Below are 56761 nucleotides of genomic sequence, written 5' to 3' on the forward strand. Positions count from 1 at the left end.
TCGATGCCGGCATCTGCATGGTCTATCAGGAGACCAGCCTGGTGCCGACCATGACGGCGGCGCAGAACATCGAGCTCGGCAACGAAAAGCTGCTGACGCGCTTCCGCACCCTGAACATCCAGGCCCAGCAGCTGCTGCAGTCGCTCAACTTCCACGTCGATCCGGCAACGCCGGTGGCGCTGCTCGGCACCGCCAAGAAGCAGATGGTGGAGATCGCGCGCGCGATCTACAACAAGGCGCGCATCATCATCTTCGACGAGCCGACCGCGTCGCTGACGCCGGAGGAGATCGTCCACTTCTTCCATCTGGTGCGCGACCTGCGCGCCCGCGGCGTCTCGATCATCTACATCTCGCATGCGCTGGAGGAATCGCTGCAGATCGCCGACCGCATCACCGTGCTGCGCGACGGCAAGCTGGTGATCACGGCGCCCGCCAAGCAGCTGACCCGCGACGCGCTGGTGCAGCACATGGTCGGGCGCGAGGTGGCGCAGGCGGTCTACGGCCGCAAGGAGAAGACCCATCAGCGCCGCGAGAAGGTGCTGACGGTCGAGAACGTCACCATGGGCATGGCGGTCAAGAACATGTCGTTCTCGGTCTATGCCGGCGAGGTGGTCGGCATCGCCGGCCTGATCGGCTCCGGCCGCACCGAGATCGCAAAAATCATCTACGGCGCGCTAAAGCGCAATCTGGTCAATGGCGGCACCATCCGGCTGCGCGGCAAGCCGATCCGCTACCGCGTGCCGCGGCAGGCGATCAATGACGGCATCGCCTACATCACTGAGGACCGCAAGGCCAACGGCTTCTTCGAGACCATGGTGGTCGACGACAACGTCTATATCGGCAGCCTCGCCACACGGAAGGGCTGGAGCTTCCTGCTGTCGCGCGCGAAACGCAGCAAGCTCGCCAATTACTGGGTCGAGCGGCTCAAGATCAGCGCGCTGCAACGCAAGGCGCGGATCGTCGAGTTGTCCGGCGGCAACCAGCAGAAGGTGGTGCTGGCCAAGACGCTGGTGCAGGAGCCCTCGATCATCTTCTTCGACGAGCCGACCCGCGGCGTCGACGTCGGCACCATCCCGCACATCCACGGCGAAATCCGCCGTCTCGCCGACGAGGGCAAGGCGGTGGTGGTGATCTCGTCGTATCTGCCGGAGATTCTCGCGGTGTCCGACCGCATCCTGGTCGCTCGCACCGGCCGCATCGCCGCCGAATTCGACGCAGCCGACGCGACGCAGGACAAGATTTTGTACGCGGCGGTGCATTGAGGTCGCACGGCCCAATCTCTCCCTGTCATTCCGGGGCGGTGCGAAGCACCGAACCTGGAATCTCGAGATTCCGGGTTCGACGCTGAAGCGTCGCCATCAGGTGCGCAATTGTGCACCGGGGAATGACGAACGGACAGGCGCGCGCTCCTAGCGCTGATTTGTCCGACGGCCTGCGCCCTCTGCGAGAGGGCGGAACGAGGCGTTAGCTCGGGCGTTTCATGCCGCGAGAACAGGAAGCCGTATCACATTCTGTCATCGCCCGCGAAGGCGGGCGATCCAGTACGCCGCGGTCCTTCCGCTCAAGCACGACCGTCTCTGGAATACTGGGTCGCCCGGTCAAGCCGGGCGATGACGGGTGGAATGGGTGGCGAGCCCGCCCTTGACAATTATTTTAAGTATAAAATAACATCCGGCATCGGCTCGCTGGAGAAATGCCCCCAGCCCGCCGAAGCCAACGGGAGAACGCCATGCGCATCGTTTGCATTGGAGGCGGGCCGGCCGGGCTCTACTTCGGCATCCTGATGAAGATGCTTGATCCCGCGCACGTCATTTCCGTGGTCGAGCGCAACCGGCCCTACGACACCTTCGGGTTCGGCGTGGTGTTCTCGGATGCGACCATGGACAACATGCGCAAATGGGATCCGGTCACCGCCGATACGATCGAGCAGGCCTTCAACCATTGGGACGACATCGAGGTCCTGATCAAGGGCCGGCGGATGCGCACCACCGGCCACGGCTTCGTCGGCATCGGCCGCAAGCGGCTGCTCAACATCCTGCAGGCGCGGGCCGAGGAGCTCGGCGTCGAGCTGATCTTCGAACGCGAGGTCAATTCCGATCTTGAGTTTCCCGACGCCGACCTGATCGTGGCGTGCGACGGCGTGAACTCAAAGGTCCGCACCAAGTACACCGAGACTTTTCAGCCCGACATGCTGATGCGGCCGAACCGCTATATCTGGCTCGGCACCGTCAGGCCGTTCGACGCCTTCACCTTCGACTTCCGCAAGACCGAGCACGGCTGGTTCCAAGCGCACATCTACAAATTCGAGGACGGCGCGGCGACCTTCATCGTCGAGACCACCGAGGAGGCGTATCTCGCCCACGGCCTCGACAAGATGGAGCAGGGCGAATCCATCGCGTTCTGCGAAAACGTGTTCGCGGAAATCCTCGAGGGCCATCATCTGGTCTCCAACGCGCGGCATCTGCGCGGCTCGGCCTGGCTGTCGTTCCCGCGGCTGATCTGCGGCAAATGGACCGCGTTCAACGGCAACAGCCATGTCGTGCTGATGGGCGATGCCGCCCACACCGCGCATTTCGCGATCGGCTCGGGTACCAAGCTCGCGCTGGAAGACGCGATCGAGCTGACCAATCAGTTCAAGAACCACGGCGCTGTCAGGGACAGCATTCCGGCGGTGCTGAAGGCGTATGAAGAGCTGCGCCGGGTCGACGTGGCGCGGATCCAGAACGCCGCGCGCAACGCGATGGAATGGTTCGAGGTGGTCGGCTCGCGCTATGCCGATACGCTGGAGCCGGAGCAGTTCATGTATTCGCTGCTGACCCGTTCGCAGCGCATCAGCCACGAGAACTTGAGGCTGCGCGACAAGGCGTGGCTCGAAGGCTATGAGCGCTGGTTCGCGGAGCGGAGCGGCGTGCCTGCCACCAACGACCGCGTCACGCCGCCGATGCTGACGCCGTTCCAGATTCGCGGGCTTTCGCTTACCAACCGGATCATCGTCTCGCCGATGGCGATGTATTCGGCCGAGGAGGGCGTCCCGAACGACTTCCATCTGGTGCATTTCGGCTCCCGCGCGCTCGGCGGCGCCGGCCTGTTGTTCACCGAGATGACCTGCGTCTCGCCGGAGGCGCGGATCACGCCCGGATGCTGCGGGCTGTGGAACGAGGCGCAGGCGGCGGCGTACGAGCGCATCGTCGACTTCGTGCATCGCAATTCGCAAGCCAAGATCGGCATCCAGCTCGGCCATGCCGGCCGCAAGGGATCGACCCGCGTCGCCTGGGAGGGCATGGACGAGCCGTTGCCGGACCATAACTGGCCGGTGGTGTCGGCCTCGTCGGTGCCTTACCTGCCCGACGGGCAGGTGCCGGAGCCGATGAGCCGCGCCGAGATGGACGAGGTGCGCGAGCAATTCGTCGCAGCGGCCAGGCGCGCCGCGAGCGCGGGCTTCGATATTCTGGAGCTGCACTGCGCCCACGGCTATCTGCTGTCGAGCTTCCTCTCGCCGCTGACCAACCGCCGCACCGACGCGTATGGCGGATCAATCGCGAACCGCGCGCGTTATCCGCTGGAGGTGTTCCGCGCCATCCGCGCGGTATGGCCGGAGGACAAGCCGATGTCGGTCCGCCTGTCGTGTCACGATTGGGCCGAGGGTGGCAACACGCCCGAGGATGCGCTCGAATTCGCAAAGCTGTTCAAGGACGCGGGCGCGGATCTGATCGACTGCTCCTCGGGCCAGGTCTGGGCCGACGACCATCCTATCTATGGCCGGCTGTACCAGACGCCGTTCGCCGACAAGATCCGCAACGAGGTCGGCATCGCCACCATCGCGGTCGGTGCGATCTCGGAAGCGGACCATGCCAATTCGATCATCGCCGCCGGCCGCGCCGATCTCTGTGCCATTGCGCGGCCGCATCTCGCCGATCCGGCCTGGACGCTGCATGAGGCCGCCAAGATCGGCGTCAAGCAGATCGCGTGGCCGAAGCAGTACGTGTCGGGCAAGTCGCAATATGAGGCCAATCTCGAACGCGCATCCGCGGGAGTGAAGGCATGACACGGTTCTGGCCCAATGCGCATGCGCTGGTCACCGGTGCCGGTTCCGGCATCGGCGCCGCAACAGCGGTCGCGCTCGCAACAGCCGGCGTGCGCGTCAGCATCGCCGGGCGCCGCATCGACGCGCTGAAGGCGACGGCGGCGTTGCTCGGCAAGAACACCGGCGCTGTTGTTGTGATCGACGTGACCGATGAAGCGGCGGTCACCAAGGGGGTCGCGCAGATTGAAGCCGAGGCTGATGCGATCGATATTTTGGTCAACAATGCCGGCAAGGCTGCCAGCGCGCCGTTCGACAAGACCAACGCTGCGCTGTGGGCTGACATGCTGGCGAGCAATCTCTCGAGCGTGTTCATGGTGACGCAGGCGGTGCTGCCAGGGATGGCGCAGCGCGGCCGCGGGCGGGTGATCAACGTCGCCTCGACCGCGGGCCTCACCGGCTACGCCTATGTGTCCGCCTATGTCGCGGCCAAGCACGGCGTCGTCGGCCTGACGCGCTCGCTGGCGCTGGAATATGCCCGGCGCGGCGTCACCGTGAATGCGGTCTGCCCTGGCTACACCGATACGCCGCTGGTGGCGGATGCCGCCGCGAATATCGTCGCCAAGACCGGCCGCAGCGAGCAGGAGGCGCGCGCTGCGCTGGCCAAAGTCAATCCGATGCAGCGGCTGGTCACGCCGGAGGAGGTCGCCGACACCATCCTCTGGCTGGCATCCGAGGCTGCATCGTCAATCAACGGACAAGCCGTGGCGGTCGCCGGCGGCGAAGTCCTTACCGGGTGAAGGAACACATCATGTCCGAGATGAAAGCAAAGCTCCGGCCGTTCAAGGATTATCCCGCCAAGCACTTCCGCTGGTCGACCGATGCGAGCGGCCGCGTCGCGACCATCACGCTGAACCGGCCGGACAAGAAGAACCCGCTGACCTTCGAGTCCTACGAGGAGCTGCGCGACCTCTTCACCAATCTCAGATATGCCTCCGATGTCCGCACCATCGTGCTGACCGGCGCCGAGGGCAATTTCTGCTCCGGCGGCGATGTGTTCGAGATCATCGAGCCGTTGACGCGGATGGCGATGCCGGACCTGCTCGCCTTCACCCGGATGACCGGCGAGGTGGTGCGGGCGATGCGCAAATGCCCGCAGATCATCGTCGCTGCGATCGACGGCATCTGCGCCGGCGCCGGCGCCATGCTGGCGCTGGCGTCCGACCTGCGGCTGGCGACGCCGCAGGCCAAGACCGCATTCCTGTTCACCCGGGTCGGCCTGGCCGGTGCCGACATGGGCGCATGTGGGCTGTTGCCGCGGGTGATCGGGCAGGGCCATGCCGCCGATCTGCTCTACACCGGACGCGCGATGAGCGCCGAGGAAGGTTTTGCCTGGGGTTTTCACAACCGCCTGGTGCCGCCGGCCGAGCTTGCCGCCGCCGCGCACGAACTGGCGCGCTCGCTCGCGGATGGACCGTGGTTCGCGCATGGGGTGACGAAGACGATGTTCAACCAGGAATGGGCGATGGGCGTCGACGAGATGATCGAGTCGGAAGCGCAGGCGCAGGCGATCTGCATGGTGACCGGCGATTTCCGCCGCGCCTTCGAGGCCTTCGCCGCCAAGCAGAAACCCGTCTTCGAGGGCAATTGAGATGATCGAGATCCTGCAACCGGACGGATGGGCGAAGCCGATCGGCTACGCCAACGGCATGGCCGCGCGCGGCAAGCAGATCTTCATCGCGGGCCAGATCGGCTGGAACGGGCAATGCGTGTTCGAGACCGACGATCTCGTGGCGCAGATCGCCCAGACCCTGCGCAACATCGTCGCGGTCGCCGCCGCCGGCGGGGCCGGGCCCGAGCACATCGTGTCGATGACCTGGTACCTCCTCGACCGCAAGGAATATTCCGCGCGGCTGAAGGAGATCGGCGCGGTCTATCGCGACGTGATCGGTCGGAGCTTTCCGGCGATGACCGCCGTCCAGGTTGCCGGCCTGATCGAGGATCGCGCCAAAGTGGAGATCCAGGCGATAGCGGTGCTGCCGGATCGAGGGGATAGGCCTCAGAGTAATCCGTCATCCTGAGGAGCCGCGAAGCGGCGTCTCGAAGGATGCACGGCCCGGCTGGCGGCCGTCGACCCTTCGAGGCTCGCTGTGCTCGCACCTCAGGGTGACGGGAATAGATTGGAGTACGCTGAAGCAATGTTAAGCCTAAGCCCAATCATCGCGGGCCAGCCCGAGTTCGGGGCGGCAAACCCGCTTGCGGCCAGCCAAGCGGCCGTGCGACCCTAGGCGCAAGCGTAAAAACGTCCTGTTGTGAGTGGAGTAAAGGACGATGAAGGCGATTATCGTCGGAGGCGGAATCGGAGGCCTTACCACTGCGCTGATGCTGCGTTCGCGCGGCATCGCTTGCGAGCTGTATGAGCAGTCGGAGACGATCCGCGAACTCGGCGTCGGCATCAACACGCTGCCCCATGCGATCCGCGAGTTGGCGGGGCTTGGCTTGCTCGACAAGCTCGACGACGTCGCGATCCGCACCTTTGAGCTGTTCTATCTGACGCGGCACGGCCAGCAGGTCTGGCACGAGAAGCGCGGGCTCGACGCTGGGCACGACGTGCCGCAATTCTCTGTTCATCGCGGCCGCCTTCAGGGCGTGATCCACCAGGCGGTGATCGACCGTCTCGGCGCGGATGCGATCCGCACCGGTTGCCGGCTCGGCTCCTTCACGCAGGACGAGGGCGGCGTCTCGGCCTACTTCTTCGACCGCGCCGGCAGCCATGTGCACACTGCGCGCGGCGACATTCTGATCGGCGCCGACGGCATCCACTCCAAGGTGCGCGAGATGCTGTTTCCGGAGGAAGGCGGGCCGTGCTGGAACGGGCTGATGCTGTGGCGTGGCGCGACCGATTGGCCGGCCTTCCTGACCGGACGCTCGATGATCATCGCCGGCGGGCTGAACGCCAAGGCCGTGATCTATCCGATCGCGCCGGGCTCGAGCCCGGCAAGCCGCCTCACCAATTGGGCGGTGCTGGTGCGGATCGGCGACGGCTCCTCGCCGCCGCCGCGCCGCGAGGGTTGGTCCAATCTCGGCCGGCGCGACGAGATGATGCCTTACGTCACTGGTTTCACGATCCCGCAGGTCGACTTCACCGGCCTGATCAACGCGACGCCGGAGTTCTGGGAGTATCCGTGCTGCGACCGGGATCCGCTGCCGTACTGGTCGAGCGGACGCGTCACGCTGCTCGGCGACGCTGCGCATCCGATGTATCCGGTCGGCTCGAACGGCGCCTCACAGGCCATTCTCGATGCGAGGTGCCTGGGCGACACGCTGGCACGGGCGGAGCATCCGCGCCAGGCGCTGGCGGCCTATGAGCGGCAGCGGCTGCCGATGACCGCCGACATCGTCGCCTCCAACCGCCGCGGCGGTCCCGAGGGCGTGATCGACGCCGTCGAGCAGCTCGCGCCGCAGGGATTTACCGACGTCGACACCATCCTCAATTACGAGGCGCGGGAGGCGATCGTGCGCGGCTATGCCGCGAAGGCCGGCTTTGCCGCGCGCGTGGTGGCGCGGCAGTAGCGGGGGACTGCTGAAGGAGGACGACGCTCCCAAGCCCGGCTCGGATCGTTGACCCTCCTGGTGGAGACGCAACACCCTATCCGTCACCCTGAGGAGGCCGCAGCGCGGCGTCTCGAAGGGTCGACGGCCACCAGCCGGGCCGTGCATCCTTCGAGACGCCGCTTCGCGGCTCCTCAGGATGACGGAGTGAGGACGGCTTTGCCGCGCGTGTGGTGGCGTGGCAGTAGCCAAGGGAGGCGATTACGCCGGAGGCGGCGGCAGGAAGTGGATGTTGTGCTCGGCGGCGAGCCGCACCACGTCATCCGGGTTCTGTTCCTTCATGTTGTGGATCGCCCAGAACAGGTCGTAGAGCCTGCGGGTCGGTGACACCCAGAACAGCGTCTTGGCCGGCTGCTGCGACTTGTTGAAGATGCCGTGCGGCTTGCCCATCGGCAGGCGTACTAGGTCACCAGGCGTGGCGGATTCATCGGCGCCGTCGAGCATGAAGTCGAGCTTGCCTTCGAGGATGTAGAGGTATTCGTCCTGGTCGGGATGGATGTGCGGCGGAACGAACGTGCCCGGCGGGAAGGTGGCGTGCCAGGAGAACGAATGCTCGGTGCGGCTCTTCGGCACGTAGGTTTGGCCAAGGATGCTCCAGGAAATGCCCTGGATGCCCTCATTGGCGCGGGTGATGCCGGCGATCTCGTCTTTCATCGTCATGTTTCCCTCGCTTTGTTTGACGCGTTTTCTTCTCGCGAACCGGTGTCCACTTCGCTTGAAAACACTTTGAGTGATTCACTTGGAGGCGCAGTCCTTGGCGTAGCGGTCGCCATAGTTCGAGAACACTTTTTCGACGATCTCGGTCTGGAATTTGCCGTCCGGCCGCTTCGCGACCTTGGTGAGGTAGAAATCCTGGATCGGATAGCCGTTGGTGTTGAACTTGAAGTTACCGCGCAGCGAAGTGAAATCCGCTTTCTTCAGCGCCGCCGCGACCGCGTCTTTGTTGGAGAGGTCGCCCTTCACCGCCTTGACCGCGCTGTCGATCAACAGCGCCGCGTCATAAGCCTGCATCGCATAGGTGCCGGGCACGCCGTTGTAGGCCGCCTCATAAGCCGCGACGAACTTCTTGCTTTGCGGATTGTCCAGGTTCGGCGCCCAGTTCGCGCCGCCGAACATGCCGACCGCGGCGTCCTGCTGCGCAGGGAGAGTGGATTCGTCGACGGTGAAGGCCGAGAGCACCGGCACCGTCGCGCCGGCCTGCTTGTACTGCTTCACGAGGTTCACGCCCATGCCGCCCGGCATGAAGGTGAACAGCGCGTCCGGCTTCAGCGAGGCGATCTTGGAGAGTTCGGGCTGGAAATCCAGCGTGTTGAGCGGCGTGTAGGATTCCTCGACGATCTCGCCCTTGTAATCGAGCTTGAAGCCGGCGACGGAGTCGCGGCCGGCCTGATAGTTCGGCACCAGCAAATAGACGCGCTTGTAGCCGCGGTCCTGCGCCACCTTGCCGAGGATCTCGTGCACCTGATCGTTCTGGTACGACGTCACATAGAAGAACGGGTTGCACTCCTTGCCGGCGTAGCTGGAGGGGCCGGCATTCGGGCTGATCAGGAAGGTCTTGCTGTCGGTGACCGGTCGGTGGATCGCCTGCAGAATATTGGAGAAAATCGGGCCGACCACGAAATCGACCTTGTCGCGCTCGAGCAGGCCGCGCACCTTGACCACGGCGCCGTCGGGCTTGAGCTCGTCGTCGCCGTTGACGATCTCGACATCGCGGCCGGCCATCTTGCCGCCGAGATCCTTGATCGCAAGCGCAAAGCCGTCGCGGACCTGCTGGCCGAGCGCGGCGGCCGGCCCCGAGGTCGTCACCAGCACGCCGATCTTGATCTTCTCCTGCGCGGCCGCCGGGCTGACCGCAATACCCAGCAGCGCCGCCAATCCCGCGAGCTTCGTCAATTGCTTCATCTCACTCCCCCGACCACTGGCTCGATGCCTCGGCTTCAACTTGTTTGGGCTCAGCTTAGTCTGACGCGCGCGACCGCTGCAAGCGATGTGGCATCGCGTCAGGGCGATCGTCGCGCACCATGCACGCGCCGCACATGCAAGCGCCGCGCCAATTGCTTGAAGTTTAAAGAAATTGCAGGATCGGCCTGATGTAGCAGGCACGATTCGCAATTGTACTTGCGGGGCGCCGCGAATTGCTTGAAGCTCAAAGCAATCGGTCCGACCGGAACTCGCTGTAGAGGCGCGATCGCCGCATGATCCTTGATTCCGAAACCAAAGCCGTCGAACTGCCCGACGATCACGGCACCGAGCTCAGGCTGTGGCTGCGGCTATTGACCTGCACCACGCTGATCGAAGGCGAGGTGCGCAGCCGGCTGCGCGAGAAATTCGACGTCACGCTGCCGCGCTTCGACCTGATGGCCCAGCTCGACAAGGTATCCGACGGCATGACGCTGTCGGACCTGTCGAAGCGGATGATGGTGTCGAACGGCAACGTCACCGGGCTGGTCGAGCGCCTAGTCGAGTCCGGTCACCTCGATCGCCGCACCTCCGAGACGGACCGCCGCGTGCAGTTCATCCGGCTGACCAAGCTCGGCCGCGCCGAGTTCCGCAAGATGGCAGCCGAGCACGAGAAATGGATCGCCGACATCTTCGGCGACCTCTCGCCGAAGGATATCCGCGAACTGATGCGGCTGCTCGCCAAGGCCAAGGGCTCGGCGCAGCGCTCCGCCAAGGCGAGGACCGCGTAGCGCCGTGACCGAGATCGATTACGAGGTCGAATACAACAACCGGGCACGGGTGCCGGAAAATCCGGCGCTGCTGGCCGGCTGGGCGAGGGACGCCGCGGCCTATCGCGAGCAGCACCCGCCGCGGCGGCTGACCTATGGTCCGGGCAGCCGCAACATCATCGACCTGTTCGAGGGTAACAGCGACGGGCCACTCGTCGTCTTCATCCATGGCGGCTACTGGCAGGCGCTCGACGGTTCGTCATCGAGCCACTGCGCGCGCGGCCTCAATGGCCACGGCATCAGTGTCGCGGTGCCGAGCTACGATCTCTGCCCCGGCGTCTCGGTCGGCGACATTATCGAGGAGATGCGGGCGGCAACACGCGAACTGGCGAAGCTCGGCCGCCCGCTGGTCGTGTCGGGGCACTCGGCGGGCGGACATCTTGCCGCATGCATGCTGGCGACCGATTGGCCGGCCTATGATACGTCGCTGCCGAAGAACCTGGTCAGGGCCGCGTACGCGATCTCCGGCCTGTTCGAGCTCGAGCCGCTGGTCGGCACCTCTATCAACAAGGCACTCGGCCTCGACGGCGCCGCAGCAAGGGCGGCGAGCCCGCTGTTCTGGAAAGCGCCGGCGGGCGCGACGCTCGATGCCGTCGTCGGCGGCAATGAGAGCGCCGAATATCACCGGCAGAGCCGGACCATCGTCGATGCCTGGGGCAAAGCGGGCGTGGCAACGCAGTTCGGCGTCGTGCCCGATGCCAATCATTTCACCGCGATCGCACCGCTCGCCGACCCGGGATCCGCGATGGTCGCGCGGCTGAAGCAGCTCACACAGATCTGAGGTTCGGGAAGGGCGCGGCCATTTCCACGCGATTTCCACCCTTGCGCCAAATTATTTTAAGTATAAAATGATTGGCGATTGGAACGCTGCCGGGCGTCCTCGATCTTCTCGATATTGGTCTTGGTGGACAAGATCTTGGCCTTTCTGGATGGAAAGCGAGGGGCAATCGAATGTCAGGTGAATTTCCCGGGCTCGGCCCATCCGGGCATGTTGACGATTTCGCACGTCGCAACCTGCCGCCGTTCGCGCAATGGCCGCAACTGCTGCTCGACCGGCCTGAATTCAGCTATCCCGACTATCTCAACGCCGCGGTCGAACTGACCGACCGCATCGTCGAGCAGGGCATGGGCGATCGCATCGCGCTGATCGGCAACGGCCGCCAGCGCACCTACAAGGAATTGACAGATTGGTCGAACCGCCTGGCGCATGCGCTGGTGGAGAATTACGGCGTCAAGCCCGGCAATCGCGTCCTGATCCGCTCGGGCAACAACCCGGCGCTGGTTGCGGCCTGGCTCGCAGCGACCAAGGCGGGCGCGGTTGTCGTCAACACGATGCCGATGTTGCGCGCCGGCGAATTGGCCAAGATCATCGACAAGGCCGAGATCGCGCTGGCGCTGACCGACAGCCGCATCGCGGATGAGCTGGTGGCCTGCGCCAAGACCAGCAAATTCCTCAAGCAGGTCGTCAATTTCGACGGCACCCAGAACCACGATGCCGAACTCGACCGGATCGCGCTGAACAAGCCGGTGAAGTTCGATGCGGTGAAGACCGGCCGCGACGATGTCGCACTGCTCGGCTTCACGTCGGGCACCACGGGTGAACCCAAGGCGACCATGCATTTCCACCGCGATCTCCTGATCGTGGCGGACGGTTATGCCAGGGAAGTGCTCAAGGTGACGCCGGACGATGTGTTCGTCGGTTCGCCGCCGCTCGCTTTCACCTTCGGACTCGGCGGCCTTGCGATCTTCCCGCTGCGCTTTGGCGCCACCGCGACACTGCTGGAGAACGCGGCGCCGAGCGAGATGGTCAGGATCATCGAAACCTACAAGGCGACGATCTGCTTCACGGCGCCGACCGCCTATCGGGCGATGATGGCCGCGATGGACAAGGGTGCCGATCTGTCCTCGTTGCGCCTCGCGGTCTCGGCCGGCGAAACGCTGCCGGCGCCGGTGTTCGAGAGCTGGACGACGAAGACCGGCAAGCCGATCCTCGACGGCATCGGCAGCACGGAGCTGCTGCACATCTTCATCACCAACCGGACGGGTAGCGCGGTCGGCGGCACCACAGGCACGCCTGTTACCGGCTACCAGGCCAGGATTGTCGACGAAGACATGAACGAGCTGCCGCCGGGCCAGGTCGGCAAGTTGGCGGTTCGCGGCCCGACCGGGTGCCGCTATCTCGCGGACTCCAGGCAGACCAAATATGTCCGCGATGGCTGGAACATCACCGGTGACGCCTTCGTCAGCGACGAGAACGGCCGGCTGTCGTTCGTGGCGCGTGCCGACGACATGATCATCTCGGCGGGCTACAACATCGCCGGCCCCGAGGTCGAGGCCGCGCTGCTCGGGCATCCCGATGTCGCGGAGTGTGCCGTGGTCGGCGCGCCCGATGAGGAGCGGGGACAGATCGTCTCGGCTTTCATCGTGCTGAAGCAGGGTGCGCGCAACGACGACGCCGAGGTCAAGCTGTTGCAGGATCACGTCAAGGCGACGATCGCGCCGTACAAATATCCCCGCGCGATCGCCTTCGTCGAGGCGCTGCCGAAGACCCAGACCGGAAAGATCCAGCGCTTCAAGCTGCGAGAAGCTAGTTGAGAGCAGGGCGCCGGCTGCGGCCGTCGCCATCGAGAGTTCAATGCGCGCCGGCGTCGCCCGCCGCGCTCTTCGGCTTGCCGGTCAGCACGATCGCGATTGCGGCGAGCACCAGCACGACGCCGATCACCGCAAACGCGTCGCTGAAGCCGAGCACCAGCGCCTGGCGCTTGACGATATTGCCGATCGCCACGATCGCCTGGCTGTGTGCGGTGGCGGGGTCCGAGATGCCGTGGCTGAGGAAGTAGTTGGTGATCTCGGCGATCCTCGTGCGCACCTCCTCGCGGCCGAGATGGACGGACTGGCCGATGATGTTGGAGTGGAACTGCTCGCGCTTGGTGACGATGGTCGCGAGCAGCGCGGTGCCGATCGCGCCGCCGAGGTTGCGCATCATGTTGGAGATGCCGGAGGCCGCCGGCGCATCCTGCGGCGCGACGCTGCCGAGGCTGATCGCGGACAACGGGGCCAGCGTAATCGCCTGGCCGACGGCGCGGACGATGTTCGGATAGAAGAACTGGTCGCCGGAATAGTCGAGCGACATCTGGATGTTCATGAAGGAGGAGACCGCGAACAGCGCCATGCCGGTGAACGCGATCAGGCGGGCATCGAAGCGCTGCATCAGCTTCGGCACCAGCGGAATCAGGATCAGCTGCGGCAGGCCGGTCCAGGCCAGCACCTGGCCGATCTGCTCGGCATTGTAGCGCTGCACCTGGCCGAGATAGGCGGGCAGCAAATAGACCGAGCCGAACAGCGCGAAGCCGACGAACACCGCCGAGATGGTGCCAAAGCCGAAGCTGCGCTGGGTCAGCAGCCGCAGCCGGAGCAGCGGCTTCTCGACCACGAGCTCGATCACGACGAACAGGGTGAGGCTGACGGCTGCGATCACCGCGAGCCTGACGATGAAGGGCGAGCCGAACCAGTCGTCCTTGTTGCCTTCCTCCAGCACCGCCTGCAGCGACGAGAGACCGATCGCCATCGTGATGATGCCGAGCCAGTCGCCCTCGCGGAGCAGGTGGAGCTGCATCGGCTGGCGTTCCAGCGTGAAATACAGGGTGATGACCATCACCGCGGTCGGAATCACGTTGACGAAGAAGATGGTCTGCCAGCCGTAATTCTCGGTGAGGTAGCCGCCGATGGTCGGGCCGATCGCCGGGGCAAAGGTCACGGCGAGCGCGAACATCGCCAGCCCAATCGGCTGCTGCGGCTTCGGCAGCTTGGTGAACACGAGCGTGAACGCCATCGGGATCAGCACGCCGCCGAAGTAGCCCTGCAAGCCGCGCATCGTGATCATCGACGGCAGATCGTGGGTGAAGGCACAGGCGACGGAGAAGATCGCGAACAGCGTGGCGTGGACGATCATGATCTTGCGGAACGAGAACACACGGCTGAGGTAGTCGGTCAGCGGGATCACCACGATCTCGCCGATCAGGTATGATGTCGAGATCCAGGAACCATTGTCGACGCCGGTGCCGATGCCGCCCTCGATGTTGAGCAACGAGGCGTTGGTGATCTGGATGTTGAGGATCGCCATGAAGGCACCGATCATGGCCGCCAGGATCGAAATCCAGACGGTCACGCTGGCGCGGTTGGGATCGACGGCGGCCGCAGCGCGGGGCGCGGCGGCGGGGGAGGAGAGCGCGAGGTCGGACATGACATCACCTATTTGAACGAGGCGACAGCGAGTTTCGGGGTGGCCTTGGCGTGCGGGGCGTCCTCGGCAGGATGTGAAAGCGTCGCGATGGACGGGATCACGGACATGCCCGGCCGCAGCTCGACGGAAGTTGCGTCAAGCACGATCTTCACCGGGATGCGCTGCACCACCTTGGTGAAGTTGCCGGTGGCGTTGTCAGGCGGCAGCAGCGCGAATTCCTGACCGCTCGCCGGCGCGAGGCTGTCGACATGGCCGCGTACGACCTGACCGGGGAACATGTCGACCTCGATCTCGACCGGCTGTCCCTTGCGAACATTGGTGAGCTGGGTCTCCTTGTAGTTCGCGATCACATAGGCGCCGCTGGCCGGCACCAGCGACATCAACTGCGTGCCGGCCTGGACGTACTGGCCGGTGCGCAGCGTGCGGTTGCCGACGACGCCGTCGATCGGGGCAGTGATGGTGGTGTAGCTGAGATTGAGCTCGGCCTGGCGCTGCAGGGCAGTGGCCCGTCCCAACGCCGCGACCGCCTGGGCGATCTCAGCCTTGAGCAGCTCCACCTGGCGCTGGGCGGAGGCGAGGTTCGCGGTGTCGCGGGCGATCGCAGCCTGCGCGCTGGCGTAGCGCGACTGCGCCTGCTGCGCGTTCTGCACGCTGCCGTAGCCGGTGCCGGCGAGGTCGGTGTAGCGCTTGTTCTCCTGCTCAGCGAAAGTCTGCGTTGCGGTGTCGACATCGAGCGTCGCACGGGCAGCTTCGATCACGGAATGCTGCACGTCGAGCTGCGCGCGCTTGCTTGTGATCGCGGCTTCGGCGGCGGCGACGTCGGCTTTCGATTGATCCAGCGCGACCCTGAAATCGCGGTCGTCGATCCGCGCCAGGACCTGGCCGGCGCGTATATGCTCGTTGTCGCCGACCAGCACCGCGCTGAGATAGCCGGAGACCTTGGGTGCGATGGTCGTGTTGTCGGCCTTCACATAGGCGTCGTCGGTCGAGACCTGAAAGCGGCCGACCGTCCAGTAATCCCAGCCGTACCAGGCGCCACCGGAGAGGAGGGCGAGAGCTGCGCCAGTCAGCAGCAGGCGGCGAAGCTTGCCCTTGGCGGCGGGCGCCCTTGAGGCCTCCGGAGCGGCGATCAATTGCTTGGCGGTCTCGGCCGGAACCTGGCTCTCGGCCTTGAATGATGTCTCATGCTGGCTCATGGCGGCGCTCCTGATCCGTTCTATCCCGTTGTAAAATCTTGCCTATTCCGGTGTCGGCTGGCGGGATTGATTAGGAAACTTGATGTTTTCCAAAATAGAGTCCAAATTGGGACTGTCAATAGAATGACAGGCATCATCCAAAAGCATGGCTCGGATCGACCGATGAACGGAAAGGGCAAAGGTCAGGCAGGACAAAGCGCGCCGGCACCGGAGCGGCGCGGCCGCGGGCGGCCGCAGCTGCGCTCCGACGACGAGACGCGCGCGCTGATCTATGAGGCCGCGCGGCGTGAGTTCTCGGAACGCGGCTTCGCTGCGGCCAACATCGCCGACGTGGCCTGCCGCGCCGGCGTCTCCACCAAGACACTCTACCGGCTGATCCCGACCAAGCTCGCGCTGTTCGAAGGCATGGTGACGGACCGGGTGGACCGGTTCGTGTCCATCGTGAATCTCGGCGCCTGCGACGGCCGCAATATTGCGGCGGCGCTGGAGGCCGCCTTGCTGAGCTGCGCCGAGCTCATCCTCGATGGCGAGGTGATCGCGCTGCAACGGATCATCCTGGCCGAGAGCGACAAATTCCCCGACATTGCCGAGACCTTCTATGAAAAGGCCATGCAGCGCACCATCGCCGCGCTGGCGAATTGGCTCGGCGTGCAGCAGAGGCGGGGGCGGATCGTGCTCGACGATGCGGAGACTGCCGCAGGCATGCTGCTCGGCATGCTCGTGTTCAAGCCGCAACGCGACGTCATGTTCGGGCACAAGCCGCCGCCGGCACGCAGCGAGATCGAGGCACGCGCAAAGGCCTGCGCGGCCCTCTTCCTGTCCGGATGCGCGGTGCCGGCCGGCCAGACCAGCAAGCAGAGTGGAGACGCGTGATGCCTGAGCCGGGGCCGACCTACACCGTCGAGGCGCAGATTTCGCGCGACGACCAAGCCAAATGCCAGGACGTTCTGACGCGCTGGATGGCGGCGCTCAATCGTTATGACGCCGCGGCGATGGATGCGCTGATGCACTTCCCGCATGTGCGGATCGCGGGCGGCGCAGTTACCGTCTATCAGCAGAGCGGCAACAATCCGATGGACCTGTTCGAGCGGCTGCGCAAGCAGGACGGCTGGCACCGCAGCGCCTGGAACGAGACGACGCTCGTGCAGTCATCGCCGGCGAAAGCGCATTACGCCGTTCGCTACACGCGCTATCGCGAGGACGGATCGATCATCGGGATCTACGATTCGCTTTACGTGCTGAGCCTGCTCGACGGCGCCTGGAAGATCCAGAGCCGCTCGAGTTTCGGACCCTAAGCGTGCCCTGCTACTTGGCTGCCACCGCTGATGCCGGCGGTTGGGCCAGCACCTGGCGGATCATCCGTGCCAGATCGGATTTGCGATAGGGCTTCGGCAATAGCGTCACATCGGGGTCGAGACGGCCGTGGTGGATGATCGCGTCCTCGGTATAGCCTGAGGTGAAGAGCACGCGCACCGACGGCAGCTTCGCGATCACCGCATCGGCCACCTGCCGGCCGTTCATGCCGCCGGACATGATAACATCGGTGAACAGCACGTCGCAGACGAACCCGTTTTCGACGGCAGCCAATGCCTCGGGGCCGTTGGCGGTGACCATCGTGTGGTAGCCAAGCTGCTCGAGCTGGGCGCTGACATAGTTGCGGACCAGCGGATCGTCCTCGACGACCAGGATGGACTCATTGCCGCCACGCGTGTCGACCAGAGGAGGCGGCTCGACGTCGACCATGTCGCCGCTGCTGCGCGGCAAATAGAGCTTGATCGAGGTGCCGTGGCCCTCTTCGGAATAGATCTTGAGGTGGCCGTCGGACTGCTTGATGAAGCCGTAGACCATGCTGAGCCCAAGGCCGGTGCCCTTGCCGGTGTCCTTGGTGGTGAAGAACGGTTCGAACACCTTTTCGCGGATCCCCTCCGGAATGCCGGCGCCGGTGTCGCTGACTGCGACCATCACATATTCGCCCGCCCGCGCATCGAGATTGGCGGCGGCATAAACCTCGTCGAGGATGACGTTGCTGGTCTCCAGCATCAGCTTGCCGCCATCGGGCATCGCATCGCGGGCATTGAGGGCGAGATTGAGCAGCGCGGTCGACATGTGGTTGGGGTCGATGAAGGCCGGCCAGGCGTCGGGCTCGAGCGCGGTATCGATTTCGATCTGCTCGCCGAGCGAGGGGCGCAGCAGCCGCGCGGTGTCCTGCACCAGCGTGTTGAGGTCTGCTTCACGCGGTTGCAGCGGCTGTTGCCGCGAGAAGGCCAGCAAATGCTTGGTCACCTCGGCGCCGCGAAATGCCGCGTCGCTGATCATTTTCGTCACTGATGACAGCGCGGCATCGTGCTCCACGGCCTCGGCGAGGATGTCGATCAGGCCAGTGATGACGGTCAGGATGTTGTTGAAGTCGTGCGCGATGCCGCCGGTGAGGTGACCGACAGCCTCCATCTTCTGCACCTGGCGCAGCTTCTGCTCGGCTTCGAGCTGTTCGCGGGCGGCTTCGACCTCGCGGGCGCGCATGAAGATTTCGGCTTCCATCTGCTCGGTGCGCTCGCGCAGCAGGTCCGTCAGCTTGTCCTGCTCGGCGCCGCGCTGCTTCAGTTGGATGAAGCTGGTGACGTCTTCGACCCGATGGATGATGTAGGTGAACTGGCCGCTCGGCCCGAGTACCGGCGAATTGCGCGGGCTCCAGTAACGTTCCTCGAAGCCGCCGCCCTCCGAGTCGGGCTTGCGGATATCGTACTTCTGCACCGACATGGTGTCGGGACGGCGGAACTGGACCACCCGCTCGAGCGAGGCGCGCAGGTTCCGTACCCCGTCGGCGGCCGGATCGTCGGGATTGTCGGGAAAGACTTCGAACAGCCCGCGCCCAAGGATCGCGGCGCGCTCGGTCTTGGTGGCACGCAGATAGGCGTCGCTTACTGCCACGATGCGGAAGTCGGGCTGGGTCAGCACCAGATAGAGGCCGGGCGCCGCCTCGAATACCGCCTTGAAGTCAGGCATCGGCGGGGACTGGTTCTGCAGTTCATCCTCCCTTGGGGGATACGGTCCGCCAGGTGGCCGCACTCAAGATGTGACATGCGTTTCGCGGAACTTCAATGCCTAACATACGGCGCCACTTCGTTTTTCTCGATCGCGCGTGCATCGCGGCAGTGCGCGGCGCTAGCGCGAATTCGGCAGATAGCGCCAGCCCTCCTTGCCGAGGAAGTCCAGCATGGCCTGCGCGGGCGGCAGCAGGATCTTGTCGATGCGCCTGATCGCGTGCCACTGCCGGACGATCGGCAGGCCCTTCACCTTGAGCACCACCAGCCGGCCGTCCTCCAGCTCGTGAAACACCGTGTGTTGGGAGATGAAGGCGATGCCGAGTCCGGCCATCACCGCCTGCTTGATGGTCTCGTTGCTGTCCATCGCCATGCCGAGCTTCGGCTCCAGCCCGACCCGCTCGAAATATTGCTGCATCAGCATCCGCGTGCCTGATCCCTGCTCGCGGGTGATGAAGGTCTCATTGGTGAGCTCCGATGTGGCGACGTGCCGCCGCCGCGCCAGCCGATGATCGGGCGCAGCGATGATGAAGTGCGGATGCCGGCCGAGCGGCTTCATCTCGACCTCGACATCGGCCGGCGGCCGGCCCATCACCGCGATGTCGAGATCGTAGCCGCGCAGCGCGTCGCGGATCTCCTCGCGGTTGCCGATCCTGAGCGTGACCTCGATCTTGGGAAAGCGGCGCGAGAACGCCGCGATCGCGAAAGGCACGAAGTATTTCGCGGTCGAGACCGCGCCCATCGCGACGCGGCCGCCGCTGCGGCCTGCGATCATGTCGAGCGACTGCTCGCAGTCCTTGAGCGCCGCCTCGATCCGCTCGACCAGCGTCAGCACATGCGCGCCGGCATCGGTCAGCGCCATGCCGTCGCCGGTGCGCTGGATCAGCGGCAATCCGGCGAGCGCCTGCAGGTTGCGGAGCTGCAGCGTCACTGCTGGCTGCGTCAGGTTCAGCTGGTTGGCCGCCGACGTGATCGAGCCGGCGTGGTGCACGGTGGACAGCGCACGCAGCTGGCGGATGGTGAGGTCCCGCGAGAAGTTCCCGGCCACGACAAGCTCCATAAGAAATACTTTGCCCGGACCAAAGATAATAAAATTTCCCTAATTCGGCAAATCGCGCGTTGATGTGGCCAAGGCGACTCCCTGCGGTCGCCTCTCGACACCTCGGGACAGAGGGCGATCAAAGGGAGAGGCCGGTGGAGATTCGTCCTGCATTGCATGCCCATCTGGAGTGGCCGACGCAACACAACCCGTTGCGCGCCGCGACCGTTGCGGTGATCGAAGCCCTTGCCGGTGCGGCGATCGTCCTCTCGCGGCTCATCGCCTCCGGCCCGCTCGCCGGGATCGGCGGCGAGAGCGGCGGCGTCAATCCCGACGGCGATCACCAGAAGACCATCGACATCGTCGCCGACCGCCTGATGCGCGACGCGCTGCGCACCGCGCCGGTCGCCGCGGTGCTGTCGGAGGAGGTCGAACTGCCGGAGACGCTCGATCCCGATGCGCCGCTCTGTGTCGCGATCGATCCGCTCGATGGATCCGCCAACCTCGAGAACAATATCTCGATCGGCACGATCTTCTCGATCCGGCCGAAGGGAAACGACATCATCTCGACCTTCTTCGAGCCTGGCACGGCGCAATGTGCCGCCGGCTGCTTCATCTACGGTCCGCAGACCGTGCTGGTGCTGGCGCTCGACCAGTGCGTCGACTGCTTCACGCTGGACCCGCGAACCGGCGAGTTCGTGCTGACCGCGCGTGATCTGCGGGTGCCGCAGGACGGGTCGGAATTCGCCATCAATGCCTCGAACCGGCGGCACTGGAGCGGACCGGTGCGCAGCTATATCGACGAGTGCCTCGCCGGCGTGAACGGCGAGCGCGGGCGGGACTACAACATGCGCTGGATCGGCTCGCTGGTGGCGGAAGCCTACCGCATCCTGATGCGCGGCGGCGTGTTCCTATACCCGGCGGATGCGCGCCAGGGCTACCGCGAAGGCCGGCTGCGCCTGCTGTATGAGGCGCATCCGATCGCGCTGATCATGGAATGGGCGGGTGGCGCCGCGTCGAACGGCCGCTCGCGCATTCTCGAACTCTCGGCACGTACGCCGCATCAACGCGTGCCGCTGATCATGGGATCGGCGCGCGCCGTGCGCGACGTCGATGCGATCCACCTGACCGTCGAGCCGTTGTTCGAGAGCAGCGATGCCCCGCTGTTCGCGCGGCGCGGCCTGTTCCGCTGAGGGGGAGCGCATGTCTCGTCGACATCCCATCATCTCGATCACCGGCTCCTCCGGCGCCGGCACCACCTCGGTGAAGAAGACGTTCGAGAACATCTTCCGCCGCGAGAACGTGGTCGCGGCCTATATCGAGGGCGACGCCTTCCACCGCTACGACCGCGCCGAGATGCGCAGCCAGATGCTGGAGAAGGCCGAGCGCGGCGACAAGCATTTCAGCCATTTCAGCCCCGAGACCAATTTGTTCGAGGAACTGGAGAAGCTGTTCAGCGACTATGCCGAGACCGGCACCGGAACGACGCGGCACTATGTCCACGATGAAGAGGAATCCCGGCTCTACGGCGCCAAGCCCGGCACCTTCACCAAGTGGGAGCCGCTGCCGGAGAATTCCGACCTGCTGTTCTACGAGGGCCTGCATGGCGCCGTGGTCACCGACAAGGTGAACGTCGCGCAGCACGCTGACCTCAAGATCGGCGTCGTGCCGGTCATCAACCTCGAATGGATCCAGAAGCTGCATCGCGATCGCAGCCATCGCGGCTACTCCACTGAGGCCGTGACCGACACCATCCTGCGCCGCATGCCTGACTATGTGAACTACATCTGCCCGCAGTTCAGCGAAACCGACATCAACTTCCAGCGTGTGCCGACGGTCGACACGTCGAACCCCTTCATCGCGCGCTGGATCCCGACGCCGGATGAATCGATGGTCGTGATCCGGCTGAAGAACCCGCGCGGCATCGATTTTCCCTATCTGCTCTCGATGATCCCGAACAGCTTCATGTCGCGCGCCAACTCGATCGTGATCCACGGCGCCAAGCTCGACCTCGCGATGCAGCTCATCCTCACCCCGCTGATCCTGCAACTGATCGAACGAAAGAGGCGAACGATATGACCGCACTTGCGTCCGTTGCCAGCCGGCCCGACGTCAGCCATGACGAGATGGCCAACGCCATCCGCTTCTTGGCCATCGACGCGGTCGAGCAGGCGAAATCCGGCCATCCCGGCATGCCGATGGGTATGGCCGATGTCGCGACCGTGCTGTTCACCGACTTCCTGAAGTTCGACCCGGCCGATCCGGCCTGGCCCGACCGCGACCGCTTCGTGCTGTCGGCAGGTCACGGCTCGATGCTGCTCTACGCGCTGCTCTATTTGACGGGCTACGAGAGCATGACGCTCGATCAGCTCAAGGCCTTCAGGCAGTGGGGATCGAAAACCCCGGGCCATCCCGAATACGGGCACACGCCGGGGGTCGAGACCACGACCGGGCCGCTCGGGCAGGGGATTGCGACCGCGGTCGGCATGGCGCTCGCCGAGCGCTTGATGAACGCCCGCTTCGGCGACGAGCTGGTCGACCATTACACCTATGTGATCGCCGGCGATGGCTGCCTGATGGAGGGCCTCAGCCATGAGGCGATCTCGCTCGCCGGCCATTTGCGGCTGAACCGGCTGATCGTGCTGTTCGACGACAACCACATCTCGATCGACGGCGCCACCTCGCTGTCCTGCTCGGACGACCAGACGTCGCGGTTTGGGGCCAGCGGCTGGAACGTCTGCCGCATCGACGGCCACGATCCGCAGGCCATCTCTGCAGCGATCAGGCAGGCGCGGTCGAGCGATCGTCCGTCGCTGATCGCCTGCCGCACCGTGATCGGGTTCGGTGCGCCGAACCGGCAGGGCAGCGAGAAAGTGCATGGCGCGCCGCTCGGCACCGATGAGGTGGCGAAGACCCGGAGCGCGCTGTGCTGGCCGTATCCGGCGTTCGAGATTCCCGACGCGGTGCTGGCCGAGTGGCGTGAGCTCGGCGGCCGCGGCCGCGACGCGCGGCGGGCCTGGATCGAGCGTTCGCGCAGCGCCTGCAAGGCCGACAAGGGCGAGCGGTCTGCGTTCCACGACGCGCTGAACCGGAGACTGCCCTGCGCCTATGCCGAAGCGATGGCCAAGCTCGTGGCGCGGTTTGCGACCGAGCGGCCGAAACTCGCCACGCGGCAGGCCTCGCAGCAGGTCATCGACGTGATCGCCGAGGCGTTGCCGAACCTGCTGGGCGGCTCGGCCGACCTCACGCATTCCAATCTGACGCTGGCGAAGTCGCAGGTTTCGGTGCGGCCGGAGACGCTCGACGGCAGCTATATCCATTATGGCATCCGCGAGCACGGCATGGCCGCGGCGATGAACGGCATCGCCCTGCACGGCGGGTTCATTCCCTATGGCGGCACCTTCCTCAGCTTCGCCGATTACAGCCGGCCGGCCATCCGTCTCGCCGCGCTGATGGGGATCCGCGTCATCCATGTGATGACCCACGATTCGATCGGGCTTGGCGAGGACGGGCCGACGCATCAGCCCGTCGAGCACCTGGCGGCGCTGCGGGCGATCCCGAACCTGCTGGTGTTCCGCCCGGCCGATGCAGTGGAGACGGCTGAAGCCTGGGACTGCGCGCTGAAGGCGGAGACCTCGCCGTCGATCCTCTGCCTGTCGCGGCAGGCACTGCCGACGGTCCGCGACGATATCAAGGATAACCAGGTCGCGCTCGGCGCCTACGTTCTCGTCGAGCCGGCCTTCGGGCGTGACGTCACCCTGATTGCAACGGGTTCGGAGGTGGCGATCGCGCTCGAAGCCGCAAAGCTGCTGGCGGAAGGAGGGGTGCAGGCCGCGGTCGTCTCGGCCCCGTGCCTCGACCTGTTCCGCCAGCAGCCGCGCGACTACCGCGCAAAGGTGCTGGGCAGCGCCCCGCGCGTCGGCGTGGAAGCTGCAGTCGAGGGCGACTGGGCGCGCTGGCTCGGCGACGACGGCGCGTTCGTCGGCATGACCGGCTTCGGCGCCTCCGCGCCGGCCGACGTGCTGTACCGCGAATTCGGCATCACGCCTGCGGCGGTCGCAGCCGCAGCAAAACAGCTCATGCAACGAGCGAATTGAAAGGAGGACGCGATTATGGCGCGGATCACACTGAGGCAATTGCTGGACCACGCCGCCGAACGCGGCTATGGCGTGCCGGCCTTCAACATCAACAACATGGAGCAGGGCCTCGCCATCATGGAGGCGGCTGCGGCCTGCGATGCGCCTGTCATCATCCAGGCCTCGCGCGGCGCGCGGTCCTATGCCAACGACATCATGCTGGCGAAGATGATCGACGCGCTGGAGGAGATGTATCCGCAGATCCCGCTCTGCCTGCATCTCGATCACGGCAACGAGGAGGCGACCTGCGCCACCGCGATCCGCTACGGCTTCACCTCGGTCATGATGGACGGCTCACTCAAGGCCGACGCCAAGACCGCGGCCGACTACGACTACAATGTCGATATCACCCGCCGGGTCGTCGAGATGGCGCACTGGGTCGGTGCGTCGGTGGAGGGCGAGCTCGGCGTGCTCGGCTCGCTCGAACATGGCGGCGGCGAGCAGGAGGACGGTCACGGCGTCGAAGGCAAGCTGAGCCATGATCAGCTGCTCACCGATCCCGACCAGGCCGTCGATTTCGTCCGCGCCACCAAGGTCGATGCGCTCGCGATCGCGATGGGCACCTCGCACGGCGCCTACAAGTTCACGCGCCGCCCCGACGGCGAGATCCTGGCGATGCGCGTGGTCGAGGAGATCCACACGCGGCTGCCGAACACGCATCTGGTCATGCATGGCTCGTCCTCGGTGCCGCAGCCGCTGCAGGACATGTTCAACCAGTTCGGCGGCGAGATGCCGCAGACCTGGGGCGTGCCGGTCGAGGAGATCGTCCGCGGCATCAAGCACGGCGTGCGCAAGGTCAATATCGACACCGATTGCCGGCTGGCGATGGCTGCGGCCTTCCGCAAGGTCGCGTTGCAGTCGAAGAGCGAGTTCGATCCGCGCAAATTCCTGAAGCCCGCGATGGATGCGCTGCGCGAACTCTGCCGTGACCGCTTCGAGCAATTCGGCACGGCCGGCAATGCCGCCAGGATCAAGGTGGTTGCACTGCCGGAGATGGCCCGGCGCTACCGCGCCGGCGCGCTCGATCCGCAGATTGGAAAGATAACCCAGGCCGCCTGAGCAAATGGCGGCGAACGACAGGAGATTTTGATGAATATTCAGCAGTCGATCACGGTGCGCGGCAAGGATCGCTACAAGTCCGGCGTGATGGAATACAAGCGGATGGGCTATTGGGAGCCGAACTACGAGCCCAAGGACACCGACGTCATCGCGCTGTTCCGCGTCACGCCGCAGGACGGCGTCGATCCGACCGAAGCCTGCGCGGCGGTGGCGGGCGAATCCTCGACCGCGACCTGGACCGTGGTGTGGACCGACCGGCTGACGGCCGCGGAGAAATATCGGGCGAAGTGCTATCGCGTCGATCCGGTGCCGAATTCGCCCGGCAGCTACTTCGCCTATATCGCCTACGACCTCGATTTGTTCGAGCCGGGTTCGATCTCGAACCTGACGGCGTCGATCATCGGCAACGTGTTCGGCTTCAAGCCGCTGAAGGCGTTGCGGCTCGAGGACATGCGGCTGCCGATCGCCTATGTGAAGACGTTCCAGGGCCCGGCAACCGGCATCGTGGTGGAGCGCGAGCGGCTCGACAAGTTCGGCCGTCCGTTGCTCGGCGCCACCGTGAAGCCGAAACTCGGCCTGTCCGGCCGCAACTACGGCCGTGTTGTCTATGAAGCCTTGAAAGGCGGGCTCGACTTCACCAAGGACGACGAGAACATCAACTCGCAGCCCTTCATGCACTGGCGCGAGCGCTTCCTGTACTGCATGGAGGCGGTCAACCGCGCGCAGGCCGCGACCGGCGAGATCAAGGGCACTTATCTCAACGTCACCGCGGCGACCATGGAGGATATGTACGAGCGCGCCGAATATGCCCATGAGCTCGGCTCCAACATCGTCATGATCGATCTGGTGATCGGCTACACCGCGATCCAGTCGATGGCGAAGTGGGCGCGCAGGAACAACATGATCCTGCATCTGCACCGCGCCGGCCATTCCACCTATACCAGGCAGCGCAGCCACGGCGTCTCGTTCCGGGTGATCGCGAAATGGATGCGGCTGGCCGGTGTCGATCACATCCATGCCGGCACAGTGGTCGGCAAGCTCGAAGGCGATCCGAACACCACGCGGGGCTACTACGACATCTGCCGCGAGGACTTCAACCCGATGCAGCTGGAGCACGGCGTGTTCTTCGACCAGAACTGGGCGAGCCTCAACAAGCTGATGCCGGTGGCCTCCGGCGGCATTCATGCCGGCCAGATGCACCAGCTGCTCGATCTGCTCGGGGAGGACGTCGTGCTGCAGTTCGGCGGCGGCACGATCGGGCATCCTCGCGGCATCCAGGCCGGCGCGATCGCCAACCGCGTCGCGCTGGAAGCGATGGTCCTCGCCCGCAACGAGGGGCGCGACTACGTCCATGAAGGACCGGAGATCCTGGCCAAGGCGGCGCAGACCTGCACGCCGCTGCGCGAGGCGCTGGACGTCTGGAAGGACGTCACCTTCAACTACGAGTCGACGGATGCCCCCGATTTCGTTCCCACGCCGAGCATGGCGGTCTGACAGGAGGTTCTCATGCGCGTTACCCAAGGCTGCTTTTCCTTCCTGCCCGATCTCACCGACGAGCAGATCGCCGCACAGGTGCAATACTGCCTCGACAAGGGCTGGGCGGTGAACATCGAGTTCACCGACGATCCGCATCCCCGCAACACCTATTGGGAGATGTGGGGCCTGCCGATGTTCGACCTGCGCGATGCGGCCGGCATCATGAAGGAGCTCGCCGACTGCCGGCGGGTCTATGGCGACCGCTATATCCGGATCTCCGGTTTCGATTCCGGCCACGGCTGGGAGTCCGTTCGCATCTCCTTCATCGTCAACCGGCCGCGCGAGGAGCCGGGCTTCCGGCTCGACCGCCAGGAAGCCGCCGGACGCAACCTCCGTTACGCGACGCGTTCCTATGCGGCGACGCGCCCCGAGGGCGAACGCTACACCGACCAGTGACCGCGTCCGGCCAGTAAACCAGGCGGATTGCTCCCTCGACCGTCCTGGTCCGGATGCACTTCTCCGTCGTCGCCGCCGCGGCGACGGAGCCTTTTTCGAAGCGAGAGGATGATGACCCAAGCGCAAGAACAACTCAGCGAACAAATCCGCGAGACGCCGCTCGCAACCATCGACCTCCGGCATGAGTTCGCCGACCTCGGCATCGGCGACGTGCTCGACCAGCTCGATTCCGAACTGATCGGCCTCAAGCCGGTGAAGACCCGCATTCGCGAGATCGCCTCGCTGCTGCTGGTCGAACGTATCAGGCAGAAGATGGCGCTGGCGACGACATTTCCGACCCTGCACATGTCGTTCACCGGCAATCCCGGCACCGGCAAGACCACGGTTGCGCTCAGGATGGCCGGCATCCTGCACAAGCTCGGCTTCGTGCGCCGCGGCCACGTCATCAGCGTCACGCGCGACGACCTGGTCGGGCAATATATCGGCCACACCGCGCCGAAGACCAAAGAAATATTGAAGAAGGCGATGGGCGGCGTGCTGTTCATCGACGAGGCCTATTATCTCTATCGCCCCGAGAACGAGCGCGACTACGGCCAGGAGGCGATCGAGATCCTGCTGCAGATCATGGAACAGCAGCGTGAGGATCTGGTGGTGATCCTGGCCGGCTACGGTGACCGCATGGAGAAGTTCTTCCAGAGCAATCCGGGCTTCCGCTCCCGCATCGCGCATCACATCGACTTTCCGGATTATTCGGACGGCGAGCTGCTCTGGATCGCCGAGTTGATGTTGCAGCAGCAGAATTATCGCCTGTCTCCGGAAGCACGCGAGGCACTCATCCGCTACATCGCCGTGCGCAAGGAACAGCCGCTGTTCTCCAATGCACGCTCGATCCGCAACGCGCTCGACCGCATCCGGCTGCGCCAGGCCAACCGGATCGTCGCGAAGCTCGACCGCACGCTGACGGCCGACGACGTGATGTCGATCGAGGCCGGCGACGTGCTGGCCAGCCGGGTGTTCAGCAAAGGCGCCGGTGCAGCGGGCGAGGGACGATGAACCAGGCGCTCGCGGTGATCCGAAAGACCGGGATGCGCGACATCATTGCGGGCGCCCGTGCGCTGATCTTCGACGTCGACGGCACGCTGGCCGAAACCGAGGAGGTGCACCGTCGCGCCTTCAACGAGGCGTTTGCCGAGGCAGGCCTCGACTGGTTCTGGGATCGGGTCACCTACGCGCGGCTGCTGCGCGTCGCCGGAGGCAAGGAGCGCATCCACGCGTTCGACCAGCGCAACGCGGTGCCGTCGCTGACATTCGCCGATATCGCGGACCTGCACCGGATCAAGACCGCGCGCTATGCCGCGCTGATTGCGGCGGGCGGCTGCCCGCTGCGGCCGGGCGTGAGAGCATTCCTCGGCAATGCGCGCCGCCGCGGCCAGCGTCTTGCGATTGCGACCACGACCTCGCATGGCAACATCGATGCGCTGCTCTCGGTTGCGCTGGGGCTCGACTGGGCCGATTTGTTCGAGGCGATCGTTGCCGGCGATGACGTTCCGCGCAAGAAGCCCGCGCCCGACGTTTATGTCGAGGTCCTGGCCCGGCTTGGACTGGCGCCGTCGGACTGCATCGCCATCGAGGATTCCGGCAATGGCCTCGTTGCCGCGTCGCACGCAGGCATCCCTGTGGTCATCACCCGAAGCGCGTATTTCGGTGATGACGATTTCGCCGAGGCGCTGCTCGTCGTCGACGACCTCTCGGTGATCGACAAGTAAGGTCGGCGGCCTGTCGTTCGGATCGGTCTGCCCGGTACAGGTCACAAACAATGTGACTAGTCGGCGCATTTCTTCCGTGGAATAGTACCGAAGTACCCCGCAAGAGGGTCGCCCTGCGCTGCCACACCACCTTGAACGCTGGTGGGGGGCGCACACGAATGAGCTTGGGAGACCGCGCCCCATGATGCCCGAATCCACCGTTGCGCCCCCTTCAATCCCTTCCCTCGCAGGCGAGTGAAGCCGGCCGGTGCCGCGTGGACTGGCGATCGACGCGACGCGAGGGATGGTGGTGCCAGTCATGGGCTGCATCGACTTTTCGCAACAAATCACCCTGACAGCGGCGCAGGTTCGGTCGTCGCGAGGTGGTATTACATATGCCATGCACGTCATGGTTGACACGCCAGCGGCCGCAGCGCGGAAACCAATCCAGGAAGAAGGGGAGTGACGCATGTTCAGATTGAAGGTCTCGTTGATCGCGCTGGCGCTGGCAGGTCTCACCGCGGCCGCGCCGGACGCGGGCGCCCAGAGCAAGCCGACCATCGGCATCGCAATGCCGACCAAATCCTCGGCACGCTGGATCGACGACGGCAACAACATGGTCAAGGTGCTGAAGGAACGCGGCTACGGGACCGACCTGCAATATGCCGACGACGACATCCCGAACCAGCTCTCCCAGGTCGAGAACATGGTGACCAAGGGCGCCAAGGTGCTGGTCATCGCGGCGATCGACGGCACCACGCTGTCCGACGTGCTGAAGCAGGCCAAGGCTCAGGGCATCACGGTGATCGCCTATGACCGCCTGATCCGGGATACGCCGAATGTGGACTACTACGCGACCTTCGACAATTTCCAGGTCGGCGTGCTGCAGGCGCAGTCGATCGAGAATGCGCTCGGGCTGAAGGACGGCAAGGGGCCCTTCAACATCGAGCTGTTCGGCGGCTCGCCCGACGACAACAACGCCTATTTCTTCTACGACGGCGCGATGTCGGTGCTGAAGCCCTATATCGACAGCGGCAAGCTTGTGGTTGCGAGCGGCCAGACGGGCATGGGCAAGGTCGCGACCTTGCGCTGGGACGGCGCCACCGCGCAGGCCCGCATGGACAATCTGCTCAGCGCCTTCTACGGCAAGAAGCGCGTCGATGCGGTGCTGTCGCCCTATGACGGCCTGTCGATCGGCATCATCTCCTCGCTGAAGGGCGTCGGCTACGGCAGCAAGGACCAGCCGATGCCGTTCGTCAGCGGCCAGGATGCCGAGGTGCCCTCGATCAAGGCGATGCTGCGCGGCGAGCAATACTCGACCATCTTCAAGGACACCCGCGATCTTGCCAAGGTCACGGCCGACATGGTCGATGCCGTGCTGAGCAAGAAGGAGGTCAGCGTCAACGACACCAAGACCTACAACAACGGGGTCAAGGTGGTTCCGTCCTATCTGCTCAAGCCGGTCGTGGTGGATAAGACCAATTGGGAGAAAGTCCTGATTGACAGCGGCTACTACAAGCGCTCGCAATTCGACTAAGCTTGAGAGGCGGGTGAGCGGTGGCTGATAGCGCCGAGGCCGGTCGACGCTGCGGGACATGATCTGATGACGGCGATGCTTGAGATGCGTGACGTCAGCAAGAGCTTTGCCGGCGTGCAGGCATTGCGCGACGTCAACTTCACCGTGGAGGCCGGACAGATCCATGCCCTGGTCGGCGAGAACGGGGCCGGCAAGTCGACCCTGATGAAGGTGCTGAGCGGGGTCTATCCCGCCGGCAGCTATGAAGGGTCGATCCTGTTCGACGGCGAGGAGCGCCGGTTCCGCGACATCAACGACTCCGAGGCACTGGGGATCATCATCATCCACCAGGAGCTGGCGCTGATCCCGCTGATGTCGATCGCCGAGAACATCTTCCTGTCGCGGGCGCCGTCGCGGTTCGGGGTGATCGACCGCGATGCGGTGTACCGGAGGACCGCGGAGCTGCTGACCCAGGTCGGCCTGCGGGAATCGCCTGATACCCTGGTCACCGATCTCGGCGTCGGCAAGCAGCAGCTTGTGGAGATCGCCAAGGCGCTGTCGAAGCAGGTGCGCCTCCTGATCCTGGACGAGCCGACCGCGAGCCTCAACGAGGCCGACAGCGCCGCGCTGCTCGACCGGTTGCTGGCGTTCCGCGCGCAAGGCATCGCCTCGATCCTGATCTCGCACAAGCTGAACGAGGTCGCCCGCGTCGCCGACCGGATCACGGTGCTGCGCGACGGCCGCACCGTCGACAGCCTCGATTGCCGGATAGAGCAGGTCGACGAGGACCGGATCATCCGCAGCATGGTCAACCGCGATCTCGCGCACCGCTTCCCCGAGCGGAAGGTTGCGATCGGCGATCCCGTGCTGACGGTGGAGAACTGGTCGGTGTATCACCCGCTGCATACCGGGAGGCAGGTGATCAAGAACGTCGATTTCAAGGTGCGCCGCGGCGAGGTGGTCGGCATCGCCGGCCTGATGGGCGCCGGCCGCACCGAGTTCGCCATGAGCCTGTTCGGCCGGGCCTGGGGCTACAACATCTCCGGCCGGATCAGCCTTGACGGACGAGAGGCGAACCTTGCCAGCGTGCCGGCGGCGATCCATGCCGGCCTCGCCTATGTCACCGAGGACCGCAAGCAGCTCGGGTTGCTCCTCGCCGACGACGTCCGCAAGAACGTGACGCTGGCGAGCCTTCGCCAGGTGTCGGATCGTGGCGTGATCGACGATGTGGTCGAGCTGAAGGCCGCCAGCGACTACCGCAACCGGATGCGGATCCGCTGCTCCGACGTCTATCAGGAGGCCGGACAGCTCTCGGGCGGCAACCAGCAGAAGGTGGTGCTGTCGAAATGGCTGATGACCGATCCGCAGGTGCTGCTGCTGGACGAGCCGACCCGCGGCATCGACGTCGGGGCAAAGTACGAGATCTATTGTATCATCAACGAGCTCGCGGAGGCCGGCAAGGGGGTCGTGGTGATCTCGTCGGAGATGCCGGAATTGCTCGGCATCTGCGACCGGATCTGTGTGATGAATGACGGCGCCTTCGTCGGGGAGTTCGCGAAGGACGACGCGACGCAGGAGAAGATCATGCGCGCCATCATGCGCAATGTCAGGATGTCCGGGAACAGCGCTCCTGCCAGTGAGGTGCGGGCGGGAGGCGGAGCACAATGACCGACAAGACGGTGTCACTTCCCGAGACCCCCAAGCATTCCGGCTTCATCAAGAACAATCTGCGCAACTACGGCATGCTGCTGTCGCTGCTCGCGATCATGCTGTTCTTCGAGATCGTGACCGACGGCACGCTGTTGCAGCCGGTCAATCTCACCAATCTCGTGCTGCAGAACAGCTACATCGTGATCATGGCGCTCGGCATGCTGCTCGTGATCGTCACCGGGCATATCGACCTGTCGGTCGGCTCGGTCGCGGGGTTCGTCGGCGCGGTCGCGGCGGTGCTGATGGTGAGCTACCATGTCGACTACCCGACCGCCTTCATCGCATGTTTGCTGGTCGGTGCCGCGATCGGCGCGGCGCAGGGCTACTGGGTGGCCTATTTCAAGATTCCGTCCTTCATCGTGACGCTGGCGGGCATGCTGGTGTTCAAGGGCCTTGCGCTCGCGGTGCTGCAGGGCCGGTCGGTCGGGCCGTTCCCGCCCACCTTCCAGAAGCTGTCGTCCGGCTTCATCCCCGAGCTGTTTCCGAGCGCCGGCACGCTCTATCCGACCTCGCTGCTGATCGGTGTCGTGCTGGCGTTCGCGCTGGTGCTGGCGAGCGCCAAGAGCCGTGCGCGCGAGCAGTCGCACGGCATCGAGGTCGAGCCCTACGCGTTCTTCATCGCCAAGAGCATCGCGCTGGCCGGCGCGGTGCTCTATTTCACCTATCTGATCGCCTCGTATCGCGGCCTGCCGAACGTGCTCGTCATCATCACGGTCCTGATCGCGCTCTACGGTTTTGTGGCGCGGCGGACGGTGATCGGCCGGCAGATCTATGCCGTCGGCGGCAACGCAAAGGCCGCGAAGCTCTCGGGCGTCAAGACCGAGCGGCTCACTTTCTTCACCTTCGTCAACATGGGCGTGCTGGCGGCGCTGGCCGGGCTGGTGTTCGCAGCCCGACTCAACACCGCGACGCCGAAGGCCGGGCTCGGCTTCGAGCTCGACGTGATCGCCGCCTGCTTCATCGGCGGCGCCTCGGCCTATGGCGGCGTCGGCCGGGTCGGCGGCGCGGTGGTCGGTGCCATGATCATGGGGGTGATGAACAACGGCATGTCGATCCTCGGTATCGGCATCGATTATCAGCAAGTGATCAAAGGCCTCGTCCTGCTCGGCGCCGTCTGCATCGATGTCTACAACCAGCGCCGGTGACGGCCACGCAGTCACAATTTCACGATACGATGCTGGCGCAACACAGGAGGACGCCGCGTGAAACTGTCTCATGCCGATGCGCTGAACATCGGAAACATCCTCTCCGAGGTCGGCCGCAGCGAGATCATGCCGCGGTTCCGCCGCGTGCGGGAGATCGAGGTCCGTACCAAGACATCGGCATTCGACGTGGTCACCGAAGCCGATGAACTTGCCGAGCAGGCGATATCGGCGGCGCTGCTCCGGGCTTTCCCGAATGCGGTCGTGATCGGCGAGGAAGCGACGTCGCGCGATCCGGCCGCGCTCGATCAGGTTGGAACCGCGGAGCTCGCCTTCATCATCGATCCGATCGACGGCACGCGGAACTTCACCTCGAGCCTGCCACTGTTCTGCACCATGGTGGCCGCCACCATGCGCGGCGAGATCGTGTTCGGCGCGATCCATGATCCCGTGAGCAACGACACGGCATTCGCGCTGCGCGGCGAGGGCGCGTGGCTCGAGATGCCGGATGGCAGGCGGCATGATCTGAAAGTGGCGCCGGCCGTGCCGGTCAAGCAGATGGACGCGGTGGTCGGTGTCAACTTCCTGCCTGAGCCGCTGCGCACGATTGTCGCCGGCAATCTTTCCAGGCTTGGCGCCAGTGCCTGGCTCCGATGCGCCGCGCACGAGTATCGCATGGCGGCCTCCGGCCATTGTCACCTGCTGTTCTACAACAAGCTGATGCCGTGGGATCATGCCGCCGGCTGGCTGTTGCATCGCGAGGCCGGCGGCTACAGCGCGCATTTCGACGGATCTCCGTACAAGCCGGTCAACCTGACGGGCGGCCTGCTCTGTGCGCCCGACGAGGCGAGCTGGCATGCTGCACGGCAGGCGATCCTGACGCCAGCCGGGTAGAGGCGGGACGTGCGTTCGTGTTGACGATATTGGTCTGATTCAACTGTCAAACAGCTTGTTCGGTGTCATCACCCGCGCATGCGGGTGATCCAGTATTCCAGAGACGCCTGTGCGTGAGCCGAGAGGCCGCGGCGTACTGGATCGCCCGGTCGAGCCGGGCGATGACAGGTGTAGGTTGAGGACGCAGCTTCGCATTCTCGCGACATGATTTGTCCGAGCTTTGCGTCTCATTTCGCCGCTCTGAGATCAGAGGGCGCAGGGAAAGCCGGGTGCCGATTGCACCCATGGGTCCGGTGCAACAAAAAGCACCGGAGGTAGGACCACAGGTGTAACCGGGAACATCCCGGCTTTCCCTGCGCGATGGTTTTACGGCTTACTTCGTGCTCTCCCCGGCGAGACTTGGCTTGTTTGTCACCGCCTTCGCAAGACGCAATTGCGCTTACAAGGGGACACCGGCCACTAGGGCGTCAGGACCACACGACTTCACCGTCCGCATCAGTCACGTTCGTCAGTTGTGACGTCAGCGTCCACCGCATCTCACCGCAACACCCGTGACGATGCGCAAGCGCCCCTCGATCGGGTGAGACGGGGAATTCATACACTGAGTTGGGTATTTTGATAAACCGAAATATTTTTGCTGAGAGGGCTTGCGCCGTCGGGCAACTCAGTGATTGGCAATTTCGGCCGAGGCGTCAAAAATTGCCTGTTGCCTGATGCGTCGCACGACAAGTGCCATGAGCGCGGCGGCGGCGATCGGCGCCAGTTGCAGGCCGTTGGCGCCCGCAGGCACCATGGCGAAAGGCGTCATGTAAAGCGCGGCGAGCGCGATGCGTTCATACGGCAGCCAGCCGTGCGCGAGCGCCTGCGCAATCAGCCACGCGCCCGGGATCGCCAGGATCACCACCTCGTAGCTGCCCAGGGATGGCACGCACAGGGCGGTCGCCGCGACCATCAGCGCGATCTCGGCGGCGCCGCCGGGCCGCTTCCGCAGCACCAGGATCAGAACTGATATCGCGACCGCGGTCGCGGCCACCTGGACGAGCCAGGCGGTGTTGCTCGATCCGCCGGCCAGCCTGATCGCGGCGTAGGGGCTCGCGAACTTCTCGAAGCCGGGCTCACCGCCGAGGCTCCAGGCGCTTGCCTCCGGCAGCACGGCAATGAATTTGATCCACGGCTCAATCCCGAAGCAGGCGGTGGCCGCAACGACAAGCACGAGCGTTGTTGCAGCAGCCGCTGCGAGCGCGCGCCAGCGCCGCGTCAGGATCAGCACGAGCGGCGCAAGCAGGGCGACCTGCGGCTTGTAGCTGAAGCACCCGAGCAGCATGCCCGCGATCACCGGATAGCGGTCCAGCGTCACGGCCGATCCGCCGAGAAGGGCTGCCGAGAACAGCGAGTTCTGTCCGAACAATGCGCACACCCACACGCCGGGAAAGGCGAGAATGGGAACGACCGACTCGCCCTTGAGCAAGGCTCTCACCGCGGCTGCATAGGCGGCGCCGGTCGCGACGATCCAGATGACGGCGGCGGTCGCAAAGGACACCAGCGCGAAGGGCAGCCAGAACAGCAGTGACGTCGGCGGATAGAAAAACGGTGCGTAGGTCTTCTGACCGAACAGGGCCGCGACCGCGGCGCGGCCCGCGTCGCCATAGGCGTCACCGGCGCGGCCCTCGAGCGCGAGCTTTGCCGCGGTCCAGAATGCCGCGAAGTCAGGGCCGACATCCATTGTCGGCGCAGCCCACGGGATGATCGCGATGCAGCCGATGAACAGCAGGAGACAGACGCGGGTGAACGCCGTGACGCGATCGGCCGTGAGCCATTCGGCCTCGCGCAGCGCGGAGACCAGCGTGCCTGGACCGGACGTCTGGCTGTTGGTCGCGCGCAGCGTGACGGCGCCCGAACCTGCGGCATCCGACGGCGTCGCGAGGTGACGCGTAGCATCGTCAGCGAAGGCCAGCCCGTGTCCCTCGAGGTCCGACTTTTGCGACATCGGCCGCTTCATCCCAATCGCGTCATGCACGCGCAAGGTTTGGATCAAATCGTCTAAGGTTGCGTAAACCCGGTCGCTGCAATTGGCCGCGGCAGGATCGGAACCCGTCGCGCGACATTGACCTTGTCCGCGGCCTGTCACGCCGGGCATGGTAAAGGAACCGGCAACGCCGGCGGCAGCCTGCCGACGGTGCGCGGCGCTCGACGGTCATGGTTCATCGGAAATGGCGGTATTGCAGGACTTCGGCCCCGACATCTGGATCGCCGGAGGACCCAACGTCGCGGTCGCCGGGTTTCACTATCCGACCCGGATGGCCGTCATCAGGCTGTCGGACGGCGGTCTCTTCATCTGGTCACCGGTCCGGTTGACGGCGGAACTGCGGACCGAAGTGGACGCGATCGGCCCGATCAGGCACATCGTGGCCCCCAACTCGCTGCACCACCTGTTCCTCGGCGAGTGGAAGCAGGCCTATCCGGCCGCCGTGCTCCATGCCCCGCCGGGCCTGCGCAAGCGGCGGCGCGATCTCGCCTTCGATGCCGATCTCGCAGATGGACCGAGCGCCGGTTGGGCAGGGCAGATCGACCAGGTGGTGATGCGCGGCAATTTGATCACGTCAGAGGTGGTATTTTTTCATCTCGCGAGCGGGACCGTGCTGTTCACCGACCTGGTGCAACAGATCCCTGCCGACCTGGTCTCCGGCTGGCGTGCGGCGATTGCAAGGCTCGACCTGATGGTCGGGCCGGAGCCGTCGGTGCCGCGCAAGTTCCGCACAGCCTTCACCAACCGCCGCGCGGCGCGCGAGGCGCTGCAACGGATTCTGGCGTGGCCCGTCGAAAAGGTGCTGATGGCTCACGGAACTCCGGTCGAGCAGGATGCGCCGGGATTCCTGCGCCGCGCGTTCGCCTGGCTGACGGGGTGACGGATTTCACCGCCGCGATGCGCTCAGAAACAGCGGCCGGAAGATATCGAGAAATCCGGTCGCGGCCGGAGTCAGCGGGCGGTTCTTCAGCCGCAGGATGCCGATCTTGCGGACCAGCGGCGGCGAGACCAGGCGCTTGACCACGACACCGCGCGGGGCACGCGGCGGCAATGCCGATGCCGGAACGATCGAGATGCCGACATTGGCGCCGACAAAATCATAGAGCGTGCCGAACTGCTCGACGATTGTGCTGTGATTAAGCACGATGCCGTTCGCGGTCGCGACGCTGTCGATCTGCTTGCGCAGGCCTGAGCCGGTCGGCAGCGAGACGAAGGCTTCATTGCGCAACTCGCGCAGGCTCAGCGTGCTCTTGTGTCGCAGCGGATGGCGCGAAGGCAGGATCGCGAAGCAGGACTCTTCCACTGCGTCATCGCTGACCACCTCCTGGCCGAGCGCGGTGACGTTGCCGACGCCGAAATCGGCAAGGCCGCTGCGGACATCCTCATAGACCTCGCTGCCGAGGCCCTCGCGCAGGTGGATTTCGACGCCCGGATGCGCCTTCCTGTATTTCAGCACGGCCTCCGGCACCACGTGGTGGGTCAACGACAGCAGGCACGAGATGATCAGGCGTCCCTTGATCTGATCGCCGAGCGCACGGGCATTGTCGACCTGGGCGCCGAGATCGGCGAGTAGGCGCTGCGTCGATGCGGTGAATTCGCGGCCCGGTGCGGTCAGGATGACGTTGCGCGTCGAGCGCAGGAACAGCGAAACGCCGAGTTGCCGCTCGAGCTGAAGCACCAGACGGCTGACCGCCGATTGCGTCATGCCGAGGTCGGCGGCAGCCGCGGTGAAGCTGCCATACACCGCAACCGAGTTGGCGGCGCGCAGATGTTTGAGGCTGACCTCGAACTGGCGTGGGCGACGCTGGCGCATCATTCATTCCATTTTAGCATCAATAATCCGGATCGGAAAATATTTGACCTATATCGCCGCGGCGTCAACGATGAAGACAACGGCAGGGCGGTGAGCGGGAAGGGAATTCCGGATGACGGCGAGCCTGAATATGACGGCAAACGGCGCGCTCAGGGGTGTCCGCGTTCTCGATCTGACGCGGTTCTATTCAGGTCCGTTCGCCACCTTGATGCTGGCGGGCTTCGGTGCGGAAGTCATCCGCATCGACACCCCGGAGCAGGGCGACCCGACCATGACGGGGCCGCCGTTCCTAGGCAAGGACGGCGTCGCGCTCGACCGCAAGCACGACAGCGATCTCGGCCTCGCCTATCTGAAGCGCTGCCGCGACAAGAAGTCGATCACGCTGAACATGCGCTCGGCGGAGGGCATGGAGTTGTTCCACGCGCTGCTGCGCAAGTCGGACATCCTGGTCGAGAATTTGCGTCCCGGCGCGGCCGAGCGGCTCGGGATCGACTATGAGGCGAACCGACAGGTCAACCCCGCGATCGTGCACTGTGCGCTGACCGGCTACGGCTCCACCGGCGCCGATCGGCGTCTCAAGGCCTACGATTTGATGATCCAGGCGGCGTCCGGGTTGATGTCGATCACCGGTGCGCCGGACAGCGGCCCCAGCAAGGCAGGCACCGCGCTCGCGGATGGCATCACCGGCGCCTTCGCCGTCTCCGGCATCCTCGCGGCGCTGACCGAGCAGCGCATTTCGGGGCAAGGCCAGTTCGTCGACGTCGCGATGGCCGACTGCCTGCTGTCGCTGGTGCTCGACGAGCCCCTGGATTGCTACGAGCAGATGGGGATGGCGCCGCGGCAGGGCAATCGCATCATGCGGTTCTCGCCGTTCAACACCTATGCCACGCGCGATGGTGCGATCGCGCTCGGCGCCGCCACCAACGAGGACTGGCTCGCGCTGCTGCGCGTGATGGACCGGCTCGACCTCGCGCAAGACGAAAAATTCATGAACACCGGCTGGCGCGTCAGCAACAATGCGCTCGTCGACGCGATCGTCAGCGAATGGACGCTGGGCCGCACCACGGCAGAGGCGATCGAGGCACTCAATCGCGGTGACGTCGCGGCAAGCCCGATCCGCGATATCGACGACATCCTGGCCTGGGAACATCTCGATGCGCGCGACATGCTGCAGGCGGTTGAACATCCGACCGAGATGCTGGAGCAGCGTGTCATCGGCGCCGGTTTCCCGATCAAGATGGGGCGGACCCACAAGGGATACACCGCGCCGGCGCCGACGCTCGGGCAGAACAATCAGGAGATCTATGGCGGTTTGCTCGGTCTTTCCGGGGAGAGGATCGACGATCTGACGTCAAGGCGGATCATCTGAAGCAGAGAGGCCGGCACATGCATGCCGTCCCAAGCGGGGAGCGTCGAGGACAGTGATGGCGAAGACACGATGGATCACAGGTGCGGCGATCGCGTTGCTGGTCGGCAGCGCGATGCTGGCGCCGGTTCGGGCTGAGGATGTGCAGCCGGTCAGGATCGGTGTGCTCACCGACATGTCGGGGATGTATCGCGACATCATGGGGCCGGGCTCGGTGCTCGCCGCCAAAATGGCGGTCGAGGAGTTCGGCGGCAGAGTGCTGGGTCGTCCGATCGAAGTGATCTCAGGCGATCACCAGGCCAAGGCCGATGTGGGCGCGGCGATCGCCCGCAACTGGTTCGACAATGGCGGTGCCGACGTCATCGTCGATGTGGCGCAGTCGGCGGTGGCGCTCGCCGTGCAGGAACTGGCGCGGGCGCGCAACAAGATCGTCATCCATGGCGTGACCGGAAGTCCGGCGATCACCCAGCAGGCTTGCGCGCCGACCGCCTTCTCGTGGTCGCTCAATGCCTACGCGATTTCGGCGCCGCTGCCGAAGCCGCTGATCGAGCGCGGGCTCGACAGCTTCTTCTTCCTGTCCGCCGACTACTCATTCGGCAAGGCAATGGAGGACGCCGCTACCAACGCGATCAAGGCGGCCGGGGGCAAGGTGCTGGGCTCGGTGCGCTTCCCGCAGAACAATCCCGACTTCAGCTCGTTCCTGCTGCAGGCGGTGTCGTCAAAGGCCAAGGTGATCTGGCTGATCTCCGCGGCCGAGGACACCACCAATGCCCTGAAGCAGGCCAAGGAGTTCGGCATCGCCGAGGGCGGTCAGCACATCGTGGTGCCGCTGACCTACATCACCAATGTGCACGCGCTCGGAATTGCAAATGTGCAGGGGCTGACCTTCGCGACACCGTTCTACTGGGACCGCACCGACAAGACCCGCGCCTGGTCCGAGCGCTTCTTCAGGCAGCATCACGCGATGCCGACGATGGATCAGGCCGCGGTTTACTCGGGAACGCTGCACTATCTGCAGGCCGTCGCCGCGGCCAGGACGCTCGATGGTCCGAAGGTCGCCGATGAGATCAGGAAGCTGCCGGTCAACGACATGTATGTCGAGAACGGCTTTGTGCGCGCCGACGGCTGGCTGATGCATCCGTTCTACATGGCGAGCATCAAGGCCCCCGGTGAGGTCAAGAAGCCCTGGGACTATTACAACATCGAGAAGGTCATTCCGGCAGCCGAGGCGGCGCAGCCGCTGTCGGAAAGCCAGTGCCCGCTCGTCGCTCAATCACAATGACATCGACACAAAGGAGAGACCATGTCGCGCGAAATCCTCAAGATGTATTCGGACTACAAGAGCCCCTATGCCTGGCTGGCGTTCGATCCGGTGTTCGAGCTGGAGAAGAGATACGACATCAAGGTGCAATGGCGGCCGTTCCAGCTGCGGATCAAGGGCTCCGGCCAGCGCAGCGTCTATTCGGAATACAAGGTCAAGTATTCCTACATGGATGCACGGCGGTCCGCCAACGAGCGCGGCGACAAGAAGATCATCCGCGGCCCGCTGAAGATCTTTGACACCGCGCCGGCGCTGATCGGCGGGCTGTTCGCGGAGAAGCAGGGACGTCTGATCGAGTACAGCCGCCTGGTCTACGAGCTGTTCTTTCGTCGCGAGCTCGCCGTCGACGAGGTCGATGCGGTGGAGCGCTTCATCGTCTCGCTCGGCATGTCCGGTGCCGACTATCGCGCCTATCTCGAGGGCGACGGCCGTCGGGAATATGAGGAGGCGCAACAGGAGAGCCAGGGCGACCATATTTTCGGCGTGCCGATCTGCGTGTTCCGCGGCGAGCAGTTCTGGGGCAACGACCGGGTGCCGATGCTGGAGCGCCGGCTGCAGGAGGTTGGCCTTTTGCTCGCCCGCGAAAAGCAGCCGGCTTGAACGGCAGGATGGAGGCTCCGATGATCGATCTTCATTTCGCGCCGACACCGAATGGCTGGAAGATCTCGATCATGCTTGAGGAATGCGAGCTGCCGTACACCGTGGTGCCCGTCAACATCACGCGCGGCGACCAGTCCCGGCCGGAGTTTCGCGCACTCAATCCGAATGGCCGGATCCCTGTCATCGTCGACAGGGATCCGCCCGGCGGAGGAGAGCCGGTGACCATCTTCGAGTCCGGCGCGATCCTGCTCTATCTCGCGGAGAAGACTGGCTCCTTTTTTCCGCGTGACATGCGTGGCCGCACCCGCGTGCAGCAATGGCTGATGTGGCAGATGAGCGCGCTCGGACCGATGCTGGGCCAGAACGGGCACTTCTCGCTCTACGCGCCGGCCAAAATTCCCTACGCGGTCGAGCGCTACGGCAACGAGGCACGCCGCCTCTACGGCGTGCTCAACGATCGGCTCGGCGAGAGCACTTATGTTGCGGGTAACGACTATTCGGTCGCCGACATCGCCTGCTTTCCCTGGGTGATGACCCACAAGGCGCAAGGCGTCACCCTCGACGATTTCCCGCACGTCAGGCGCTGGTACGCCGAGTTGCGCGCGCGGCCGAAGCTCCAGAAGGGGCTCGCGGTCGGCCGGCGTGGCATTCGCAAGACGCTCGACGCGCAGGCGCGGAGCAATCTGTTTGGCACAAGGCCGGCGGGTGGAGATGCGCCCGGCGGAGCGCTTCAATCACAACAATTGGACCATTGAGATGACCTTGCCTTCGAAAATGCTGACCGGCTATCGCGTGCTCGATATCACCCAGTTCGTCGCGGGCCCGACCTGCACGCGTCTGCTGGCCGAGGCCGGCGCCGACGTGATCAAGATCGAGCTCGCGCCGTTTGGCGACCGATCGCGCTTCCAGGGCCTCAAGCCGCGCGATCCCGCCTACAAGAACACCTCGCAGAGCACCTACTTCTTCCAGCAGAACCATTCGAAGCGCAGCCTCGCGCTCGACTTCAAGCACGAGAAGAGCCGCGAGATCCTGACCCGGCTCGCGGCCAAGGCCGACGTTCTGGTGGAGAACTTTACGCCCGGCGTGATGGAGCGCGCCGGACTTGGCTACGAGACGCTCAAAAAGATCAATCCGCGGCTGATCATGTGCTCGATCTCCTTTGCCGGACAGAGCGGTCCGCTCAGCGACAAGCCCGGCTTCGACTATATCGCGCAGGCCTTCGCCGGCATCACCGGGGTGATCGGCGACCCCGACGGGAAACCGGCGCAGGTGCCCGTTGCGATTGGAGACGCCTCGACCGGCGTTGCCGCGGCGATGGCCGTGGGGTTTGCGCTGCTGCATCGCGAGCGTACCGGCGAAGGGCAGTTCATCGAGTCGACGCTGCTCGATACCTATTTCCATATGCATGAGGCCAATGTGCCGAAGGTCTCGCTGCGCGGCGACAGCTTTGTGCCGCAGCGGGAAGGCTCGCTACACCCGAACGGCGGCCCGGTCGGCGTGTTCGATTGCGGCCGGGACGAGTTTATTGTGATCTGCGCGCTGGCGCATCAATGGCCGCAAATGGTTAGGGCGCTGGGGCGGCCGGAGTTCGAAAAGGACCCGCGGTTCGAGTCGGCGCGCGCCCGCGCCGACAACAGGGTGCTGGTGGGGGAGATCGTGGAAGCCTGGCTCAAGACGTTTCCGTCGCGCGATGCGGCGATTGCTGCGCTGGAGAAAGAGCGGATTCCCTGCGCGCCGGTGCTGACCCTGAATGATGCCATGGCGCAGCCGCATCTGATCGAGCGCGGCACGGTCCGCCATGTCAGCGATCCGCAGATTGGCAAGTTTGCGATCCCGGGTGCGCCGATGCGTTTCTCGGAATGGCCGCAGCAAGCCGACCTGAGGGCCGACCTGCTCGGCGAGCACAATGAGGCGATCCTGGGTGAGCTCGGGCTGTCGGAGCAGGAGATCGACCAGCTCTATGCCGAGAAGGTGCTGGTGCAGGACAGGGAGTTGCGGGCCGGGAAGCGGCTCAGGAAGGCGAGCTGAGCCGCGACGTCATCAAGCCGTTAGGCCGAAGTGGGGCGATCGAAATACGCGAATGCGGCGCTCGTCAGGCTGCCGAGCAGGGACCAGAACACCAGGCTGGTCAGCGTGACCGCGACCACGAACTGATGCGACAATGACGACGGCACATTGGTCTCGACATGCTCGAGCTCGGGCGCGCCGATCAAATGCGGCAGCATGATCAGGACCACACCGGCGATCGCGGCTGGCGCCGAACGCCGGAAAACGATCAGCCCGAGGCCGGCCGAAGTCGCCAGCACCGCCGTCACCCACCAGATCTGACGCGACATCAGTGGTGCGGCGGGGACACCCGGCAGTTCAGGCGGCAGCCCAAGACCCGGCGCGATCGTGAAGACGGCAAAACCTGCGAGACCCCACATCAAGCCTTCATGCCACGAGACCGGTTCGCCGGGCGCGCCGCTGCGAACCGAAAAGAAGCCGCAGAGCAAAAGCGCAAAGCCGATCCCGGTCAGGATGTTGGCCCCCGCCGTATAGAGGGTGCGCTCCAACCCGTCCCGTGGCTCCCAGGCTTCCGCACCATGATCATGCGCTGCTTGATCGTGCACGAGGATGGCGCGCGGCTGCGCGGAGGCTTCGTGCTTGTGCTCGGCCGCCTTCTCGTAGACCTCGGCCTTGAGGATCAGGGGGACGGTGCCGAACTGCTGGACCGCCGTGACGATCAGGCCAACGATGAAACCGGCAATGACCGACGAGAAGACGATCGAGCGAAACGTGCTCATGTCAAGGCGGTCAGTGGCAGGGGAACGCGTTGGAGTGGCGCACGTCGTGCGCCGCGTTGTGGATCACGTCGATGTGCGAGAAGCCGACGACGCCGACGATGAACAGACCGAGCGTCATCGCCATCAGGGACTGGGCAAGCCGTCCGACCTGTCCGGTGGCAACCGGCAGATGCGTGACTTGAGCTTGCGTGACCTGGGGTTGGCTCATGGTCGTTCTCCACGTTCGATTTGGTCGGCTTCTAGCAGCTTTCGCGCGATGTCGCGACTGGTAAGATGCAAATTTGTTGCAACAGGGATGCGCTTGCGCAGGATTTTCGCGTGCGCCGCTGCTCTAAACGCTTCTTCAAACTGGCAGAAATAGCCGAGACAGGCGTCCGGCGTCGGGTCCGTGCCGAGCAACGTCCGGAATGCGCCCTGATGCACCGCGCAGATCGCGCTGTGCTCCGGGAGGCCAAAGACCAGGGAGGCGATGTCGGCGCGCCAGTGAGCGTGGCCGCTTGGGGCGCCGCTGCCGGCCGGAGCTCCGTCAGCGTCGGATGGTGAATTCATCCGGACCTCGCCGCGCTTCCCATTTGGCCTGCTCGAGCTCCGGACGGTCGCATTCCGCCTGGGGGGTGCCGATGCAGAGGTAGCCGATGAATTTCCAGGCGTCCGGAATTTCCAGGATCTCCTGAATGCGGGCTGGGTTGAGGATCGACACCCAGCCGAGCCCGATGCCTTCGGCGCGCGCGGCAAGCCACATCGAGCAGATCGCGGCCACCACGGAATATTCTGTTGTCTCCGGCATCGTCGCCCGCCCGAGGCCGGAGCCGATGTGGTCGGTCTTGTCGGCGAATACGGCGAGATGGCCGGGCGCCTCCTCGAGGCCCGATAACTTCAAAGCGGCATATTTTGCTGCACGCTCGCCCGAGTAAGACCGCAGCGCATCTGCGTTGCAAGTCTTGAAGTCTTCGATCACCGCGCGGCGGCGTGCCGCATCGTCGACAATCACGAACCGCCAGGGCTGGCTCAGGCCAACCGAAGGCGAAAGGCAGGCGACCTCGATCAGCTGCTCGATCGTGCCATCCGGCAGCGGATCGGTTCGGAAGCGCCGCACGTCGCGCCGCCACACGAACAGCTCCTGCAGTTGCCGGCGAAACCCATCGTCGAATGAGACCATCGCGGGGCCTTTGGCTGAATCCATCGCGGACGTCACTTAAGCTTCATCGGCAGGCCCGCAACGACGAACTCGACCTCGTCTGCCACGCCGGCGATGGTCTGGTTCATCAGACCGGCGGCATCGCGGAAGCTGCGCGCCAGTGCGTTGTCGGGCACGATGCCGAGGCCAACCTCGTTGGTGACCAGGACAACCGGGCTGTGCTGACGCGGCAGCGCGTCCGCCAGGCGCGTCACTTCCTCGGACCAATCGCGCTCCGCATGCAGCAGGTTGGACAGCCAGAGCGTCAGGCAATCGATCAGCCTTGCGCCGCCGCCGTCGGTCTCGGACAGCGCCGCGACGAGGTCGAGCGGCACCTCGCGTTCGATCCAGTCGCTGCCGCGCCGCGCGCGATGTTTGGCGATCCGCTCGTCCATTTCCGCATCGAGCGCCTCGGCGGTCGCGATATAGGCCGGCCGCTCCGGAAAGCTGCGTGCGCGCAATTCGGCGCGCCGGCTTTTCCCGGACCGGGCTCCGCCCGTGATCAGAATGACGGCCATGGGATCTCCTGTTTACGTCGCTCTAACCACCAATCGCGGTGAAACACAAAGCCGAAATCCGCCACGGAGGGCTTGCACTCGGCCAATGTCTTGCGCATCAGGGGGATCGCGGCGAGGAGAGGGTTAAGTGGGCTTTGCGGGAGCGATGGCGGTGGCGATGGCGGTGGATGCCCTGATTGGCTGGCCGTCGCCGCTGTTTGCGCGCATCGGCCATCCCGTGACCTGGCTCGGCCGGCTGATCCAGCTTGTCGACAGCGCCTGGAACCGGGACACTGACCCGCCGGCGTTTCGCCGCGTCGCCGGTGTCGCGGCTGCTATCCTGGTGATCGCGCTGGCGATGGCTCTCGGTTGGGCGGTTCAGTCCGTGCTCGGATCCGGATGGATGCGTGTCGTCCTTGTGGGCATCCTGGCGTGGCCGCTGGTGGCCTTGCGCTCGCTGCATGACCATGTCGCGGCGGTGGCCAATCCGCTGGCGTCCGGCGACATCGCGGCCGCGCGCTCCGCGGTCGCGCAAATCGTCGGACGCGATCCCTTGACGCTCGACGATGCCGGCGTCGCGCGCGCGACCATCGAGAGCCTCGCCGAGAATGCATCCGACGGCATCGTCGCGCCGGTGTTCTGGGGCGCGCTGTTCGGCCTGCCGGGAATCCTCGGCTACAAGGCGATCAACACGCTGGACTCCATGATCGGGCATCGCACCGAGCGGCACGAGGCCTTTGGCTGGGCGGCCGCCCGGATCGACGATCTCGCCAATCTCGTTCCGGCGCGGCTGACCGGGCTTTTGTTCGTGGTGCTCGCCGCGCGGCCTTCGCAGGCGTGGTCATGCATGTTGCGTGACGCGCGCCGCCATCGCTCGCCGAATGCCGGCTGGCCGGAAGCGGCGATGGCCGGTGCGCTCGGCGTGCGGCTCAGTGGTCCCCGCATCTATCACGGCAGCATCGCCGATGAGCCCTGGCTGAATGAAGGCGCGCGCGATCCGGCTGCCGCCGACATCCACGCCGGGCTGAAACTCTATCGCTACGCCATGATGCTGCTGGCTGCGGCGTTCGTCGCTCTGGCGCTGGCGTGAAGGAGCGGCGCATGCGTGAGCACGGCGGAAATCTCGATGTCGCCCAGCAACGCTTCGGCGGCGCCGCGGACGACTGGATCGACCTGTCGACGGGGATCAATCGGGTGCCTTATCCCCTGGTCGATGTGGAGCCGCGGCAGTGGAGCGCCTTGCCGTCGCGATCCGAGATCGAATCCCTCCACGCCGCCGCGCGGCAGGCTTATGCGACCGACGCGCCGATCGTGGCGATGGGCGGTGTGCAGGCCGCCATTCAGCTGCTGCCGCAGCTGGCGTCCCGAGGGCGGGCGCGGATTCTTACGCCGACCTACAATGAGTATGCCGCGGTGTTGTCGGCCGCCGGTTGGGACGTCGCCGAGGTGTCCGATCTCGCAGCGCTTGCGGGCGCCGATCTTGCCGTCGTCGTCAATCCGAACAATCCCGATGGGCGGCACCACGACCGGCGCGAGCTGCTCGCGCTTTTGCCACGCGTCGACCGGCTCGTCATAGACGAGAGTTTTGCGGACGCCGTGCCGGACCTGTCGCTCACACCGGAAGCCGGACGAGCGGGGCTCGTGATCCTGCGCTCATTCGGCAAATTCTACGGGCTTGCCGGCTTGCGGCTCGGCTTCGCGATCGGCAGTGAGCCGGACATCGGCGCGCTTGCGGCGATGGCGGGCCCATGGCCGGTTTCGGGGGCCGCGATTGCGATCGGGCGGCGTGCATTGCTCGATTACGACTGGGCAAAGGCGACGGCCGCACGGCTGGCGGCCGACTGCGTCAGGCTCGATGCAGCGGTGCGATCGCAGGGCTGGACCCTGGTCGGTGGCACGCCGCTGTTCCGTCTCTACGAAACCGGCGATGCGTTGGTCGCCCAGGACGAGCTTGCCCATGGGCTGATCTGGTCGCGCGTGTTTCAGCAGCGGCCGGGATGGTTGCGCCTCGGTCTGCCCGGCAGCGAAGCCGAATGGGCTCGGCTGTCTGCCGTGCTGTCGCGCTGATCGTCTAACGCGCGATACGATTGGGTGGAATCAGCTCGCCGCGATTTCGGTCCACCTCTCCCCATCGGGGAGAGGTCGGATTGCGAAGCAATCCGGGTGAGGGCTCTCGCTCTCTCGATAGTCCGTAGCCCCTCACCCGATTTGCTGCGCAAATCGACCTCTCCCAAGGGAGAGGTGAACCTTCGACGCCGTTCCAACTCAAACTCATCTCATCACGCGCTAGCGCGCCAGCGCGAGCAGGCCTTCGACATCGAGATGGGTCTCGATGTGTTCGGCGAGCGCGTCGAGCGCGCTCTCGACCCGGGCGCCGTACGGCTGGTCGGCCGCGGGAATATCGAGCCTTGCAAGGAAGGCCTTGCGAAACTCGTCAGACGTGAACAGGCCGTGCAGATAGCTGCCGTGAACGCGACCATCGGCGGAAACGGCACCTTCAGCGGCGCCGTCGAGCGACGCAAATGGCCTGATACGATCCGGACCGTCGGTGCGCCCGATATGGATTTCATAGGCGCTGATCGGCTGACTGGTAGCGGCATGCACCGCGCTGACGCGTGTCAGCGTCTTCTGCTCGGTCATGACAGTTGTGATATCAAGAAGTCCGAGGCCGCGCGTTTCGCCGGCGGGACCTTCGATCCCGTCGGGATCGGCGACGCTCTCGCCGAGCATCTGATATCCGCCGCAGAGGCCAAGGACATGACCGCCGCGGCGATGATGCGCCACGAGATCGATGTCCCAGCCCTGCGCGCGCAGGAAGGCGAGGTCGCCGCGGGTCGATTTCGAGCCGGGCAGGATGACGAGCTTCGCATCACCCGGGATGGCTTCGCCCGGCCGTACCATCACGAGATCGACGCCGGGCTCGAGCTTCAGCGGATCGAGATCGTCGAAATTGGCGATCCGCGACAGCGCAAGGAAGGCGATCTTGCACTGGCCGGGCTTGCGCGCCTCGCCGAGCCCGAGCGCGTCTTCGGCCGGAAGCTCGCCGGCGCGGACGAACCAGGGCAGCACGCCAAAGCCGCGCCATGCGGTGCGGGATTCGATCAGGCGGTAGCCGTCGTCGAACAGCGTCGGATCGCCTCGGAACTTGTTGATGACAAAGCCCTGGATCATCGCGGCATCCTCGGGATCGATCACCGCCTGGATACCGACGAGCTGTGCGATGACGCCGCCGCGGTCGATGTCGCCGACCAGCACCACGGGGACGTCAGCTTTGCGTGCAAAGCCCATATTGGCGATATCGGACTTACGCAGATTGACCTCGGCGGGGCTGCCGGCGCCTTCGACCAGCACCAGATCGGCGCGATCCTTCAACCGCCCAAAACTCTCCAGCACCGCGCCCATCAGCGACGGTTTCATAGCGGAATATTCGCGCGCGCGTGCGGTCGCGATCCGTTTGCCGTGCACGATGATCTGGGCGCCGACATCGCTCTCCGGCTTCAGCAGCACCGGGTTCATGTCGGTGTGCGGCTCGACACCGGCGGCGAGCGCCTGCAGGGCCTGCGCACGTCCGATCTCGCCGCCGTCGATGGTCACAGCCGCGTTGTTGGACATGTTCTGCGGTTTGAAAGGCAGCACGCGCAGGCCGCGCCGACTGGCAGCGCGCGCCAGGCCCGCGACGATGAGCGACTTGCCCACGTCCGAACCGGCTCCCTGGATCATCAATGCACGCGCCATGGCGATAACAGTCAGAACTCGACGCCCGGCTGGGCCTTGATGCCGGAGCGGAACGGATGTTTCACCAGCGTCATCTCGGTGACGAGATCGGCGATCTCGATCAGCTCCTCCTTGGCGTTGCGCCCGGTGAGCACGACATGCGTCATCGGCGGCTTTGACGTGGTCAGGAACTCGACGACATCGGCGATGGCGAGATAGTCATAGCGCAGCGCGATGTTGATCTCGTCGAGCACAACCATGCGCAAGCTCGGGTCTGCGATCAGCTGCTTGGCCTTTTCCCAGCCGGCCTGGGCCGCCGCGATGTCGCGCGCGCGATCCTGCGTCTCCCAGGTAAAGCCTTCGCCCATCGCGTGGAATTGGCAGAGTTCGCCGAAATGCCCGGTGAGCAGGCGGCGCTCGCCGGTATCCCAGGCGCCCTTGATGAACTGCACCACCGCGCAGGGAAAGCCATGCGCCACACAGCGCACGATCATGCCGAAGGCCGAAGAGGATTTTCCCTTGCCGGCGCCGGTATGAACGATGATCAGACCCCTTTCACCGCTCTTGGTCGCCATGATCTTGTCGCGCGCGACCTTTTTCTTCGCCATCTTGGTCGCGTGGCGCGCATCCAGCGAAACCTCGCTGCTGCCGACCTCGTCTTCGGCGCCGTTTTCTTCAGAAATCATGACATTCCTTCGGCTTGACAAGTTCGAGCCACGGACGAATGGTGGGCCCGCGTTGGTTCCTGTCCTACGACAGGCGAAGAGGGAATGCGATAGGGCTCAAGGTGGGCCTGAAAAGCAGCCGCCCCCGCGACCGTGACCGGAGAGATGCCCAAAAGCCACTGATTCCTTGTCGAGAATCGGGAAGGTGGGCATCGAGGGAGAAATCCTGCTCCGCAAGCCGGGAGACCTGCCAACGCAACGTGTAGTGAGACCGGCGGACGGGGTGTTCCGCGACGGGGAACGAACCCATTCACATCGGTTCGTGTGCCTCTTCGCCTCCCGCTGTCAATCCAGGATGGGCGATGAGCGTTACACTTCATGTCTGCATCACCTGCCGCGCCGGCCAGACGCTGGCGGAAGGTGAGATCGCGCCCGGTGCGCGCCTGCATGCCGCGCTTGTTGAGGCCGGCGTGCCCGATGACGTCAATCTTGTTCCCGTCGAATGCCTCTCGGCTTGCAGCCAGGGCTGCTCGGTCGCGCTCAGCGCGCCGGGGCGGTGGTCCTATGTCTACGGCCGCCTGTCCGCTGATAATGCCAGGGATGTGATCGCCGGTGCCTCCGCCTATGCGGCCGCGCCTGACGGCATCGTGCCGTGGCGCAGCCGTCCGGAAATCTTCCGCAAGCAATCGCTCGCCCGCATTCCACCCCTTGCCGTCGTCCCGGAGGCCGCAGAATGAACACGCTCGCCAAAATTCCGGTCACGGTCGTGACCGGATTTCTCGGGTCCGGCAAGACGACGCTGATCCAGCATCTGATCCGCAATGCCAATGGCAAGAAGCTCGCGGTGCTGGTCAACGAATTCGGCAGCGAAGGCGTCGACGGCGAGATTCTGAAGTCGTGCGCCGACGCCAATTGCCCGACCGAGAACATCGTCGAACTCGCCAATGGCTGCATCTGCTGCACCGTCGCCGACGATTTCATCCCGGCGATGGAGCAACTGCTGGCGCGACGCGTGAGGCCCGATCACATCGTGATCGAGACGTCAGGTTTGGCGCTGCCGAAGCCGCTGCTGAAGGCGTTCGACTGGCCGGAAATCCGCTCGCGGATCACGGTCGATGGCGTGATCGCGCTGGCCGATGCGGAAGCGGTCGCGGCCGGCCGCTTTGCGCCGGATCCCGCAGCAGTCGATGCACAGCGTGCGGCCGACGACAATCTCGACCACGAGACGCCGCTGTCCGAAGTGTTCGAGGACCAGATCGCCTGTGCCGATATCGTGCTGCTGACCAAGGCCGATCTCGCCGGAGCGGAAGGGATCAAGGCGGCCAAAGCGGTGATTGCCGCTGAAATGCCGCGCGAGGTTCCGATGTTGCCGATCGTCGACGGCGCCGTCGATGCGCGCGTGATCCTGGGGCTCGAGGCCGCGGCAGAGGATGATCTCGCGTCGCGGCCGTCGCACCACGATGGCGAGGACGAGCACGAGCACAATGATTTCAACTCCGTGGTGATCGATCTTCCCGAGGTTTCGGATGTCGAGGCACTCGTGGCTTCGATCAAGGGGCTGGCCCGCGAGCAGAACGTGCTGCGCGCCAAGGGCTATATCGCAGTCGAAGGCAAGCCAATGCGGCTGCTCGTGCAGTCCGTCGGCGAACGCGTGCGGCATCAGTTCGACATGCCCTGGGGCACACGGCCGCGGCAGTCGAAGCTGGTCGTGATCGGCGAGCACGGCGACATCAGTGAAGCTGCGATCAGGGCGCGACTAGGTGTCTGATGCACGTCGTCTTCCGCGAGAGCCGCGGCCTTGAGGAGACCGCGACACCAAGGGACCTCGGCCAGGATCCGGCCGATCTCGTGGTGTTGTCGTTTTCCGACAGCGATCTCGCTGCCTTCGCGGCCGGCTGGCGGCGGGGCCGCGCCGCGCTGCCGTCGCTGCGGCTCGCCAATCTCGCGGAGCTGCGCCACCCGCTGTCGGTCGATACCTATATCGAGCGGACGCTGTCGCACGCGCGCGGCATCCTGGTGCGGCTGATCGGCGGTGAGCCCTATTGGTCCTACGGGCTGGCCGCGGTGCATCGCCTGGCAAAGGAGCGCGATATCGCCCTGGTGGTGTTGCCGGCGGATGGCCGCGACGATCTGCGGCTGGACGAATTTTCCACGCTGCCGGTCTCGACGCTGCGGCGACTTAAGGTGCTGTGCGACAAGGGGGGGCCTGTCGCCGCCCAGGCCGTGATCGCGCAAGTGGCGCTGGCGTCAGGGCTCTATGCCGGGCCTGTCGTCGGCGAGATCGATCTGCCGGAGATCGGCGTCTACGATCCGCGGCGCGGTGTTGTCGCAGCGTTGCCGGCATCGGGTGGCCGGCCGCGGGCACTCGTGACCTTCTATCGCTCCTATCTCGCGGCCGGCGACACCGCGCCGGTCGATGCCTTGGTCGAGGCGCTACGCGAGAAAGGTTTTGACGCCTACGGCGTGTTCGTCGCCTCGTTGAAGGCCGCAGGCGTGGCCGATTGGCTGCGCGCTCAGTTCGCGCAATGCCCTCCAGCCGCCATCGTCAATGCGACCGCATTCTCCGCGGCCGGCGATGACGGCACCACGCCGTTCGATGCCGCTTCATGTCCGGTGTTCCAGGTCGCCTTGTCGACGGCGCGGCGCGAGGATTGGGCCGAGTCGCTCCGCGGTCTGTCGCCCGGCGATCTCGCGATGCATGTGGTGTTGCCGGAGGTTGACGGCCGCCTGTTTGCGGGCGTGGTGAGCTTCAAGTCGGCGAGCGAGCGCGATCCCGATCTGCAATTCGCGCATCTTGCGCATCGGCCGGATGCCGGGCGCGTCGCAGCAATTGCCGCCCGCGTGGCAGCCTGGCATCGGCTTGCCGACAAGCCCGCGCAGGAGAAGCAACTCGCGCTCGTGCTGTCGAACTATCCGGGCCGTCCGCACCAGATCGCGCATGCCGTCGGCCTCGATGCGCTTGCCTCGGTCGAGGCGTTGCGGGCCGATCTCGCGGCCGCGGGCTTTGATCTCGAGCCGGTGGCGTTGCTGGGCGATGCGCTCTTGCACCGGAAACTGACATGGGACGTGGCCGGGTATCGCGCGGCCATCTCCGGCCTTCCGTCACAGCTCCAGGACGACCTCGCGCGTGCATGGGGCGCGCCGGAGGACGATCCCGATTGTCGTGACGGCGAATTTCAATTCGCGGCAATCCAGTGCGGCAAGTCGATCATCGCCGTTCAGCCGGAGCGCGGTGATATCGGCCATCGCGATGCCGACTATCACGATCTGTCGCGCACGCCGCGTCATGCCTATGTCGCGTTCTATCTGTGGCTCAGGCAGCAGGGCATCGATGCCGTCGTGCACATGGGCGCGCACGGCACACTGGAATGGTTGCCCGGCAAGTCGGTCGCGCTGTCGTCCGCGTGCTGGCCCGAGGCGCTGATCGGTGATCTGCCCGTCATCTATCCCTTCATCGTCAACGATCCCGGCGAGGCGGCGCAGGCCAAGCGGCGGATCGGCGCCTTGACGATCGGTCATCTGCCGCCGCCGCTCGCGCTGGCGGCGGTGCCGGAAGGCTTGCGCAGGCTCGAGCGCTTACTCGATGAATATTCGACTGCGGACGGTCTCGATCCGGCACGGCGGCAGCGCCTGATTGCCGATATCCGCGAGGAAGCGCGGCTGGCCGGGCTGGAGGACGATCTTGGTCTCGCTGCGTCGGTCTCCGCGGCCGAGGCGATTCCGCAGATCGACCGCTTCGTCTGCGATCTCAAGGAGAGCCAGTTCGGTGACGGCCTGCACATATTCGGGCAGGGCGCTTGCGGTGCGAAGGAGAAGGCTGCGTTACGCGATGCGCTCTCTGGCCGGCGCGTCGCGCCGGGACCTTCGGGGTCACCCTATCGCGGGCGCCGCGACGTGCTGCCGACCGGACGCAATCTGTTTGCCGTTGATCCCCGCGGGGTTCCGACGCCGTCGGCGCATGCGCAGGGCGTGAAGCTCGCCGAAGAGCTGCTGCGCCGTCACCTGCAGGATCACGGCGACTGGCCGAAAGGGCTCGTCGTCGACCTCTGGGGTTCCTCGACGATGCGCACGGCCGGCGAGGATTTTGCGATGGCCCTGCATCTCGCCGGCATTGCGCCGCGCTGGGATCACGGATCGGGCCGCGTGGTTGGCTACGACATCATCGCGCCGGCAGAGCTCGGTCGTCCCCGCATCGACGTCACGCTGCGCGTGTCGGGGTTGTTCCGCGACGTCTTTTCGGGGCTTGCCCAGTTGTTCGAGGCGGCCACGGAAGCATTGTCCGAACGCAGCGATGAGGGGGAGGAGAATCCCTACAGCGAACGCATGTCGCGCGTGTTCGGGCCTCGTCCGGGACACTATGGCGCCGGCATCGCGTCGGTTCCGGACGTCTTCACCCAGGAAGCGCGCGATGCGGCCGGCGAAGCCTGGCTGTCGGCGTCGTCCTGGGCGTTTGCATCCGACGGCGAGATGCGGCCCGATCGCGCCGGCATCGAGGGGCGGCTCGCGGCGGCCGACAGTTTTGTCCATACCCAGGACTTGCCCGAGACCGACCTGCTGCTGGCGGCGGACTATGCCGCGCATGAAGCCGGCATCGCGGCGGCAGCCCGGCGCATTGGCGCAGAGGTCCCGGCGCTCTATCATCTCGACGCGACGCGGCCGGATCAGCCGCATGCGCGCTCGTTGACCGAGGAAATCTCGCGCGTGGTGCGTGCGCGCGCCGCCAATCCCGCATGGATCGCCGGCATGATGCGCCATGGCTTCCGAGGTGCCGCCGAGATCACGGCGACGCTGGAGCACATGGCGGCGTTCGCCCATCTGGCCGACGCGGTGCCGCCGCATCTGTTCGACCTCTACTACGACGCGACGCTCGGCAATGACGACGTTCGCGGCTTCATGGCGCGCGAGAACCCGGCTGCCCTGGCTGCGATGGAAACCTGCTTTACCCGGTTGCACGAGGCGTCGCTCTGGCAGACGCGGCGCAATTCGATTGCGGCGGCATTGCAGGAGGCCTCATGAGCGCTGTTGCGATCAAGGGCTGGTGTCCCGGCGCGCTGCGGCCGATGCTATCAGGCGACGGCCTCGTGGTGCGGATTCGCCCGCGTGGCGGACGGCTCGAGGCAACGCAAGCAACGGGAATCGCCGATCTGGCCGCACGACACGGCAACGGCCTGATCGATCTGACCAGCCGCGCCAATCTGCAGATCCGCGGCGTCAGCGATGAAGGTTATCCGCGCTTGATCGAAGGAATTGGCGAGCTCGGGTTGCTGGATACGGATGCCGACATCGAGGCGCAGCGCAACATTCTGGTGACGCCATTCTGGGCCACCGGCGACGATACGCGCGCGCTCGCCGCCGAGCTTGAGCGGGTGCTCGCCGGTTCTTTGCTCGATCTTCCGACCAAGTTCGGTTTCGCAATCGATGATGGCAGCGAGCGGGTGCTGGCTGGCGCGTCTGCGGATATCAGGATCGAGCGCGATCGCAATGGCGGCCTGCTGGTGCGCGCCGATGGCGCCGAGCTCGGGCTTTCCGTCACGCGGAGCGAGGCCGTGCAGGTCGCGTTGGCGCTGGCCGAGTGGTTCATCGCTTCCGGCGGAGCGAAAGGTGAGAGGCGACGGATGGCGGCCTATCTCGCCGGCGGCGCGAGCCTGCCCGAATCCTTGCGCGGCGATGTCGAGCCGGCGCCGCGATCGATAGACGCCGTTCCCGGACTCTATTCGTCCGGTGCGATGGTCGGCGTTGCGTTCGGGCTCATGCCGCAGCAGACGCTGCGCCATCTCGCCGGCTGCGCGCAGGCTCTCCGCGTGACGCCGTGGCGGATGCTGCTGGCGGAGGGGATGCGCGAGATGCCCGGTGGGGCCGACATCGTCACCGAGGTCGACGATCCGGCGCTCCGCGCGATCGCCTGTAGCGGTGCGCCGCGCTGCGGCGAGGCGCATGCCGACACGCGCGCGCTGGCGTCGGCGCTGGTGCGGCATATTCCGGCCGATGCCCGGCTTCACGTGTCCGGTTGCGCCAAGGGATGTGCGCATTCCGGCTCTGCGGATGTCACCCTCGTGGCTACGAACCAAGGCTTCGATCTGATCCGTCGTGGCTCGACCCGGGATGAGCCCGTCATGCGTGGGCTGACCGGCGCCGGCATCGTCGCAAATCCCTCCGTGCTGCTGGGAGGCCGCTGATGCCGCACATCTATGAGACCGACGGTGCTGCGATCTATCGGCAGTCCTTTGCCACCATCCGGTCCGAGGCCGACCTTGGCCGCTTTACGCCGGACGAAGAACCGGTGGTCGTGCGCATGATCCATGCCGCCGGCATGGTGGGGCTGGAAGCGCATGTCCGCTTCACGCCCGGCATGGCCGCGAGCGCGCGTGCCGCCTTGCAGAACGGGGCGCCGATCCTTTGCGACGCGCGCATGGTGTCTGAAGGAATTACGCGCGCGCGGCTGCCGGCCGGCAATGCTGTCATCTGCACGCTTGGTGATCCCGAGGTTCCCGCACTCGCGCAATCGATGCGCAATACGCGCTCCGCTGCTGCGCTCGAGCTGTGGCGGCCGCATCTGGTCGGCGCAATCGTCGCGATCGGCAATGCGCCGACTGCGCTGTTCCATCTCCTCAACATGCTGGAGGACCCCGATTGCCCAAGGCCGGCGGCGATCATCGGCTGTCCGGTCGGCTTTGTCGGCGCGGCTGAGTCCAAGACGGCATTGATGGCCGCACCGCACGCGCCGGCGCTGACGGTCGAGGGACGTCTCGGTGGTTCGGCGATCACGGTCGCCGCCGTCAAC

The 56761-nt window shown here is 65.3% G+C and carries 51 protein-coding genes and 1 riboswitch (2 of these 52 running past the window's edge); of the genes, 36 read left to right on the forward strand and 15 right to left on the reverse strand.

Annotated elements, in window-relative coordinates; genetic code table 11:
- The 6 genes from WDM24_RS14320 to WDM24_RS14345 form a co-directional block, all read left to right on the forward strand.
- Positions 1-1262 carry the 3' portion of a sugar ABC transporter ATP-binding protein gene (locus WDM24_RS14320; RefSeq protein WP_338831694.1) on the forward strand. It extends 277 nt beyond the left edge of the window, so 1262 of the gene's 1539 nt are visible here — the last part of the coding sequence; the start codon falls outside the window, past its left edge; it ends in the stop codon at positions 1260-1262.
- 467 nt (positions 1263-1729) lie between these two features.
- A complete protein-coding gene (locus tag WDM24_RS14325; RefSeq protein WP_338831695.1) occupies positions 1730-4045 on the forward strand; it encodes a bifunctional salicylyl-CoA 5-hydroxylase/oxidoreductase in 2316 nt (771 codons plus the stop codon).
- A complete protein-coding gene (locus WDM24_RS14330; protein WP_338831696.1) occupies positions 4042-4821 on the forward strand; it encodes an SDR family NAD(P)-dependent oxidoreductase in 780 nt (259 codons plus the stop codon). Before WDM24_RS14325 ends, WDM24_RS14330 begins: the two co-directional genes overlap by 4 nt.
- A gap of 11 nt (positions 4822-4832) precedes the next feature.
- Positions 4833-5672, forward strand: coding sequence for an enoyl-CoA hydratase family protein (locus tag WDM24_RS14335; protein WP_338831697.1), 840 nt, complete (start codon positions 4833-4835; stop codon positions 5670-5672).
- Position 5673: 1 nt separating this feature from the next.
- Complete coding sequence (locus WDM24_RS14340; protein WP_338831698.1) at positions 5674-6102, forward strand: RidA family protein; 429 nt, start codon at positions 5674-5676, stop codon at positions 6100-6102.
- Between the two features lie 250 nt (positions 6103-6352).
- Entirely contained in the window at positions 6353-7594 is a 1242-nt protein-coding gene (locus WDM24_RS14345; protein WP_338831699.1) for a flavin-dependent oxidoreductase, read from the forward strand.
- Between the two features lie 240 nt (positions 7595-7834).
- Here WDM24_RS14345 and WDM24_RS14350 read toward each other — a convergent pair whose 3' ends face one another.
- Positions 7835-8287 carry a cupin domain-containing protein gene (locus WDM24_RS14350; RefSeq protein ID WP_026192554.1) on the reverse strand — a complete coding sequence of 151 codons (453 nt, stop codon included), beginning with the start codon at positions 8285-8287 and terminating at the stop codon, positions 7835-7837.
- 81 nt (positions 8288-8368) lie between these two features.
- On the reverse strand, positions 8369-9535 hold the full coding sequence (locus WDM24_RS14355; protein WP_338831700.1) for an ABC transporter substrate-binding protein: 1167 nt from the start codon (positions 9533-9535) through the stop codon (positions 8369-8371).
- Between the two features lie 293 nt (positions 9536-9828).
- Between WDM24_RS14355 and WDM24_RS14360 the strand changes: the two genes are divergently transcribed.
- The 3 genes from WDM24_RS14360 (at position 9829) to WDM24_RS14370 (ending at position 12957) form a co-directional block, all read left to right on the forward strand.
- Positions 9829-10323, forward strand: coding sequence for a MarR family winged helix-turn-helix transcriptional regulator (locus WDM24_RS14360; protein ID WP_024579672.1), 495 nt, complete (start codon positions 9829-9831; stop codon positions 10321-10323).
- Positions 10324-10327: 4 nt separating this feature from the next.
- A complete protein-coding gene (locus tag WDM24_RS14365; RefSeq protein WP_338831701.1) occupies positions 10328-11143 on the forward strand; it encodes an alpha/beta hydrolase in 816 nt (271 codons plus the stop codon).
- 170 nt (positions 11144-11313) lie between these two features.
- The gene (locus WDM24_RS14370) at positions 11314-12957 is read left to right on the forward strand and encodes a benzoate-CoA ligase family protein (RefSeq protein ID WP_338831702.1); all 1644 of its coding nucleotides are present in this window, start codon (positions 11314-11316) and stop codon (positions 12955-12957) included.
- 37 nt (positions 12958-12994) lie between these two features.
- On the opposite strand, the gene WDM24_RS14375 is transcribed toward WDM24_RS14370, so the two are convergent.
- Both WDM24_RS14375 and WDM24_RS14380 read right to left on the reverse strand, forming a co-directional pair.
- Positions 12995-14605, reverse strand: coding sequence for a DHA2 family efflux MFS transporter permease subunit (locus tag WDM24_RS14375; protein WP_414645719.1), 1611 nt, complete (start codon positions 14603-14605; stop codon positions 12995-12997).
- A gap of 8 nt (positions 14606-14613) precedes the next feature.
- Positions 14614-15801, reverse strand: a complete 1188-nt coding sequence (locus WDM24_RS14380) for an HlyD family secretion protein (protein WP_338698844.1) — start codon at positions 15799-15801, stop codon at positions 14614-14616.
- A gap of 162 nt (positions 15802-15963) precedes the next feature.
- Here WDM24_RS14380 and WDM24_RS14385 point away from each other — a divergent pair, with 162 nt between their 5' ends.
- Positions 15964-16674 carry a TetR/AcrR family transcriptional regulator gene (locus tag WDM24_RS14385; protein WP_338698846.1) on the forward strand — a complete coding sequence of 237 codons (711 nt, stop codon included), beginning with the start codon at positions 15964-15966 and terminating at the stop codon, positions 16672-16674.
- On the forward strand, positions 16674-17096 hold the full coding sequence (locus WDM24_RS14390) for a hypothetical protein (RefSeq protein WP_338698849.1): 423 nt from the start codon (positions 16674-16676) through the stop codon (positions 17094-17096). The genes WDM24_RS14385 and WDM24_RS14390 overlap by 1 nt, the downstream gene beginning before the upstream one ends.
- Positions 17097-17106: 10 nt before the next feature.
- Here WDM24_RS14390 and WDM24_RS14395 read toward each other — a convergent pair whose 3' ends face one another.
- Positions 17107-18804 (reverse strand): ATP-binding protein, encoded by a 1698-nt coding sequence (locus tag WDM24_RS14395; RefSeq protein WP_338698851.1) that lies wholly within the window; start codon positions 18802-18804, stop codon positions 17107-17109.
- Between the two features lie 159 nt (positions 18805-18963).
- On the reverse strand, positions 18964-19890 hold the full coding sequence (locus WDM24_RS14400) for a LysR family transcriptional regulator (RefSeq protein WP_338698853.1): 927 nt from the start codon (positions 19888-19890) through the stop codon (positions 18964-18966).
- A gap of 164 nt (positions 19891-20054) precedes the next feature.
- On the opposite strand from WDM24_RS14400, the gene WDM24_RS14405 reads away from it, so the two are divergent.
- The 12 genes from WDM24_RS14405 (at position 20055) to WDM24_RS14460 (ending at position 34015) form a co-directional block, all read left to right on the forward strand.
- Complete coding sequence (locus WDM24_RS14405) at positions 20055-21074, forward strand: class 1 fructose-bisphosphatase (protein WP_338701219.1); 1020 nt, start codon at positions 20055-20057, stop codon at positions 21072-21074.
- A 10-nt stretch (positions 21075-21084) separates the two neighbouring features.
- Positions 21085-21960 carry a phosphoribulokinase gene (locus WDM24_RS14410; RefSeq protein WP_029080712.1) on the forward strand — a complete coding sequence of 292 codons (876 nt, stop codon included), beginning with the start codon at positions 21085-21087 and terminating at the stop codon, positions 21958-21960.
- On the forward strand, positions 21957-23978 hold the full coding sequence (gene tkt, locus WDM24_RS14415; RefSeq protein ID WP_338698856.1) for a transketolase: 2022 nt from the start codon (positions 21957-21959) through the stop codon (positions 23976-23978). The genes WDM24_RS14410 and tkt overlap by 4 nt, the downstream gene beginning before the upstream one ends.
- Before the next feature lie 15 nt (positions 23979-23993).
- Complete coding sequence (gene fba / locus WDM24_RS14420) at positions 23994-25076, forward strand: class II fructose-bisphosphate aldolase (RefSeq protein ID WP_338698858.1); 1083 nt, start codon at positions 23994-23996, stop codon at positions 25074-25076.
- A 30-nt stretch (positions 25077-25106) separates the two neighbouring features.
- Positions 25107-26570, forward strand: coding sequence for a form I ribulose bisphosphate carboxylase large subunit (locus tag WDM24_RS14425; protein WP_166293960.1), 1464 nt, complete (start codon positions 25107-25109; stop codon positions 26568-26570).
- A gap of 12 nt (positions 26571-26582) precedes the next feature.
- Positions 26583-27008 carry a ribulose bisphosphate carboxylase small subunit gene (locus WDM24_RS14430; RefSeq protein ID WP_029080708.1) on the forward strand — a complete coding sequence of 142 codons (426 nt, stop codon included), beginning with the start codon at positions 26583-26585 and terminating at the stop codon, positions 27006-27008.
- A gap of 111 nt (positions 27009-27119) precedes the next feature.
- Positions 27120-28061, forward strand: coding sequence for a CbbX protein (gene cbbX / locus WDM24_RS14435; protein WP_338698861.1), 942 nt, complete (start codon positions 27120-27122; stop codon positions 28059-28061).
- Positions 28058-28774 carry an HAD family hydrolase gene (locus tag WDM24_RS14440; RefSeq protein WP_166293964.1) on the forward strand — a complete coding sequence of 239 codons (717 nt, stop codon included), beginning with the start codon at positions 28058-28060 and terminating at the stop codon, positions 28772-28774. The genes cbbX and WDM24_RS14440 overlap by 4 nt, the downstream gene beginning before the upstream one ends.
- A gap of 448 nt (positions 28775-29222) precedes the next feature.
- The gene (gene chvE / locus WDM24_RS14445) at positions 29223-30290 is read left to right on the forward strand and encodes a multiple monosaccharide ABC transporter substrate-binding protein (protein ID WP_338698864.1); all 1068 of its coding nucleotides are present in this window, start codon (positions 29223-29225) and stop codon (positions 30288-30290) included.
- 66 nt (positions 30291-30356) lie between these two features.
- Positions 30357-31937, forward strand: coding sequence for a multiple monosaccharide ABC transporter ATP-binding protein (mmsA, locus tag WDM24_RS14450; RefSeq protein WP_338698866.1), 1581 nt, complete (start codon positions 30357-30359; stop codon positions 31935-31937).
- A complete protein-coding gene (gene mmsB, locus WDM24_RS14455; RefSeq protein ID WP_338698869.1) occupies positions 31934-33124 on the forward strand; it encodes a multiple monosaccharide ABC transporter permease in 1191 nt (396 codons plus the stop codon). Before mmsA ends, mmsB begins: the two co-directional genes overlap by 4 nt.
- A gap of 57 nt (positions 33125-33181) precedes the next feature.
- Entirely contained in the window at positions 33182-34015 is an 834-nt protein-coding gene (locus WDM24_RS14460) for an inositol monophosphatase (protein ID WP_338698871.1), read from the forward strand.
- 664 nt (positions 34016-34679) lie between these two features.
- On the opposite strand, the gene WDM24_RS14465 is transcribed toward WDM24_RS14460, so the two are convergent.
- Positions 34680-36002, reverse strand: a complete 1323-nt coding sequence (locus WDM24_RS14465) for a glycosyltransferase family 87 protein (protein ID WP_338831703.1) — start codon at positions 36000-36002, stop codon at positions 34680-34682.
- A gap of 223 nt (positions 36003-36225) precedes the next feature.
- Between WDM24_RS14465 and WDM24_RS14470 the strand changes: the two genes are divergently transcribed.
- A complete protein-coding gene (locus WDM24_RS14470) occupies positions 36226-36921 on the forward strand; it encodes a DUF4336 domain-containing protein (RefSeq protein ID WP_338698875.1) in 696 nt (231 codons plus the stop codon).
- 6 nt (positions 36922-36927) lie between these two features.
- Here WDM24_RS14470 and WDM24_RS14475 read toward each other — a convergent pair whose 3' ends face one another.
- Positions 36928-37854, reverse strand: coding sequence for a LysR family transcriptional regulator (locus tag WDM24_RS14475; protein ID WP_166293978.1), 927 nt, complete (start codon positions 37852-37854; stop codon positions 36928-36930).
- 112 nt (positions 37855-37966) lie between these two features.
- On the opposite strand from WDM24_RS14475, the gene WDM24_RS14480 reads away from it, so the two are divergent.
- The 5 genes from WDM24_RS14480 to WDM24_RS14500 are packed head-to-tail and all read left to right on the forward strand — an operon-like array spanning position 37967 to position 43169.
- Entirely contained in the window at positions 37967-39223 is a 1257-nt protein-coding gene (locus WDM24_RS14480; protein WP_338698878.1) for a CoA transferase, read from the forward strand.
- 55 nt (positions 39224-39278) lie between these two features.
- A complete protein-coding gene (locus WDM24_RS14485) occupies positions 39279-40502 on the forward strand; it encodes an ABC transporter substrate-binding protein (protein WP_338698880.1) in 1224 nt (407 codons plus the stop codon).
- Positions 40503-40523: 21 nt separating this feature from the next.
- Positions 40524-41141 (forward strand): DsbA family protein, encoded by a 618-nt coding sequence (locus WDM24_RS14490; RefSeq protein ID WP_338698882.1) that lies wholly within the window; start codon positions 40524-40526, stop codon positions 41139-41141.
- Between the two features lie 20 nt (positions 41142-41161).
- Positions 41162-41896 (forward strand): glutathione S-transferase N-terminal domain-containing protein, encoded by a 735-nt coding sequence (locus tag WDM24_RS14495; protein WP_338698884.1) that lies wholly within the window; start codon positions 41162-41164, stop codon positions 41894-41896.
- A 1-nt stretch (position 41897) separates the two neighbouring features.
- On the forward strand, positions 41898-43169 hold the full coding sequence (locus WDM24_RS14500; protein ID WP_338698886.1) for a CoA transferase: 1272 nt from the start codon (positions 41898-41900) through the stop codon (positions 43167-43169).
- A 20-nt stretch (positions 43170-43189) separates the two neighbouring features.
- On the opposite strand, the gene WDM24_RS14505 is transcribed toward WDM24_RS14500, so the two are convergent.
- Genes WDM24_RS14505 through cobU form a run of 5 tightly spaced genes read right to left on the reverse strand, consistent with a single transcriptional unit; the run spans position 43190 to position 45622 of the window.
- A complete protein-coding gene (locus tag WDM24_RS14505) occupies positions 43190-43927 on the reverse strand; it encodes a CbtA family protein (protein WP_338698888.1) in 738 nt (245 codons plus the stop codon).
- A gap of 10 nt (positions 43928-43937) precedes the next feature.
- Complete coding sequence (locus WDM24_RS14510; RefSeq protein WP_338698889.1) at positions 43938-44135, reverse strand: CbtB domain-containing protein; 198 nt, start codon at positions 44133-44135, stop codon at positions 43938-43940.
- Positions 44132-44476 (reverse strand): hypothetical protein, encoded by a 345-nt coding sequence (locus WDM24_RS14515; RefSeq protein ID WP_338698890.1) that lies wholly within the window; start codon positions 44474-44476, stop codon positions 44132-44134. The genes WDM24_RS14510 and WDM24_RS14515 overlap by 4 nt, the downstream gene beginning before the upstream one ends.
- Positions 44454-45086 (reverse strand): 5,6-dimethylbenzimidazole synthase, encoded by a 633-nt coding sequence (gene bluB, locus WDM24_RS14520; RefSeq protein WP_338701221.1) that lies wholly within the window; start codon positions 45084-45086, stop codon positions 44454-44456. The genes WDM24_RS14515 and bluB overlap by 23 nt, the downstream gene beginning before the upstream one ends.
- Positions 45087-45118: 32 nt before the next feature.
- Positions 45119-45622, reverse strand: coding sequence for a bifunctional adenosylcobinamide kinase/adenosylcobinamide-phosphate guanylyltransferase (gene cobU, locus WDM24_RS14525; RefSeq protein WP_338698891.1), 504 nt, complete (start codon positions 45620-45622; stop codon positions 45119-45121).
- A 127-nt stretch (positions 45623-45749) separates the two neighbouring features.
- Between cobU and cbiB the strand changes: the two genes are divergently transcribed.
- Positions 45750-46691, forward strand: coding sequence for an adenosylcobinamide-phosphate synthase CbiB (gene cbiB, locus WDM24_RS14530; RefSeq protein WP_338831704.1), 942 nt, complete (start codon positions 45750-45752; stop codon positions 46689-46691).
- Between the two features lie 11 nt (positions 46692-46702).
- Positions 46703-47668, forward strand: a complete 966-nt coding sequence (gene cobD, locus WDM24_RS14535) for a threonine-phosphate decarboxylase CobD (protein ID WP_338831705.1) — start codon at positions 46703-46705, stop codon at positions 47666-47668.
- A gap of 219 nt (positions 47669-47887) precedes the next feature.
- On the opposite strand, the gene WDM24_RS14540 is transcribed toward cobD, so the two are convergent.
- Entirely contained in the window at positions 47888-49336 is a 1449-nt protein-coding gene (locus WDM24_RS14540; RefSeq protein ID WP_338698896.1) for a cobyric acid synthase, read from the reverse strand.
- Between the two features lie 11 nt (positions 49337-49347).
- Positions 49348-50001 (reverse strand): cob(I)yrinic acid a,c-diamide adenosyltransferase, encoded by a 654-nt coding sequence (gene cobO / locus WDM24_RS14545; RefSeq protein WP_338698898.1) that lies wholly within the window; start codon positions 49999-50001, stop codon positions 49348-49350.
- A 36-nt stretch (positions 50002-50037) separates the two neighbouring features.
- Positions 50038-50249, forward strand: a riboswitch (cobalamin riboswitch).
- Positions 50250-50342: 93 nt separating this feature from the next.
- Between cobO and WDM24_RS14550 the strand changes: the two genes are divergently transcribed.
- The 5 genes in view from WDM24_RS14550 to WDM24_RS14570 are tightly spaced (each overlapping or abutting the next) and all read left to right on the forward strand, a layout consistent with a single transcriptional unit that may run on beyond the window.
- Positions 50343-50717, forward strand: a complete 375-nt coding sequence (locus WDM24_RS14550) for a DUF1636 domain-containing protein (protein WP_338698900.1) — start codon at positions 50343-50345, stop codon at positions 50715-50717.
- Entirely contained in the window at positions 50714-51748 is a 1035-nt protein-coding gene (gene cobW, locus WDM24_RS14555; RefSeq protein ID WP_338698902.1) for a cobalamin biosynthesis protein CobW, read from the forward strand. Before WDM24_RS14550 ends, cobW begins: the two co-directional genes overlap by 4 nt.
- Complete coding sequence (gene cobN / locus WDM24_RS14560; RefSeq protein WP_338698904.1) at positions 51748-54996, forward strand: cobaltochelatase subunit CobN; 3249 nt, start codon at positions 51748-51750, stop codon at positions 54994-54996. The genes cobW and cobN overlap by 1 nt, the downstream gene beginning before the upstream one ends.
- A complete protein-coding gene (cobG, locus tag WDM24_RS14565; protein WP_166294005.1) occupies positions 54993-56156 on the forward strand; it encodes a precorrin-3B synthase in 1164 nt (387 codons plus the stop codon). The genes cobN and cobG overlap by 4 nt, the downstream gene beginning before the upstream one ends.
- Positions 56156-56761, forward strand: partial view of a precorrin-8X methylmutase gene (locus WDM24_RS14570; protein WP_166294007.1) — the 5' portion only. The gene runs 24 nt beyond the window's last position; only the first 606 of its 630 coding nucleotides appear in the window; its start codon is at positions 56156-56158; its stop codon lies beyond the right edge, outside the window. Before cobG ends, WDM24_RS14570 begins: the two co-directional genes overlap by 1 nt.

Source organism: Bradyrhizobium sp. 27S5 (assembly GCF_037217225.1).
In the GTDB taxonomy this organism is placed as follows: domain Bacteria; phylum Pseudomonadota; class Alphaproteobacteria; order Rhizobiales; family Xanthobacteraceae; genus Bradyrhizobium; species Bradyrhizobium septentrionale.

Bases quoted from the DNA above. Each gene is read 5' to 3' on its own strand.
- WDM24_RS14325 (WP_338831695.1), top strand. From the start codon at position 1,730: ATGCGCATCGTTTGCATTGGAGGCGGGCCGGCCGGGCTCTACTTCGGC.
- WDM24_RS14330 (WP_338831696.1), top strand. From the start codon at position 4,042: ATGACACGGTTCTGGCCCAATGCGCATGCGCTGGTCACCGGTGCCGGT.
- WDM24_RS14335 (WP_338831697.1), top strand. From the start codon at position 4,833: ATGTCCGAGATGAAAGCAAAGCTCCGGCCGTTCAAGGATTATCCCGCC.
- WDM24_RS14340 (WP_338831698.1), top strand. From the start codon at position 5,674: ATGATCGAGATCCTGCAACCGGACGGATGGGCGAAGCCGATCGGCTAC.
- WDM24_RS14345 (WP_338831699.1), top strand. From the start codon at position 6,353: ATGAAGGCGATTATCGTCGGAGGCGGAATCGGAGGCCTTACCACTGCG.
- WDM24_RS14350 (WP_026192554.1), bottom strand. From the start codon at position 8,287: ATGAAAGACGAGATCGCCGGCATCACCCGCGCCAATGAGGGCATCCAG.
- WDM24_RS14355 (WP_338831700.1), bottom strand. From the start codon at position 9,535: ATGAAGCAATTGACGAAGCTCGCGGGATTGGCGGCGCTGCTGGGTATT.
- WDM24_RS14360 (WP_024579672.1), top strand. From the start codon at position 9,829: ATGATCCTTGATTCCGAAACCAAAGCCGTCGAACTGCCCGACGATCAC.
- WDM24_RS14370 (WP_338831702.1), top strand. From the start codon at position 11,314: ATGTCAGGTGAATTTCCCGGGCTCGGCCCATCCGGGCATGTTGACGAT.
- WDM24_RS14375 (WP_414645719.1), bottom strand. From the start codon at position 14,605: ATGTCCGACCTCGCGCTCTCCTCCCCCGCCGCCGCGCCCCGCGCTGCG.
- WDM24_RS14380 (WP_338698844.1), bottom strand. From the start codon at position 15,801: ATGAGCCAGCATGAGACATCATTCAAGGCCGAGAGCCAGGTTCCGGCC.
- WDM24_RS14385 (WP_338698846.1), top strand. From the start codon at position 15,964: ATGAACGGAAAGGGCAAAGGTCAGGCAGGACAAAGCGCGCCGGCACCG.
- WDM24_RS14390 (WP_338698849.1), top strand. From the start codon at position 16,674: ATGCCTGAGCCGGGGCCGACCTACACCGTCGAGGCGCAGATTTCGCGC.
- WDM24_RS14395 (WP_338698851.1), bottom strand. From the start codon at position 18,804: ATGCCTGACTTCAAGGCGGTATTCGAGGCGGCGCCCGGCCTCTATCTG.
- WDM24_RS14410 (WP_029080712.1), top strand. From the start codon at position 21,085: ATGTCTCGTCGACATCCCATCATCTCGATCACCGGCTCCTCCGGCGCC.
- tkt (WP_338698856.1), top strand. From the start codon at position 21,957: ATGACCGCACTTGCGTCCGTTGCCAGCCGGCCCGACGTCAGCCATGAC.
- fba (WP_338698858.1), top strand. From the start codon at position 23,994: ATGGCGCGGATCACACTGAGGCAATTGCTGGACCACGCCGCCGAACGC.
- WDM24_RS14425 (WP_166293960.1), top strand. From the start codon at position 25,107: ATGAATATTCAGCAGTCGATCACGGTGCGCGGCAAGGATCGCTACAAG.
- WDM24_RS14430 (WP_029080708.1), top strand. From the start codon at position 26,583: ATGCGCGTTACCCAAGGCTGCTTTTCCTTCCTGCCCGATCTCACCGAC.
- cbbX (WP_338698861.1), top strand. From the start codon at position 27,120: ATGACCCAAGCGCAAGAACAACTCAGCGAACAAATCCGCGAGACGCCG.
- WDM24_RS14440 (WP_166293964.1), top strand. From the start codon at position 28,058: ATGAACCAGGCGCTCGCGGTGATCCGAAAGACCGGGATGCGCGACATC.
- chvE (WP_338698864.1), top strand. From the start codon at position 29,223: ATGTTCAGATTGAAGGTCTCGTTGATCGCGCTGGCGCTGGCAGGTCTC.
- mmsA (WP_338698866.1), top strand. From the start codon at position 30,357: ATGACGGCGATGCTTGAGATGCGTGACGTCAGCAAGAGCTTTGCCGGC.
- mmsB (WP_338698869.1), top strand. From the start codon at position 31,934: ATGACCGACAAGACGGTGTCACTTCCCGAGACCCCCAAGCATTCCGGC.
- WDM24_RS14465 (WP_338831703.1), bottom strand. From the start codon at position 36,002: ATGTCGCAAAAGTCGGACCTCGAGGGACACGGGCTGGCCTTCGCTGAC.
- WDM24_RS14470 (WP_338698875.1), top strand. From the start codon at position 36,226: ATGGCGGTATTGCAGGACTTCGGCCCCGACATCTGGATCGCCGGAGGA.
- WDM24_RS14475 (WP_166293978.1), bottom strand. From the start codon at position 37,854: ATGCGCCAGCGTCGCCCACGCCAGTTCGAGGTCAGCCTCAAACATCTG.
- WDM24_RS14480 (WP_338698878.1), top strand. From the start codon at position 37,967: ATGACGGCGAGCCTGAATATGACGGCAAACGGCGCGCTCAGGGGTGTC.
- WDM24_RS14485 (WP_338698880.1), top strand. From the start codon at position 39,279: ATGGCGAAGACACGATGGATCACAGGTGCGGCGATCGCGTTGCTGGTC.
- WDM24_RS14490 (WP_338698882.1), top strand. From the start codon at position 40,524: ATGTCGCGCGAAATCCTCAAGATGTATTCGGACTACAAGAGCCCCTAT.
- WDM24_RS14495 (WP_338698884.1), top strand. From the start codon at position 41,162: ATGATCGATCTTCATTTCGCGCCGACACCGAATGGCTGGAAGATCTCG.
- WDM24_RS14500 (WP_338698886.1), top strand. From the start codon at position 41,898: ATGACCTTGCCTTCGAAAATGCTGACCGGCTATCGCGTGCTCGATATC.
- WDM24_RS14505 (WP_338698888.1), bottom strand. From the start codon at position 43,927: ATGAGCACGTTTCGCTCGATCGTCTTCTCGTCGGTCATTGCCGGTTTC.
- WDM24_RS14510 (WP_338698889.1), bottom strand. From the start codon at position 44,135: ATGAGCCAACCCCAGGTCACGCAAGCTCAAGTCACGCATCTGCCGGTT.
- WDM24_RS14515 (WP_338698890.1), bottom strand. From the start codon at position 44,476: ATGAATTCACCATCCGACGCTGACGGAGCTCCGGCCGGCAGCGGCGCC.
- bluB (WP_338701221.1), bottom strand. From the start codon at position 45,086: ATGGTCTCATTCGACGATGGGTTTCGCCGGCAACTGCAGGAGCTGTTC.
- cobU (WP_338698891.1), bottom strand. From the start codon at position 45,622: ATGGCCGTCATTCTGATCACGGGCGGAGCCCGGTCCGGGAAAAGCCGG.
- cobD (WP_338831705.1), top strand. From the start codon at position 46,703: ATGCGTGAGCACGGCGGAAATCTCGATGTCGCCCAGCAACGCTTCGGC.
- WDM24_RS14540 (WP_338698896.1), bottom strand. From the start codon at position 49,336: ATGGCGCGTGCATTGATGATCCAGGGAGCCGGTTCGGACGTGGGCAAG.
- cobO (WP_338698898.1), bottom strand. From the start codon at position 50,001: ATGATTTCTGAAGAAAACGGCGCCGAAGACGAGGTCGGCAGCAGCGAG.
- WDM24_RS14550 (WP_338698900.1), top strand. From the start codon at position 50,343: ATGAGCGTTACACTTCATGTCTGCATCACCTGCCGCGCCGGCCAGACG.
- cobW (WP_338698902.1), top strand. From the start codon at position 50,714: ATGAACACGCTCGCCAAAATTCCGGTCACGGTCGTGACCGGATTTCTC.
- cobN (WP_338698904.1), top strand. From the start codon at position 51,748: ATGCACGTCGTCTTCCGCGAGAGCCGCGGCCTTGAGGAGACCGCGACA.
- cobG (WP_166294005.1), top strand. From the start codon at position 54,993: ATGAGCGCTGTTGCGATCAAGGGCTGGTGTCCCGGCGCGCTGCGGCCG.